Source organism: Burkholderia sp. BE12, from assembly GCF_002959955.1.
Lineage (GTDB): Bacteria > Pseudomonadota > Gammaproteobacteria > Burkholderiales > Burkholderiaceae > Burkholderia.
The window spans coordinates 168,266-225,936 of record NZ_PREY01000006.1 but is presented as its reverse complement, the minus strand read 5'-3'; the positions used below and the strand labels follow the sequence as shown (position 1 = coordinate 225,936).

Below are 57,671 nucleotides of genomic sequence, written 5' to 3'. Positions count from 1 at the left end.
TTCTCGGGCCGGGTCTCGAGACTCACCACGTGCGGCTGCAGCAGTTGCAGCTCGGCCGCGTCCTCGATCGTCACGATCCGCTCGTGCTCCTCGATGTGCTGCGACAGCGCGTTGAGCAGCGTCGTCTTGCCCGAGCCAGTGCCGCCCGAGATCACGATGTTCAGCCGGCACGTGCATGCGATCTTCAGTACCTGCAGCATCCCGTGCGAGATATTGCCCTGATGCGCCATCCGCGCGAGCGTGATGTCTCGCTTCGCGAACTTGCGGATCGAGATCGACGCGCCGCGCATCGCGATCGGCGGCAGGACCACGTTCACGCGGCTGCCGTCGGCGAGGCGCGCATCGACCATCGGGCTGCTCTCGTCGACGCGGCGCCCGACCGCCGCCGCGATCCGCTGCGCGACGCTCGTCACGTGCGCGTTGTCGCGAAACTTCAGCGGCGTGAGTTCGAGCCGGCCCGCGCGCTCGACGTACACCTGGTCCGGGCCGTTGACGAGTATGTCGGATACGGTGTCGTCGGCGAGCAGCGGCTCGATCGGCCCGACGCCGAACATGTCGTTCAGGATCGCGTCGACGATCAGCACCTGCTCGCCCGCGGTGATCTTCAGGCGCTCGCGCTCGACCGTGTGCGCGGCCACCTGTTCGATGCCCGCCCGCACTTCGTCGCGCGTCTTCATCAGCGCGGCCGACATGTTCATCGACGCGAACACCGCGGTGCGGATCGCATCGAACTTGCCGGAGCGGATGAGGGCCTCCTGGGTATCGGCCGTCGCGGCCGCGCGCGCGGACGTGGACGCAGACACCGGCACCGGCGTCGGCACCGGGTTCGCGGCCGGACCCGGCGCGGGCGCGCCGTCGCGCGGCGCGACAGGAGAACCCGCCGGCACGGCGTCCGGCGTCGGCCGTTTGCGGGTACCGAACGTCACGATCCTTTCCTCCATTTGAAGAAGCGCGCATACCACGGCTCGGCGACGGCCATCGATTCGCCCGTGATGCCGTTCGCGAGCAGCCGGATCTCGTCCAGGAAGCCGCGCCGTTTCGAGCCTTCGATCGGCTCGCCCAGGTTCTCCGCGACCGCGAGCGCCTGCGCGTCGTGCGGCAGCTCGCGTAGCCGCACGCCGCCGAACGCGTCCTCGAAATCCGACTGCGGGACGCGCCCCTTGACCGGCTCGAGCGGATTGTTCAGCACCATCGACAGCATCCGCTCGCCCGGCATTTCCTTCACGAAGCGTGCAAGCCGCGCGGCTTCGTACGCGGCATGCACCGACCGGTCGGCGACGATGTAGACGAGATCGGACACCGCCAGCGCATCCTCGAACAGCTTGCCGGCACGATAGCCCACGTCGAACAACACGTAATGGAAGCGGTCCTTCAACATGTCGACGAGCTGCGCGATCGCGTCGTCGCGCAGCAGCGCGTCCTCGCCATACGCGAGTTCGGCCGAGAGCACGTGCAAGCGGTCGCCCTTGGTGACGAACATGCGGTCGAACAGCGCATCGTCGGGGCGCAGTTCCATGTTCAGCAATTCGATCAGCCCGTTGTTGCTCGACAGCCCGAGCATCGAGTTCGCGCCGCCGCCATGCAGGTTCAGATCGACGTAGGCCACGCGCCGCCGCTTCTCGCCCGCCAGGCAGCGCGCGAGGCTGACCGCGATCGTCGTCGTGCCGACGCCGCCGCGCGCGCCGACGAAGCTGACGATCTTGCCGGTGCGCACCTGCACGACCGCCTCCGTCGTGGTCAGCGTGCGCCGCATCAGCTCGACGGTCAGCGGCTTCACGATGTAGTCCTGCACGCCGATACCGAGCAGGTTGCGGAACAGGCCGACGTCGTTCTGCGTGCCGATCGCGACGACCCTCACCGACGGTTCGCACACGTCCGAGAGCCGCATCAGGTCCGACACCGGCAGCACCGAATCGGACACGTCGACGATCAGATGGCGCGGCGAGCGCTCGTGCTGCTGCAGCAACCGGATCGCGTCGTCGCAGTTGCCCGGCTGCACGTGGGCGCGCGTGATCGACAGATCTTGCGCGACGCGGCGGATCACGTCCTCGCTGCCGGCATCGGACACGACGGCGACGAGATCCGCCGCTCCGGCGGAAGCGGCGCGCTTGGCGTTCTGGCGGTCGAGGACGTTCATGGGCGGCATCGCGATCGCATCGGGAAGTGGGTCAATGACCGGGCGAGCCGGTCGTCGTCAATGTCTTGCCCGGCGCGGGCTGCTTCACGCGATCCTCGACGTAGCGGCGCACCGCGTCGGCCGCGACTTGCGCATCGGCGCCGCCGTACGGCACGGGCGCGACGAGGTCCTCCGGCCGTGCGAGCATCGTCGCGAGATTCGTGTACGTCGCGCAGCCGAACGGCACGCCGGGCCGCCCGAACCCTGCATCGACGAGATGCGACGGCTGCATCAGCTTCGCGCAGTCGGGCGGCACCGCACGCACGCCGTCGAAGCCGATCGCGCGTGCGTCGGGCAGGTTGATCGGCGGCGGCGTCGACAGGCAGGCCGCGAGCGCCAGCGGCAACGATGCGGTGAACAGGGTTCGAATTAGCATGCGCGCGCCTCCGGTCAGTACACGAAGCCCGCGGCGCCGACGAGACGCGGCGTGTCGCCCGACAGCATGTCGAGCCCGAGATTGCGCTGAATCGCGAACTCGAGATCGCTGCTCGGCCGCGCGACGGTGTCGAGCGCCTGCTCGAGCTGGCCGGGCCCGGTCGGCTGCACGATGTACGGCGTCACGATCACGACGACCTCGGTCTTGTTGTCCTGGAAGTTCTTCGACGAAAACAGCCGGCCGATGATCGGCAGCCGGCCGAGCCCCGGGATCTGCGACACGGTGTTGGCCGTCTGGCTCTGCAGCAGCCCGCCGATCGCGAAGCTCTGCCCGCTCGACAGCTCGACCGTCGTCTCCACGCGCCGCACGGAGAGCCCCGGCACCGTGACGCCGCCGGTCGTCACGCTGTTGCTCGGATCGACCTCGCTCACTTCGGGGCGCACCTTCAGGCTGATCCGGTTGTCGGCGAGCACGGTCGGCGTGAAGTCGAGCGACACGCCGAACGGCTTGAACTCGACCGTGATCGCGCCGGTCGTGGTGCCGGCCTGCGCGACCGGAATCGGGATCTCGCCGCCCGCGAGGAAGCTCGCGGTCTGGCCGGACATCGCGGTGAGATTCGGCTCCGCGAGCATCGTGATCAGCCCTTCCTGATCGAGCGCGTCGAGCACGACGTCGATCGACCAGCGCCCCGTATGGAAGCCGCCCAGCACCGAATATGCGCCGCTCGGCGCCAGGTTGAACAGCTTGTTCGTCGGATCGAACAGCGTGCGCCCGTTGAACAGCCCGCCGATGAAGTTGCCTGCCGCGCCGAGCGAACTCCAGTTGATGCCGAGCTGCTGCGTGATGTTGCGGCTCACTTCCGTCACGCGCACGCGCAGGTTTACCTGAATCGGGCGCGACAGCGTGAGCCGGTTGACGATCTTTTCCTTGTCGCTCACATAAGGCGCGAGCGATTGCATCACCGCGTCCGCGTCGGCCGCGCTCGGCACCTTGCCCGACACCATCAGCGAGCCCGGCGCGCCGGACACCGACAGCTTCAACTGCGGAAACCGGCTGTCGAGCACCGTCTGCAGCGATGCGGTGTCGACCTGCACGATCACGGTCCTGCGCAGGATCGGCCGATGATTCGCGCCGAGCGCGATCAGCGTGGTCGTGCCGGCCTTCTTGCCGAACACGAATACGGTGCGCGGCGACGGCACCTGAATGTCCGCGATGCTCGGGTCCGCGACGAACATCGCGGTCGCCGGTTCCGGCAGCGACAGCATCTCGCCCTTGCCGGTCGCGATCGACAACGCCGCGCCGGCATCCGCCGCCTGCGCGCGCTGCGCGAGCGCGGCGCCCGGCGCGACGACGCAGGCCAGGCACCAGAAAGCGATCCAACGAACCATGCGCACCATGCGTGTTCCCGTCAAATGCCGGCCGCCGGGCGGCCGGTTCCGAATCGACATCTCGTCATCGCGTCACTGCGCGGCCGCCGCCCTCGGCACTTGCGCCGTCGCGTCGGCGGCGGCATTGCCGGCCGCGGGCGCAGGCGGCATGCCCGGCCAGCCGGACGGCAGCGGCGGGATACCGGGCGTGCCGACACCGCCGCCGCCACTGCCGCGCGAGCCGTCGTCCACCGACGAACCGCGATAGATCACGACCGTGTTGCCCTGCGGGGCCGGCCGCGTGCCGGCGTCGGTCCGCGCGGACGGCGAGCGCGTCGCGTCGCGGAACGCGCGCGATACGTCGCCGGCCCATACCGGCGGCGTATCGGGCTCCTGTTCGTCGCCGCCCGCGGCCTCGCGGCGGTCGCTCGTTGCGAAGCTGCGCAGCGCGAGCGACAGCGAACCGAGGCGCGTCGCGACCAGCACGACCTGTGCAGTGCGCGGCGCGACCTCGAGCGTGACCGTCCGCGCGCGCACCGGCGCGTCGGGCGCGCTCGCAGCCATCTTCGCGCGCTGGAATTCCGAGCCGACCGCGAGCACGCGCGCGCGGCGCACCACCGTCTCCGCTTCGAAGGTGCCGGGTGTCGTCGCGGACCCGCCGATCTGCTGCGTGAGCACGACGTCGACGAAATCGCCCGGCTGGATCAGCCCTGCGTTGCCCGACACGTCGTCGACCGGTACCGAGATCGCGCGCATGCCCGGTTGCAGCGCAGCCGCGAGAAAGTCCGGCGCGCCGGCCGAAATCACGTTGTCCGCGCGAATCGGCGCACCGGCGTCGACCCGGTTGCGCAGCAGCGCGCCCTTGAGGTCCACGCCCGGCTGGGACTCGACGAATGCACCGGCCGGCACCTGCGCACGCGACATGCGCTTCCACGCGAGATCGTTGTCGCGCAGCAGCAGCCCTTCGGGCAGGTCGGCCGCCGCGACGCGCACGTTGACGTCGCTCGACGTGCCGGGCGCCGACGGCGTCGACGTGGAGACATACAGCTGGCGCAGGATGAACGCACCGACGGCGGCAGCGATGATCAGCACGGCCATTCTCAGAGGTTTGGGCATGGCGGCGTGCGTTCCCGCTAGGTGAGAGAAACCGTGTGGGGGAACGGCGTCCAGACGGCCAGTGCGCCGCCGAGCGCGAGCGCGACGCCGTACGGCACGCCGCGCATCTCGATCGCGCGCGCCGGCGCGATGCGACGACGCTGCCACGCAACGGCCGCGAGCACGGCAAGGCCGCATGCGGCGCCGCTCGCACCGACGATCGTCAACACCGGCAACGCGAACGCCGGGCCGGCCCACAGGAACACGGCCGCCGCCAGCTTCACGTCGCCGCCGCCGATCCAGCCGGCGTGACGCAGTCCGCCGAACAGCAGCAGCATCGCCACGGCGGTCGCCACGTGACCGGCGAGCTGCGCGAGCCCTTCGCGCGCGAGCGCGGCCGCGACGAAATACAGCATGGCGAACGCGAGCACCGTGCGGTTCGACAGGCGCCGCGTGCGCATGTCCTGCAGCACGAGCGACATCAGCACGAGCGTCGCCGCCGACTGTACGAGATAGAGCATCGGAGAGCCGTCCATCGGCGCGCCCCGGCTGGATACGTCGTACCGCGGCGGATCCTTATGTTCGTCGGCGGCGCGCGGGTTCAGGGGGATCAGATCAGCGCGGTGACCTTGTTGATCAGCGACGTGAATATGGCCGGCAGGCCGCCAGTATTGCTGCTCAGGATCACCCCGACCGCCGCCAGCGCGACGACGACGATGCCGGCGAGAACCGCGTATTCGAGCGAGCTGACGCCGCGTTCATCGCGCAGCAGGGATTTGACGTAGTGCAGCATGACAACCTCCGTGTGACGGGGTCGGTGATCGACCGTTGAATGTAAAGACGCGGCGTTGCTTCGATGGCGCGCACGGCGTTCGCCCATTCACGACTCATGCGGCAGCCCTGGCATCGGGCATTCGCATCCCCTCGAATCCGTTCGATCGCTGCAACGCGCGGCCGTCTGCAATGGAATCTGCCACCGCCGGCGCTCGCTTGTTGCGTAGCCGCATCGGCACGATGCGGATCAAGCCATTTCGTCTAGGGTATAGACAATTTTTTCGGTGTTTTCAAATAATTTAGCGTCGAAATGTATTTATGAAAATGCCTGTGAAAAAAATCAAATCCGGATCTCGGCACTCCGGAAATTAATGCCGCCCCAACTACGTGATCGTCATCCAAATTAACAACCTTACTGCTTCGCGCGGAATGATGTTCCGGACCGTGCACAATTCATGCATTTATTCAATTTTCGATTGCCGGGCGATCCCCCTGACCGCCCGGTTATCGAATGCCGGGTGGGCCTCCGGCGTCACGTCGAGCAACCCGGGCGCTGCCGCCGCTGCCGCATGCTCCCTATCGTACCGAGCGAGTGCCGCGGTTCGTTTTCCGTGCGCCGTGATGGTGATCGATTGACGATTTAGACCTCGACATTTTCCCGCCAGCCGAAATTCATTCAGCGCTCGCACGGCATCTTTGTGCAATCAATTCGGGCACGACGTGCCGCACGAGTTTTGCGCATCGATTGCGGCATCACGACAAGAAACTATCCGGACAGATGCATCGCTTTATCCAGCTGCCTATTCCGCGACAGAAGAATTGGCTCGTCAAACCACCTGAAAATCGGCTCCCGGCGAAATCGCGCCACGCGTCGAAACTCGCGCGCGGCGCATCCCGGCCGCCGCTCAACCGCGATCGCGCGGTTCCGGCGCGTCGAGAAACCGCAGCGGAGACGCGCGCGTGCCGAGGCGGGCCACGCCAAGGTCTGCCCCACTCAGCGACGTGTGCTCGAACCGCTGGAACGACTCGGCAATGTGCTTGCGCAGTAGCGCGACGTCCCATGGCTTGATCAGCAGCTTCTGAACGGATCCGTTGCCGGACGCATCGACGATCGACGCCCCATCGCCGTAGCTGGACAGCAGGATGCGCACGATGTCCGGGTACAGCGCCTTGACACGCTGCAGCAGGTCGACTCCCGATACGCTCGGCATCCGGAAGTCCGATACGATCACGCCGACGCGATGCTGGGCGAGCAGGTCGACCGCTTCGTCGGGATCGGTGGTGTCGAGAATCTCGTAGCCGTCGCGGCCGAGCGCCTGCCTGAGCATCTGCAGCACCGCACGGTCGTCGTCCACCAGCAGCAGCGTACGGTGCAGCAGTTCGCGCTGCCGGCAGTGCTCGGGGAGTTCCGAGCCGGCGGACAACATGTCGGCGATCGCGTCGCCGGTGACCGGATGGCTGAAGTAATAGCCCTGCATCGCATGACAGCGATGCCGGTTCAGGAACGACAGCTGTGCTTCCGTTTCCACTCCTTCGGCCACCGTCTCCATGTGCAGCGACTCCGCCATCGCGATGATCGAGCGCGTCAACGACGCGCCTTCCGCGCTGGTGGTGACGTCGCTGAGGAACGAACGGTCGATCTTGACGACGTCGATCGGCAGGTCCTTCAGGTAGGAAAGACTCGAATAGCCGGTGCCGAAGTCGTCCAGCGACAGCACGACGCCGAGCGTCTTCAGCTCGCGCAACGTCTGTGCGATCGCGTTGCAGTCCTGCATCAGCACGCTTTCGGTCAGCTCCAGTTCGAGCGAGTGCGGCTCGAGACCGGTTTCCGCGAGCGCCGTGCGCACCATCTCGGCCACGTCCTGCTGCCGGAACTGGCGTGCGGACAGATTGACGGCAATCCGAATCGGCGGATGCCCTTCCCGGCGCCACGCAACGGCCTGTGCGCACGCGGTACGCAACACCCATTCCCCGATCGGCAGAATCAGCCCGCTTTCTTCGGCGATCGGGATGAACCGGTCGGGCGGAATCACGCCGATTCCCGGACGTCGCCAGCGAATCAGCGCTTCGACGCCGCTGATCTGGCCGGTCTTGAGATCGACCTTCGGCTGGTAGTACAGCTCCAGTTCGCTGTTCGCGACCGCCTGATGCAGCGCGTTTTCGAGGATGGTCTGCTCTTCGACGCGGGCGCCCAGTTCGCGCGTATAGAAGCTGTAGCAGTTGCGCCCGTGTTCCTTCGCGCAGTACAGCGCGGCATCGGCCGTCTTCAGCAGCGTCTCCGCGTCGGTCCCGTCCGTCGGGAAGAGGCTGACGCCGACGCTGGTCGTCACGTGCAGGTCGTGCCCGTCGAGCACGAACGGCGCAATGAAGGTATCCAGGATCTTGCGGGCGATGACGTCCGCGTCCGCCGGTGTCGGCAGGTTGACCAGCATCACGACGAATTCGTCGCCGCCGAGCCGCGCGACCGTGTCGCCGTCGCGCACGGAGCTTTTCAGGCGCGCGGCGACGACCCGCAGCAATCCGTCGCCGACCGAGTGGCCGAAGCTGTCATTGACGTGCTTGAAGCGGTCCAGGTCGAGCACCATCACCGCGATCAGCTGCCCGGTGCGCCGCGCCTGCGACATCGCCTGTTCCATCCGGTCGCCGAGCAGGTTGCGATTCGGCAGGCCGGTCAGCGCGTCGTGATTGGCCAGGTATTCGATGCGCCCCTGCTGCATCTTGCGTTCGGTGATGTCCTGCACGATGCCGCGCAGGATGATCGCGTGGTTCGGGTCGCGGCCGGACTCCGCCTGGTGCAGCACGCAGCGCTCGGTGCCGTCCGCATGGATCAGCCGATGCTCGAGCGAGAACGCGACGCCTTCGGTGCGCAGGCTCGTGTAGGACTGCACGAGCATCGGCTGCTCGTCGGGCGGAACCGCCTGCACGAGTCGTTCGAACGTGGGCGGCGTGTGTGCGGCGTCGAGCCCGAGAATCCGGTACAGCTCCGGCGACCAGTAGCCGTCCGTCCGCCCGGCCTGGTATTCCCAGTTGCCGAGGTGCGCAAGCGCCTGCGCATGCGTGAGGCTGACCTCCGTCGTCGCGAGCTTTTCGACCGCCGCGGCCGCGCGCAGCAGATAGCGGATCCGGTAGCCGAGCAGTTTCCATCGCATCGGCTTGGACACGAAGTCGGTTGCGCCCGCATCGAACGCGCTGGCGATCGACGCGTCGTCGTCGTTGCCCGTGAGCATGACGATCGGCACGCGGCGGCCCTCGGGCAACGCACGCAACGCCCGGCAACAGTCGAAGCCGTCGCCGCCGGGCATTTCGACGTCGAGCAGCACGACGACCGGACGATGACGCAGGAACGCGTCGATGCCCTCCTGCGGCCCCGTCGCTTCCTCGACGCGAAAGCCTTCGGGTTCGAGCGTCTCCACGACCAGCATCCGCGTCATTGCGTCGTCATCGATGATCAGAATCGCCGGCACATCGGCATGTTCCTGGTTCACGACCGTCCTCCTGTTTTGCCGACGCGCGATCGCCGTGGCGATCGGCCGGCGTCCATTCAACCTTCGACGCGCTCCGCGATCAGCGCCGCGTGTGCGTGCCCGAATTCCGCGTCCGTACCGGCGACCAGTTCCGCCGCCGCGCGCACGTCGGCGGCGCGCGCCAGCCGCTCGATTTCGCGGCAACGCGCCGACAGCAGGTGCGCACCGACGTTCGCGCTGCTCGATTTCAGCGTATGGGCGGCCAGCTTCAGCGCGTCGGGATCGCCCGCTTCGACCGCCGCATGCATGTCGCGGATCAGCCGCGGCGCATCCGCCGTGAACTGGTCGATGATCCGCGTCAGGATATCCGGACGGCCCGGCCGCTGAAGCGCGCGCAATGCATCGAGCGCCTTGCGGTCGATCACGCTTGCGTCGTCGTCCGGATCGGCGGCGGCTTCGCCGCCCGCTTCCGGATTCGTTTCGACGCCGGCGCCCGTCGGTGCCGCATCGCTTCCGGATGCCGCCGCGCATGCCGCCCCGCCGACATGGCGCGCGAGCACCTGCAGCAGCGCATCGCGGCGGAACGGCTTGCCGAGATAGTCGTCCATGCCCGCGGCCAGGCAGCGCTCGCGATCGCCGCTGAGCGCATTGGCCGTCAACGCGATGACCGGCATACGCGGCGCACCGGCTTCGGCTTCGCGGCGGCGCAACTGCCGCGTCGCCTCGAAGCCGTCGAGCTTCGGCATCTGGCAGTCCATCAGAACGACGTCGAATACGTCGTCCGCCAGCAGTTTCAGTGCCTGCTCGCCGTCGTCGGCCACGGCGACCTGATAGGCGGTGTCCTCCAGCATCGCGAGCGCGATCTGCTGATTCACGACGTTGTCCTCCACCAGCAGCACACGCGCCGAGATCGCGCCGAGCGGTCGGCCCGGGTCCGCGCCGACGTCGTCGGATACCGGCTCGGCCGGCGTCAGCCGCGACGGCATCACGTGCATCGCCGACGCGATGGCCGTATAGAGGTCGGCGCCATGGAGCGGCTTCGTCAGCCGGGCGGCGATGCCGAGTTCGTGCGCGACCTGGATGCTGTCCATCATCTCGAACGCGGTCAGCGTGATGATCCTGAGCGCACGCAGCGACGGATCGTGACGGATATGCTGCACGAGCGAGATACCGTCCATCCCCGGCATCCGCACGTCGACGATCGCGAGATCGAACGGAGCGCCTTCGGCGACCGCCGCGCGCAACTGCGACAGCGCGTCGTCGCCGCCGATCGCCGTGGCGACGCACAGTTGCCATTCGATCGCATGTTCGAGCAGCACGCTGCGATCGGTTTCGCTGTCGTCCACGATCAGCACCTTCAGGCCGGCGAGCGACGGTCTTGCATCCGCTGCGATGCCGACCTCGCCGGAAGCCGGCTCGAACCGGGTCGTCACGGTAAATACCGAGCCCTTGCCGGGCGTCGATTCGAGCGTGAGCGTGCCGCCCATCATCTCAGCCAGCTGGCGGGAAATCACGAGACCGAGCCCGGTTCCGCCGTATTTGCGCGCGATCGAGTTGTCGGCCTGCTGGAACGGCCGGAACAACTGCGCGGCCACCTGCGGGGCGATGCCGATGCCGCTGTCGGCGATCGCGAACACGATGCGGCCGTCGTCCGAATACGAGGCGCTGAGCTCAACATGTCCGTGCTCGGTGAACTTGATGGCATTGCCCAGCAGGTTCGTGAGCACCTGGCGCAACCGCACCGGGTCGCCGCGCATCCATTCCGGAACGGTGTCGCCGCGCTTGTACACGAGCGCAAGCTCCTTGCGTCGCGCGTTGGGCTCCAGCAGCGCGACGACGTCGTCGAGCAACTGATGCAGATTGAAATCGATGCGCTCCAGCCTCAGCTTGCCCGCCTCGATCTTCGAGAAATCCAGAATGTCGTCGATGAGGACGAGCAGCGTCTCGCCGGATCGATACACGGTGTCGACGAACTTGCGCTGCTTCGACGTCAGCCGCGTGCGCTGCAGCAGTTCGGTCATGCCGAGCACGCCGTTCATCGGCGTGCGGATCTCGTGGCTCATCCGCGCGAGGAACTCCGATTTCGCCGAATTCGCGGCTTCGGCCGTGGCGATCGCCGCCTGCAGATCGACGTCGCGGCGCTCGATTTCGTCGAGCATCATGTTGAAGCCGGCGATCAGCGCCGCGACTTCGTCGCTGCCTTTGTGCGCCATGCGCAACGACAGGTCGCTGCCGCTGCGAATGCGGGCCATCGTGCGCGTCAGTTTCGACAGCGGCCCGGAGATCGACGCACCGAGCCGATGGCTGATCACTAGCCCGCCGATCGCGAGCAGGAACGATACCCCCACGATCATCACGATCGCGGTTGCCACGGCCCGATAGACGTCCGAGACGATGCCGCGCTGCTGAAGATCGACACGCACGGCCTCCTGCTCCGTGTAGGCCGCGAGGCGATTGGCCGTCGTGTCGACGTCAGCGACGATGCCCTGCATGGCCATGTCGTTCGCCAGCATGTCGGACTTCACCGCCAGGATGCGGCGCGCGGAACCCGCCAGCGCCGTGGTCAGCCCGATGACATCCTGTGCGCGCTTCGCGTTGCCCGGGCCGTCCGCGACGAGCGCATCGCGCAGCGCGCCGGCGGACGTGGTCAGCGCGCCGATGCTCCTTCGCAGCTCGTCGTCGGCGCGCTTCAGACGGTCGGCGCTGTCGCTTTGCGCGATCATGCGCAGGTCGAACGCCAATGCGTTGATGCCGCCGCTCACGACCGACGACAGCGACTCGACCCGCGCGGCGCGCCGCCGGAATTCGATCGCCTCGTCGAGGCGCTGTCGCGCCTTGACGATCTGCAACGCGAACGGATCCGCGACCTCCGCGAGCTTCGCGTCCAGCGCATCGAGCGACTGCAGCACCCAGTCCTCTTTCGCACGGTAGCGCGGTGCGACGGACGGCTCGGCGAACATGGCGCCGCGCAGCGCGACGAGGCCGTCGTGGCCGTCGAGGATGTCGGCCGACACGCGCCCGAGCGCGCTCGTCACGCCCTGCGCGGTCGCGGCATCGAGGTTCGGCGCCGCGATCGCGAGCGCATTGCGCGCGCCGTCGATCGACGCCTGCATGCGTTCGCGCAGCGGCGCGAGCCGGTAACGGTTCGGCGCGACGTCGACGCGGCCGGCGGCGGTGATGACGTCCTTGACGTTCATGCGTACCTGATCGAGCGCATGAATCGTCCGGTTGTATGCGGTGTTGGCCGCGAGCGCGCCGCTCACCGCCGCATCGGCGTCGTTGTCCAGCCGCCCGGTTTCCTTGCCGATCTCGGTCAGCAACGTGGCGCCCCGTGTCTGCACGCGTTCGATCAGCCGGCGTTCGGCGACGAGTTGCGCATCGCCGCGCAGGCGCTTGTCGACGCCTTCGTTCATCGACCCGAGCATCGTCCGCAGGTCGGTGGACGGTTCGTCGATGCCGTGCCCGTCGATCGCGCGCACGGCGGCCGTGATGCCGGAGATCCGCTGCAATTGCGTTTCGATCTCCGACGACGACTGCTGCCGCTCCGACGCATCCTGGGCGTGCTCGAGCCGGCCGAACTCCACCGCGAGTTCCGCATACGCGCGCTGGAGTTCGTTGCTGCGCACCTGCAGCGGCAGCGATTCCGTCGTCAGCGTGCGCACGCCGGACGCGATGCCGTGCACCGCGATCAGGCTGGTCACGGAAATCGCCACCGCGCCCAGCAGCATCAGGCTGGTGCTGGTGACGAGCTTCGCCTTGATGTCCATGCAGCTCTCCAGGATCGGGATGGCCCGGCGGCCATCCGGCCGCTCATTGCGCCGGCACGGCGAGCGGCGTGACGCGGCCGTGCGCGATTTCGGTGAGGAATACGTCGTTCAGCGCCTGGTGATCGTCGGTGCTCAGGTTGGCCACCAGGCCGCCAAGGTCGAGGTGCCGGATCGATTCGAGCGCCTGCTTCAGCGTCGCCCGGGTCGGTGCCGGCCCCGCACGGTCCAGCCCGATCAACGCGACCTTCGCGTCGAGGCAGCCCTCGATGTGCACCACGCCGATGTGCTCGTCCGGAAAGCGCTGCGCGATCAGCCGTGCGCAGTCCCGGACCACGGGACGCTCGCTTTGCGGCAGCGGCACGACCTGCGAAATCAGCATGCCGTTCCCTTCGTCGCCGATCAGGCGCAACAGGTCGTCGGTGCCGACGAACGACACCGCCGCGAGACGGGCCGCGAGGCCTTCGCGGTGCGCCGCACGAATGAATGCGGCGACCGGCGTATACGGGCCGACCATGATGACGACGTCCGGCCGCGCATCGAGTACGGCCGCGAGCCCCGTATTGACCGCCGTCGTGCCACGCCGGAACGTGCCGGTGGCGACGACGTCGAGGCCATGGCGGTGCAGCGCGAGCTGCGTGCCCGCCAGCACCGCGAGCCCGAAGCCGTCGTCCTGGTAGAACACCGCGAAGCGCTTCGCGCGGTCGTGCGCGATCAAGTAATCGACCAGCGCGCGCGTTTCGTCGTCATAGCTCGCCCGGATGTTGAAGACCTCCGGAATGACCGGCCTGCGCAGCGCCATCGCGCCGCTGAACGTACCGACGAGCGGAATGCCGGCGTCCCGGATCATCGGCAGCACCGCGGTGGTCGTCGGCGTGCCGACATAGCCGAACAGCGCAAGGACGTTGCCCCGCTCGATCATTTCCAGCGTGTTGTCCACCGTCCGGTCGGGTTCGTAGCGATCGTCGGCGACGACGAGGTCGATTTTTCGGCCGCGCACGCCGCCGTGAGCATTGGCGTCGTCGAATACGGCTTGCGCGCCGATCAGCAGCCCGTGTCCGAGGCCCGCGGAATTGCCCGATTGCGCGTTGACCATGCCCAGGCGGATCGTGTCGTCGGTCACGCCGGGTTCCGCCGCGAAGCCGGCGCCCTGGCCGCTCAGTGCGGCGCAGCACGCGATCAGCGCCAGCGCCTGCCTGGCGCGGGGACGCGTGAGTGCGTGCAGTACGTTCGAAAGCCAGGTGCCGGAACACATCCGTGTGGCTGACACACTCTCGTCCATGTTGGGCTCCCGTTCAGCCCCCGATTGTTCTGATTTGATGGCGCGCCCCCGCCGCATGCCGCACCGCTGCCGTGGTACGAGTCAATTAGTCATATATATAGGTGGCATACGTTGCGACTGCAAGCCGGAGGAGCGGAGCGGCGCAGTTTGGCGCGGGTTGTTCCGCTGCGGGGGCGGGATGCGGGCGGACGTGACCGCGCGGGATCGCCTTTCGGTGTTTCGGTATGGTTGTCAGTGTGGTGATTTGTTGCGGAAATCGATGTGCGAGGGCCGGACGCCTGCGGCCTGTTACGAACGCTCTGCGGGTTGCAACGGGGGCCGAGACCGCGCGCGACGACTTCGAACTCGCCTTCGGGGTGTCAGGAGTCTACGTGTCGGAGAAGTACCTTGGCTCATTGTCTTCAGAACTGAGCGGTCACCTGAAAACCGAGCGTCACACGTGCCGTCGGAAAACCTGACGGCTTGTAGACAGGCGTACCCGCGAAGAGATCGTACGCATAGGAGCCGAATCGCGTGCCGATATTCCCCTTCACGCCGATCACAGCACCCGCCAGTTGCGTGCCGACGAGTGCGATCGGCTGCGGCCCCCATACGCGGCCATAATCGAGCCCCGCATAGAGCGCCTGCCCCGTCTGCCCAATCGGCGCCTGTAGCTCGTTGCGCCAGTAGAATCCGCGTGCTGCGGCGAGCATCGTCTCGCCATCGAACCCGCGAACCGTATAGCGACTGCCAATCGTCAAGTCGTCAATGTAGTAAAGCGTGTTTCCGGTGTACTGACCGTGGAATGTGCCGACATAGCGGAATGGCTGCTTGCCGATCGCGAAGGGCACCGACAGGTTCGCGTCGAGCACCGCCATCTTGAAGCGATAGGTCGGCCCGCCTCCCGCCGCGAACGCATCGTCCTGAGCGCCCAACCCATCGACCCCTTGACGATATGCAAGCGAGCCGTCGAACTGCGCGCCGCCGAAATAGTGGCGGTCGGTCAGACCGAGCTCGATCATCGTGTTATTGCGGCGCTGCTGCGAAATCTCGGTATCCTCAATAAAGCTCTTACCAAAACGGCGGGATAGCCGGAAGTACGCGCCGAGCACGTCGCTCTTGCTGCGCGCCAGCACCCGAGCCAGCTTGAAGTCGACCGTCTTCGAGTTGCCGCTCGCGACGAACGTCTGATTCACGCCCGCGATCTGCTGGTAGTAGGTGTTCGTGTACGCCGATAGCGTGGCCGTCCAGTAACCCCACGGAATCGAATAGAAGCCATTCCAGCCGTGCGAGCCGAGCCGCTTGTCGCCGAACTCAAGGTCTTGGCTCACGCCGACGTTGAAGGTATCGTTCAGGCCGAGCGGGTTATCGATGCCGACCGACAGGTTGCCTTGCAGCTTGCCGGTGGCGCGCGTGCCGGAGTTGTCGATCGATGCGACGACGGTCCACGGCTTGCCGCGCTTCACGTCGAGCATGACGTCGCTTTCGCCGGGGAGGTCGCCTGGCACGATCTGCATCGAGACGTCCTGGCTCGACACGCGCTTCATCTGCTCCAGACCTTGCTCCAGGTCGCGCAGATTCAATACTTCACCATCGCCGGTCGGGAATGCAGTTTTCCATGTGCCGCGCAGCTTTTCAGCTGAGAAACGGATGCGCCGGATCGTGCCGGGAATCAGCGACAGTTTCAGCGTACCGGTCGACAGATCTTGTTCGGGGACGAGCACGCGCGTGGTGACGTAGCCGCGCGCCAGAATTGCCTGAGACAGCCCCTTGACCAGCACGTCAACGCCTTGCTTGCCGACGCATTGCCCGGCGTAGTGGTTCAGCCAGTCGCGCGCAAACGCGAAGCGATCCATTGGCAGCGCCGACGCACCTTGTGCCTTCACTGCGTCGGGCAACGACGCGGGCACATCGAGCGTGAAGCGATCAATACGAAAGCACGGCGTTTCCGTGGGAAGCGCCGGAAAGGCTTCGATCTTCGGCACGTCCGAGCGCATCGAAGGCGCGCGCACGGCCGCGTCACGTTGCTGCGCGTCGCGTTGTTGCTGCGCTTGTCGATCCTGCTCCGCGTTCGCCCTCGCCGCCGCCCCTTGGTCAGCAGGCGTGGGGACCTGCTGCGCCTGCACCCCGAGCGATACCAAGGCTATGACCGGCAAGGCTACTAACCGCTTTATCATATCCATCTAAATTTTTTTACAGTAATTATCGCGGCTTTCTATCCCAAACCGATCGAGTTTTCTTGAGGCTCACTTCCGTTAAATTCCGATGCGTGTAGAAATCCAGAAACATTTCCAGCGCCACCGATATATCGCGACACACCGTTCGATCATCCCACTCATGCCCCAAAAAGCTAGTGGTTCCTCGAAATGGTGCATCACCCGGCTCCCACCATTCGCGCCGTGCCGTTTTCTCAGTCGGCGGGGTTACAGGATCATAGACAAGCCGACATTCCCCAGGATGGGAATACATCGCCAGAGAATCTCCTAGCAAGAGTCTATCTACATCCTCGCGAACGGCGATCGTCAGCGTGACCGTTCCACCGAATTCAAATACACGTCGAATCCACTGCTGGACCTCCTCCCACGAGGCCTCCTCACTACTGAAGGAAGATAATTCTCCAGAATGTTTGCTTGCCGCTTTCAAACGAATAACATTTTTCAAAATTTCGCTCCTTGAGTTTCAACCAGCTTATTTCCGCTGCCTCTGACCCATTGCGAAATCGATCCATCGGCCCCGTTAACTACGGTGAGCTTACTTAGGCCAGCAGCGTCGGCCATCTTAACGAGATCAGATTGGCAATAGTCACACGGCGCCAACCCTCTAACTACAATCGTCATAGGTTGATCTTGCGTCAATCCCGCGTTATATGCTTGCTGAATGACACCGATCTCCGCGTGGGCCTCGCCGTAGATTCCGTTCGGGTCTCCAGGCGCTACCAACTTTGAAATAAGCGTAGGTTGACTCGGGTCAGAAAATCCAACTCCGCGTGCCGTCTGATTGACATCATAGAACGATCGCCCACCAATGCTTGCATCGGCCGTCACCTGAACCGGCGCGGATGCTCCGGGTAATGTCTTACCAATCAGAGGATCAATCGACTGAGCCTTCGCAAGATCGACCGCAAGAGGCTCAGCAGTGGCGGCATTCGCCGTTCCGCCCGATGTGACCGGCTTCGGTACATCCGCGATCGACTGCGAAACAACGTCCGACACCGCAGCCGCGACCCGCCCGGCAATCGCCTTAACAGCGCCGGTTGCTAATCCACCGCCCATCGTAGCAATAACGGCGTCCGCAACCGGATGGACTGATGCAATCGCATCGGGTGATGTCCCAGCTTGCTGAATCAAGTCATTCGCAAATCCAGCCACCTGTTGATTGGTCGGGCCGTTCGGATCAACGTAATATTGCGATCCGATCCCGGCCGTCTGTGGCGTTTGTCCCGGGGCGAGTGCATGTGCTGTTCCCCCCGGTGTACCAAACAACGTCGAGTCATTGAATTGAGCGCTGGTCGACTGGAACGTCTTGACAGTGCTGCCATCCGCAACGATTGGACCGGTCGTCCCCGAAATCGTATAGCCGGACATCTGACTGATCGCCTTCTGAGCAATCGCCAGATTCTGCATAAACGTATCGAGAGCTTGCGAGTTACCAGACGCCTTTGCCGCCTGCACCAACTGAATTTCGTACTGCGTGAGCTGTGTCTGTGCCTGCGCGTCTACCTTCGCGCCTGCCGCCAACGTCAGCATGTTGGTCCAGTAGTCCGCCAGCGTCGCTTGATCAGCCGGTGTCTTGCCGTTCGCCGTCGCGATCCCCTTCGCCACAGTGGAAATCATGGTGCGTTCTTGCGGGTGCAGTTGGCGATTGAACAGATCCGCGCTCAACGCACCATTTGCGCCGCTCATCGCACCAGCCGAGCCGCCCAGCAAACCGCCCGCCGCCGCACCAGCCAGCCCCGATGCCGCATTCGCCAACAACGTGCCGCCCAGTGTATCGCCGAGCGCGTTCCCAACGGCGTTGCCTGCCATGTCACCGGCTACCGTGCCAGCGACCGCCCCGGCCACATTTCCACCGCCCATCGCCGCACCGATTGCGGCTATACCGGCGTGTGATGCGATCCGGGCTGCGCCATCGTTACCCCACAAAGCTTCCTGCTGTTGCGCCGCCGTGAAATCGGCCTGCGCCTGTGCCATCCCGGCTGTATCTCCGGCGGCACTAGCATTGGCATATGCCAGTCGGGCCTTGGTTTCGTCTGCAATTGCCTTGTTCTGCAGCGCGTTCGCGACATCCCCCACCACCTGCATCCCAACTTGGCCGACCGATTGCTGGACCGCCATGTCGTTCTGCACGTTCTGCGCATTGAACGTGTTCTGTACCGCACCGTTCGCATTCGCCGTGTCGCGGCTCAGCCCAGCAGTGCTGTCGTGTCCGGTACCCGTGTCACCGCGTACCGTGATCTTCCCAGGACTGACAGCCGCATAGGTCGTCCCCGACGCGTCGCTGCTCGTGCCAGCTGCCGAGAATCCGCTCGGCCCCAGGCCCTGCGAATTCAGCGCTCCCGTTGTGTTGCTAGCACCCTGCTTGACAGGCGTATTGAGATTCACGCCGCCCGGCGTGCTGTTCCCGAATCCACCGCTCGCGCTGACGCCCACCGTATCGCCCGAGTAAGACGCGTGGTTCTCCAGATTCGAATAGCCAAGCGTCTGCGTCGACAAGCTGTTCTTATCCGGCGTCGCCGTGCTGGCGATCACGCCACCGTCGAGCTGCGTATGGTTCCCAACGTTCACGTTATACCCGCCGGTACCCGCATAGATGCCGCTTTGCTGGTTCACCGACTGATAGTTCGCGTTGATGTTCTGCTGGCTCGCGCTCGCGCTACCGCTCACCGTCTGACCGTAGCAGAACGGCGGCACGCAAATGCTTGCCTGGAACCCGGCGCTCGATTGCTTGCTGTCGTAGGTGCTGGTGTCCTGCTGGCTCTGAACGTTCAGGTCGCGCCCGACACTCGCGTTGATCGTATTGCCCGACACCTCGGCTCCACGCAAGTTCGTATCGCGTCCGCTCGTAATCGACAGCGTATCGCTCGCGGTAATCTGTGTATCGCGATTCGTGACGCTATTACCGTTCGCATTGCCGTGCGCCGTGCTTGCACCCAGTTCAAGCGTAAAGCCATTCTGCTGTCCACCGAGAGCAGCACCCACGCCGATACTGCCGCCGCTGCTGCTATTGCTGCTCGACTGCTGGCTCGTATCCTTCGCGCTCGTCAGGTTGATGTCGCGCGCCGCGCTCAGCTCAACGTGCTGCGCGCTAATCTGCGTCCCGCTGGCATTGATGTCACCGTCGGTCGCAAAGCCATTTGCATCCTTGGCTCCGCTCCCCGTTGCAATCAGCGTTGCCTTACCGCCAGCGTGCAGCGTGCTCCCGTCGTTGGCGACCGAGCTCGATTGCGCTTCGCTGTGGCTGGTACCGCCGCCAATGCTGACCGTCGCCTTGACCAGTGCCTGATTCGTTGGCTGCCCGTTACTCAATGCACTACCAACTTGATATGCGTTGTATGCGGCAAGTCCGGCCTGCGCCTTGTCGAGCGCCGCCAATCGCGAGTCGCCGCCACGCGCCGGCTGGCCAAACGCCTGGTTCGCCTGCGCGATTGCATTGCCCACTGCGCCGCCAAGCGCAACACTGACGCCGAACTGGCTCGAATCCTGACTCATGCGGCTCTGTGTCGCGTCCGTTCCCGGATCGAGATTCAAGTTCTTGCCGATCAGCGTCAAATCCTTACCCGCACTCAGGTCGGAGCCTGCCACCGTAATGTCCTGCTTCGCATCGAGCGTCACGTTGCCGTTGCCGCTCACAATCTGGCTGCGCATCGTGCTCTGCGTTTGCGACGACGTGTCCTGCACGCTATGGCTATTCGCCACACCGACCGAAAAACCGGTCGCCGTGCCGTTGCTACCGAGGCTGCCAACCTGGTGGCTACTCGATTCCTGGTGCGTCACGTTGGTTTCGAGCCCCGCCAGTACATTGATCGCGCCCTGCGTAGCGACGAGATCGACGCCCTGCGTTCCGCTGATGCCCGACCCGACGACGTTAATGTCGCCCGTCTTGCTCTTGATGACAACGCTATTGCCAGTGACCGACGACGCCGTTTGCTGGGTCATCGTCTGGCTGCCGTCCGAATTGCTCCGGCTCGCGTTGTACGGTGACGGACTGTTCCCGCCACTGTTGGCCGTGCCGCCGATCCAGCGAGCGACGTCTCCAAGGCTCGGCGTCGACAGTAGCGCGAGGCTCGTGCTGGAACTGCTCGACGACGTACTCTGCCGAAGTTGATCGGTCGACGCCTGCAACGTCACGTCGCGGTTGGCATCCAGCGTCGCCGTACCGCCAGCGCTGATCGCGGAGCCAATCACGGCAATATCGCCGTCCACGGTGTTCCCATTCGCATCTTTGTGCGCACCGCCGGTCGCTTTCACGGTCACGTTGCCGCCGCCACGCACCGTGCTTCCCGCATTCGTCAAACTCGACATGTCGGTCGTACTGCTGCTACGGCTCCGACCGTACGTCACCGAAATCGACGGCACATCGGCCGCACTTGCGCCGATTTCGGTCAGCACCGATTGGCCTCGCTGGAAACCGTTGCCCGAGGACGCATCCGCTTTCAGGTTGCGCATCGTATCAAACGGCGTACCAGTGACCGCCACCGTCAACCCGCTCGAACGCGCTTCTTGCTGATCATGCGATTGCGCACGGTCCTGTCCCGAGTCGATCGTGACGTTCTCGCCAGCAATGCTGATGTTACCCGTCGTGCCCTTGACGTCGTCCACCGCCTTGCCGGCGACCACATCGCTACCGCCGATATGAACGTCCTTGCCAGCCGACACCTTCACGTTGCCTTCGACGCTGCCGACGGAGCTGCGTGATTGGCTTTGCGTCGTCGAAGTTGCGTTATATCGATCGCTCTTTTCGCTCGATCCGATCGTGATACCCAGACCACCCGAGCCGGACAGGCCCGAATGCTTCTCTTGGTGATACTCGTTGTCCTGATACGTGTTGGTTGCTGCAGTGATGTTGACATTGTCCTTGGCCGACAGTGCCACATCGTGCGTCCCGACAATGGAGCTACCGGTGACGTTGATGTCTTTCCCGCTTACGACCGTTACGCCATCAGCCGAGATCGTGCTGCCATTGGCATACGTGGTGGTCTGATCAACCCGGTTTGTCGCGCTCGCATGACTTGCGACGCCACCGTGGTCGTGCGATTCGTCCATGTTCGACACATGGGTTTCGGTCACCGCGCCGACGTTCACGTTGCCGACTGCCATCAGGCCCACATTGCCCTGATCAAGCGAGATCGTGCTTCCGATGACGTTGATGTCCTTGCTCGAAGCAACGTTCACGGTATTGCCGCTATGCACCGTCGTGCCAACCACTGTCTGATCGGACGTGTGCAATGTTTCCGAATAGCTGCCGTGGTGGTCGCTACCCGAACTGTTGCTGTCGATCGTCGAGGTCGTGCTCGCCGCGCCAAGCGTGACATTCCCCTTGGCGGCGATCGTGCCCCCGTTGCCCAGGTTGATTTGCGCGCCGGCTGCGGTCAGATCGCCATTCACCCCGATCATCGACACGCCACCAATATTCACAGCGCTCCCAACCACACCGTTGATGTCGGTATTCGATACGCCATTCGCACGCTGCACGATCTTGTGTTCGCCGACTTGCTGCGTACCGAGGTCGTAGTTCCCGCCAACAAGCAGGCCGAGATTCCCGCCAACTGTCAGCGCACCCGCATGCTGTTCAAGGTTGCCGCCGGCGATGATCGCCGCGTCGCCCTTGACGTCGAGTTGAGCAATCGGCCCAAGCGTCGTCTTGACGCTCGTCGCACCGTCGCGGCTTACCTGGGTGTCGGTATTCACCGCGCTATTGAGAATGAGATCACCGCCTGCGTTCAGGTTCAAGCTACCCGCCTTGACCTTCGCCGATGTGAGATCGACGTTGCCATCCGTCTTCAGCGACATAAGGCCGCCGCTTTGCAGCGCACCGAACGCGTTGTCGATCTGCTTGCCTTGAATCGACAACGAATTGTCCGCCTTCAGCGTGCCGCTGTTCGCGAAGTTCTGCGCGTCCTTCAGATCGATGTCGGTGGCGGTGATCAGCGGACCATTGACGTTCTGCTGGTTCGCCTGTGCCAGATACACGACCGGCACGAGCACCGACTGACCGTCGACCACGCGCGTTTCCATCATGATCACGTTACCGGTCAGCTTTGATACCTGCTCGGGAGACAAGCTCGCGCCCAGCGGCAGATTAAGCGACTTCTCCAACGATGCACCCGCCGCCATAAGCTGCTGATACATCGTCTGAAGATCCGTGTACGGACCCAATACCGCGCGGCCAGTCAGCGCCGTCACCTGATTGCGTACAAGCTGCTGTTCATAGAAGCCGTCACCCAAGCGCTTCGGAATGTGGGTGAGGTCAACCCCGATCTGACCGAAAAAGTAGTCGCTCGAAATGAAGTTCTTCTGGTTCGTGAACGCCGGATTCGTCTCGATCACGTAGCTCGCATTCGGCGACGGATTCGGCCGGTACAAGCCACCCTGTGGAATCGTCAGGTTGTTCAGCACGTTCAACGCAGTCGCGCTTGCAATGATCCGATCGACCGGTGTTGAGGCGCCGCCATGCACCGGCGCCGCCGACTGGGCGCCCGCGCCCGCGATCGTTCCTCGAACGGCGCCACCAGTCGTTGCCGAAGCCGTTGCATTGCCATTGAGCGTGGCAGGCGTCACCGTCGCCCCCGAACCCGCCGCTGCGCCATTGAGCGAGACCGGCGTCAAACCCGTGACCGATTGACCGGGCAGCAGGCCAAGCGACGGAAGCGATGCGTTGCCTGCGGTATTGTTGATGCTCACGCCCGTGCCGGAAATCGTGCCATTCGAACCCAAGGTCGAATCGTAGGCCGGCAGACGGTAGGTCTTGACGTCTGCTGGCACGACTTGGGTATAGCCGCCCGGCCGGCCCGTCACGAACGGGGCGTTGCCAAACGGCAATTGCCAGTTATATTCGCTGCTGTCGTAGTTGTTGTAGTGGTACTGGCCCGAGTACGTCACCGTCACGGTCGGCGCCTGCTGGCCCGTTGCCGCCCAACCGTTGCCGTCATAGTTTTGCGGCAAGTTGAGGTTGCCAACGGCCGTGATGCTGCTCCAGTAGTTTTGCAGGGTACCGGTCGATGTTGCGTTAAGACTGCCGCCCGACACGATTTGCGCAGTCGGGCTCAATGCCGTGACCGTGTTCCCCACAGCCGTTCCAGTATAGGTCGTGTAGAAGTACCCGCTGTTCCACTGGCCGCCGTGCGGCGGGTCAATGTACATACCGCCCGGCTGGGCGATCAAGGCGGCTGTTATGGCCGGTGTGAGGTTGGAGGGCCCGAGACCGGCGATCATCTGTCCCCCTCCCGCGCAATTCACCGCGAAGTACGATGCGCAACCTGACAGGCTAATGCCGTATTGCGCGAGGGCCGCCGGATCAACGTTACTCGTGCTTCCCGAGGTGCTCATCACACGACGCGTGCTCGTCACCTTGTCGGCGTGCAGTTCCATATCACCGCCGGACTGAATCAGAGCGGATACGTTATTGATCAGCGACGCGTTCGTATAATTGCCGCTCGCGTCCTTGCCGCCCGCGAGCACGACCTTACCCATCCCGAAAATCGCCGTCGTTGGCATCGAATCGGTCGCCGTCGCGTCATCACGGTTTTCGATGTCGTGCGCGAGAATCTCAAGCTTGCCGTTGCTATCCGATGCGCCAATCAACGCCGTGGACCCAACGTTCGACACCGTGCCGGTTGCGTTGAGCGAGACGCTCCCTCCCACCAGCGAGCCGGTATTCGACAGATTGCTCGATTGCGTATGCAGCAGTCCACCGGCCGACAACGCGCCCGAATTGACGATATTGGCCGCGTTGATGTTCAGGCCATTGATGGTTTGGAAGCCCGCGTTGTTGGTGAACGTGCCGGGTAGCGCAAAGGTAAGATCGTTGCCGACGTTGAACTGCGTATCCGGCGTTGTCGTGTAATCGCCTTGCAGGTTCACGCGTACATCGTGCGCTGCGCTATACGCGCCGCCGCCTTGCAGTGTCGGAGCCGTGATCGTCAGGTCGTGCGTGGAGCTGATTTGCCCGTTCGTGTTCGTGATTGCGGCGCTCGCCGTCACGTCCACGTTGCCGCTCGAATTCGCAACGCTGCCGATTTGCCCGCCGCTGTTGTCCAAGGTCGCCCCTTGAACATGGAGGCTCGCGCCGCTCAACTGCCCGCCTTGCGTGTTCGAAATCGATGTCGCGCTGATCGTAACGTCGCCGTTACCGGTGATCGCGCCCATGCCCGACACGTTGCCCGCGCGGCTGTTCGTGATCTGGCTGCCGCCTCGCACGGTCATCGCGCCCGTGCCGAGGTCGGTAATGGCCCCGTCAGCGTTGTTGATCGAGCCGGAATGAACCGCGATCGTGCTCGTGTCGCCGGCCGTCGTCTGACCGGCCTGAACGTGCCCGGCCTGGTTCACCAGCGCGCCGCCATTCGTCAACGACAGAGACGCGCCCGCACGCACCAGCCCTTGTGCGTTGTTCACGTCGCCCGCAACCGTCGCCGTCACGCCGCCCTGTGCCGCGAGAATGCCGTTCGAGTTGTCCCAACTGCTCGCGTCGACAACCGCCTGCCCCTTGGTGACAATGGTCCCGCCTGCATTGTTCAGCCCCCTCGCGCCGTTACCCGGCGCGATGGTCAGCGTCCCGGTACCGGCATGCGTGATCGTGCCGCCTGCATTGTTCAATTGGCTAGCGGCCAGCGTCAGGTCCGTACTGTTCGTTTGAATCACGCCCGCTGCGGAGTTGTCGAGCGAGCCGCTGACGTTGACAGCCATGGCCGACAAGCCATATTGCGTGATCGTCCCGCCGTGGTTCGTCAAGTTCGGCGCGGTCAACGCAAGTTGGTTGGCTTCGAGCTTGCCCCTGCTGTTGTCGATCGTCGAATCGGCCGTCACGGACAGGTTGGACGCACTGACCGATCCGCTCTGGTTCGTCATCGAGCCCGTGTGGATCGACGCATTCGTGCTCGCGCCAATCTGACCGCCGTCGTTCGTCAGCGTGCTGCTGGAAATGCCAAGGTCCGCACGGGACTGCAACTTGCCGTTCGTATTGTTCAACGCGCTGCCGACCGTCGCCGTCAACCCGGATTTGCCGTTGATCAACCCCGATGTATTGTTCAGCGTGGCCGAATGCTCCACGACGCCACCGTTGCTTGCAATCGCTCCGCCAACGTTCGATACCGATCCCGTCGCGTTTCCAAGCGTCAGCGTGCCGCTGCCGGCATGCGTAATCGTGCCGCCATCGTTCACGAGTGATGCAGGCGAAAGCGTCAGGTCCGTACTGTTGGTTTGTAGCGTGCCGCCATTCGAATTGTCGAGCGTGCCGCTGACGTTGACAGCCATGGCCGACGACCCAAGTTGCGTGATCGTGCCGCCGTGGTTGGTGAGATTCGACGCGCTCAACGCGAGCTGATTCGCTTCGAGCGAACCGTCATTGTTGTCAAGCGTCGAGTCGGCCGTCACCGACAGGTTAGGCGCAACGATTGAACCGTTCAGGTTCGACATCGAGCCCGTGTGGATCGTCGCGCTCGCGCTTGCGCCGATTTGGCCACCGTCGTTCGTCAGTGTGCCGCTGGAAACAGCAAGGTCCGTACTGGACAATAGCTTGCCACGCGTGTTGTTCAATGCGCCGGCGATCGTCGCTGTCACCCCTGCCTGGCCATTGATCGCCCCCGACGTGTTGTTCAGCGAACCGCTTTGCGCGACGACTCGCCCGTTGCTCGCGATCGAGCCGCCGACGTTCGACATCGAACCAGTGCCGTTGCCAATCGTCAGCGTGCCGGTACCCGCATGCGTAATCGTGCCGCCATCGTTCACGAGCGAAGCCGGAGTCAGCGTAAGGTCGGTGCTGTTCGTCTGAATCACACCGGCTGCCGAGTTATCGAGCGTGCCGCTGACGTTGACAGCCATGGTCGACGAGCCATATTGCGTGATCGTGCCGCCATGGTTCGTCAGATTCGGTGTGGTCAACGCGAGCTGGTTGGCTTCGAGTTTGCCGCCGCTATTGTTAAGCGTCGAATCAGCCGTCACCGACACATTGGACGCGCTGACCGATCCACCCAGGTTCGTCATCGAACCCGTGTGGATCATCGCGTTCGTAGTCGCGCCGATCTTGCCGCCGTCGTTCGCGAGCGTGCCGCTAGCGATGCCAAGGTCCGTATTGGACAGCAGCTTGCCGTTCGTATTGTTCAGCACGCTACCGACCGTGGCCGACAGGCCAGCTTGGCCGCCGATCGAGCCGGACGTGTTGTTCAGCGTGGCCGATTGCGCCACCACGCGCCCGTTGCTCGCGATCGTACCGCCGACGTTCGACACTGATCCCGTGCCGTTGCCGAGCGTAAGCGTGCCGGTGCCCGCATGCGTGATCTTGCCGCCGTCATTGACCAGCGACGCGGGAGCGAGCGTCAGGTCGCTACTGTTGGTTTGCAGCGTGCCGCCGCCGGAGTTGTCGAGCGTGCCGGACACGTTCACGCCCATCGCGCCGGTGCCGATCTGCGTGATCGTGCCGCCGTGATTCACGAGGTCGGTCGCGTTCAACGATACCTTGTCGGCCTTCACAGCGCCCGCGCTATTGTCGAGGGCTGTGCCGCTCAGTGCCGCCGTCTGAGCGACAATCGAGCCGCCGCTATTGATCAGGCGCGCACCCGCATCGACCGCCACATTTTGCGTAGCCTGCAAAGCGCCACTGCTATTGTCGATCGATTGTCCCGAGACATGCAGATTCGTATTGGACGTCATCGTCCCGCGGTTGGCCACGTTGCCGCCGCGCACGGTGACGTCGCCGTTGCCACCGATCACGCCGCCCTGCGCGCCGTTTGCAGTCGTGCCCGCTGCGTTGGTCAACTGGCCGCTGGTCGTCACGGAGAGGCCGTCGCTGTTGAGCGACGTAATCCGACCCGCCGTGTTGTCCAGCGACACACCGGCCACCGTCATGCCAGCCGCGCTTTGAACGGTGCCCCGGTTGTTCGCGATGGCGCCGCCACGCACGTCTGCCGTGCTTTCGGATACCAGTTCGCCGGACTGGTTGGCGATCTGGCCTGCGACGTTGACCGACAGCTGCCCCTGCGACGACACCTTGCCGCCCTGGTTCGACAGGTTGCCGCCGGTCAGCGTCGTACTGTTGCCGCTCGACAGGCTGCCGTGATCGTTGATCATGGTGCCCAATGCATTCGCCTGAATGGCGCCTTGCGCGCTCGTCGTCGCGTTCGACAGATTCACGTCGGCGGCCGTCGCGTTCAGCGACAGACTGCCGTTCGCGGCGGTCTGGCTGCCGGCGAGATTCACACTGCCGCCGGTCAGCGATGCGTTACCGCCCGCCACATTCTGGCCGGTCGCGGACAGTTGGCCCGACGCACTCAGGTTCAAGTCACCGCTGTGCGCGACGGAACCGTCGTTGTTCACACCCGCGCCGAGCGTGCCAGTCGAGTTGACACTGCCGGCGTTGACCGTCGCATTCTGCTGGGCCGCGAGCGTCCCGCTGTTCGTCAGATCGGCCGCAGTGTTCGCCGACAACGATTGCTGCGCATACGTGGTGCCGCTATTCTGGATGCCGCCCGAGGCGGACATCGCGAGGTTGCCGCTTGCCGTGGTCTTGCCCGCGAGCACGAGCCGGCCGTCCGATTGCAACGTCAAATCGCCTGCCTGCGCCGCGATCGTCCCTGCGTTCGCGACACCAACGCCTGCGGAGTTGCCAACCAAAAACACCCTATTGGCATACATGCCGCCTAACTGAGCCACGTCAATCGCGACGGCAGGAGCGGGACCGTCACCGGCGATCTGCGTCGCGGCAAGCGTGTCGTGATTAACCTGGTTCGTACCGGCGATTACATTGAGGTTCTTCGCATAGATCGCGGCATTAGCCTGTACAGCACGGGCGATGATGTCGGTCTGATCCACCGTGGACGCATCGAGCCCCGCGCCTTGCACGGTCACGAGGCCGCGATTGACATTGAAGCCCGTCAACGACCCGTCCGCGCCAAATTGCGGCACGCCAGTTGTCAAGACCGCGCGCGAGGTATTGATGAACCCGCCACCGTCCACGACGATACCGGCAGGGTTGGCCAGCACGACCTCCGCACGGCTGCCCGCGATCTCCACATACCCCTTGATCTGACTAGCCGCGGTGCTGTTGACCTGGTTGACGATGATGCGCGCCGCCTGCCCCGCACTCAGGTTCGGGTTGCCGTTGATATAGCCGGCCTGCTGCGTGTTGACGATCGTCGACGCGTTGTTCAGGATCGCGCCGTTCTTCTGAACGTCGAACTGGTTATAGGTGTTCAGCGACACGCCGGCAGCGCTCGGCGTGTTGATGTTGACTTGCGGCAGGCCGTTGGGCGTCTGCACTACCGCGGGCGCGTGAGCCCCTCCGCCGACGATCTGCGCATTCGCCCAAATCGGATTCATGCCGGCCGCGACCAGTGCGCCGAATGCAGTCACCCGTAACGCGAACTTCGCTGCCGGATGCTCGCCGCCCCGCTTGGCAACGCGGCCAGCCTCGCCCGTATTTGTTTTCCCCGTCCTGCCGGCCGTCTCTTCGACTGCAACCAGCATACCGCGCACGCGGCTGTACACCAGCCGATATTGGTTCTTGTTCATTATTTTGGTCTACTCGCGATTTTTTGTTTCGATCCGCTCTCACGGCATCGAACATCGCTGGAATCTAACTGAAACGTAGAAAGTCAGCGTCAAAGAACGTCAATCGTTGCCCGGTTGAAACAGTTCGTTCGCGCCGAAGCTCCAACACGGGCGCTCGCCCCGCTACCCCGACCGTGGCAAGTTACATATTGCGTCGTCCGCAACTATGGGCGCCATTGTAATGGCAATCCGCGCGAATATTACCTCACCCATCACCTCAAAAATCCCTGACAGAATTGCGAGGGCGAATTGGCGCACAAACGATAATCAACTTTCTTTCAACCACATATCACCTTCCTGAGCCCGGCCAGCTATTGCCGCTCCGTCGATGCATTTCCGCGTCGGCGCACTTCGCTCAGGAGTTTCCGTGATCTCTGATCCCCCTACCTTTGTGCTGATCGGGCTGGACCTCGCGCTCGTCGCCATGTTCGCGGTGGGTTTCTATTGGCTCGCTATCAAGGACCGGCCGGCACGCCGACACGCACCTGTCGCTCCCTCGCCGTCTCACAGCGCAGCCGCCCCGCCTTCCGTCGACGTCGATGAATTTAACGAATGGGAAGCGTACGCGCCTTACCCCGATCACGTTGTCCACGCCGCACATGAAGCCAGCGCCGACTCGGTCGATAGCTATCCGCCGTTCGGCCGGCACGAAGATTCCGCCCTCGCATCCTCTGCGATCGATGCTCGCCATGACCTGCACGATGCGATCGATTCGTTGATGGGCGAGCCCGCCAAGCCCGATCCGGCGCCGGCCAAGGCCGCCGCGCCCATGCGGCATAAAAAACGCCAAGGCTGGGAAAGTCTTGGCATCTGCTGTTACATCGATAGGTATTAGTGATCAGCTGACTACCCCTCCGCGCCTCGATCTTGTCGTGTGACGGGTTCGGCATTGCAGCGTACGACACCATTAAAGTGAGCGTTTGTCAGTGAGGGTAGCCCGTCCACATGGATTGTCGGCAATCCAAGTTGACTACAAAAACCTACATGCCGCCTACATGAGCATGCCAACTGAGGACGAGGAATGTGAAAATATCAGCTCACGTACTGATTTTACTGGCCCGCCCTACACGATTCGAACGTGTGACCTACGGCTTAGAAGGCCGTTGCTCTATCCAACTGAGCTAAGGGCGGTCGGGGAGAAAAGACGCGGCCTGACACGAGCCGCATTCGGCATCGGGCTTTTGAGCAACGAGCGGCAGCCACACCGCCCACAACAACACAACTCAAACCCCCGAAACGAAACGGGCCCGGCATGGAGCCGAGCCCGAAATTATACCCGATCATCGCGCCGGATCACGCGAGACCGGTGCCCGCGGCATCAAACCGGCTGCGGATGCAGCATGAACCAGCCGAGGCAGAACACGCCGGCGATCACGCAATACACGCCGAACGAGGCAAGCCTCCCGCGCCCTTCGAAATAGCGCATCAGGAACCGCACGCTCAGGTATGCGGCGATCGCCGTCAGCACGCCGCCGAGCAGCGCGTCGGCGAGCTGGTCGCGCGCATGGAACAGTTTCGGCAGTTCGAGCACGCCCGCGGCAAAGATGATCGGCGTGCCGAGCAGGAACGAGAATTCCGCCGCCTTCTCCGCCGTCAGCCCGGCCGCGTTGCCGGCGATCATCGTCAACCCGCTGCGCGAGAAGCCGGGAATCAGCGCGCCGATCTGCGCAAGGCCCACGAAGAATGCCTGCTTGAACGTCATCTTCTCGGGCGGTCGATGCGCGCGGCTACGCTGAATGCGATCGCCCAGCCATAGCAACACGCCGTTGACGATCAGCGCGATCGCGACGATCCGCAGATCGTGAAACACGCGTTCGATGCGCTTCTCGAGCAGCAGCCCGACGATGCCGGTCGGGATCGTACCGATGATCAGCGCCCACATCAGGTGCCCGTCGTCGTTCTTGCGGCCGCCGAGCTGCGCGAAGAAACCGCCGATCAGCGCGACCCAGCGCGCGCGGAAGTACCACAGCAGCGCCAGCGCGGTGCCGAGGTGAAGCGCGACGAGGAAGGGCAACAGTTGCGGCGCGTGCTTGTCGATATGCATGCCGAACAGCGCCGGCACGAGTAGCGTATGGCCAAGGCTGCTGACGGGGAAGAGTTCGGTGACGCCCTGCAGGACGCTCAGGAATACCAGAAACCAGAGGCTCACGCGTCGGTCCTTTTAGTGAAGATTAAGCGGGAAGGAAGGCGGACGACGCGATGCGCGTCCTGAAAAACGCGCACCGATTATGCCGAGGCCGGATTACTGCGCCAAGGCATTTGGCAGGATATTGCGGCAATGCACACAAACGCTTGCAATTTGTAAGCATTCAGAAAGCAAAAAGCCCGCCATTTGCATGGCGGGCCTGTCGGCTTCGGCAGAAATTGCCGTCAGCGGCCGAGCTGATAGAAAAATAATACCGTGCTCCCGGTAAACATGCCGAACAGTGCGATTCCCATTGCCATTGCCAGATCCATGGCCCCCTCCGCGAAGTGTCATGACCCGGCAACATCACCGGTTTAGAGGCATTATCCAGACCGTCGACAGTGTTAAAAACTCGCAATTTCCCGAGAAGGGTTTTCCCCGACCGCTCGCGGCCCGATAATGGAACGCACGTTGCTCCCGTCACCCGCCCAACCCGATTCGCCATGCCGATCTTCCAGCAACACGACATTCACGAACTCCACGCCGGCCCGTCGCTCGTCCGGGTCGCCCCGCAATTCGGCGGCCGCCTGCTGTCCTGGCACGTCGATGGCGAACCGGTGATCTTCTGGCCGGAAACCGCCGACTGGAGCAATCTCGCCCGTGTGCGCGGCGGCAATCCGCTGCTGTTCCCGTTCCTCGGCCGTCACCGCGTCGACGGTGAAATCGGCCGTTGGCGCGACGCCGACGGCGTGGTTCGCGATCTGCCGATGCACGGTTTCGCGCGCGATCTGCCGTTCGACGCGCATCCGTCGGCCGACGGCGCCGCGCTGACGATGACGCTCGACGCGAACGACGCGCTGCGCGCGAGTTACCCGTTCGATTTCCGGTTCGAGACGACCTACCGGCTCGCCGACGCGCATACGCTGGAAGTCGCGCTGACGACGACCAATCGCGGCGACACGCCGCTGCCCTATTACGCCGGCCACCATTTCTACTTCGCGCTGCCGCACGGCGAGCGGGCCGATACGCTCCTCGAGTTGCCGCCGACGCATCGTTGCCAGCAGCGCGCGGACGGCTCGATCAGCCCGCTCGAACCGGGCGAAGCCCGTTACCGCCTCGACGATCCGGACATCCTCGACCGCTTCCACTGCCTCGACGGCGAGCCGTCCGCGCCGGTGCGCATCGTGATGCCTGGCCGCCGCCGCACGATCGAGATCGCGCTGGACGTGCCGGGCTCGATCCCGTGGTACGCGGTCACGACGTGGACCGAAAAGCCGGATTCGGACTTCTATTGCGTCGAGCCATGGCTCGGCCTGCCCGATGCGATCCACAACGGCCTCGGGCTGCGCACGCTCGCGCCGGGCGCGACCGAAACGGCCGCGCTGCGGATCCGCGTCGCCCCGCTCGCCGGCTGATTCGGCACGCATCGAACCGGGGTGCTGCGGCCCGCCAGCGCCCGAAACTGCGGTGCGCGGGTCGAACCCGTTAAAATCGGACGTTTTGTGTTGCCTGCCGCGTCACGCGCGGCGGGGTTTTGCGAGGTTCAATGTTCGGAACAACAACGAAGCGACTCTTCGCAGCCGCCTGCGCCGCCCTGCTCGTCGCGTGCGGCTCCGCGCCCGTCGGCCCCGGGTTCTACCGCGTCGAGCGTGGCGACACGCTCTACAAGATCGCGCGCGACAACCGCACGTCGGTACAGAGCATCGTGCGCTGGAACCAGATGACGAATCCCGATGCGATCGAAGTCGGACAGGTGCTGCGCGTCGCGCCGCCCCCCGGCACGGCCACCGCATCGACGCCATCGACCACCGGCACCGGCAGCGCGGGCCGCGCGCGCCCGGCCCCTTCCGCGCCGGTCGAATCGGCCGTGAAACCGGCCACGAGCATTGCGCTGATCTGGCCGGCGGCCGGCAACGTGGTGCGCACGTTCGACGGCTCGAAATCGAAGGGCATCGACATCGCGAATTCGCCAGGCACGCCGGTGGTCGCAGCCGCACCGGGTGTCGTGGTCTATGCCGGTAACGGGCTGCGCGGCTACGGCAACCTGATCATCCTGAAGCACAACGCCGATTACCTGACGGCCTACGCGCACAACCGCGCGCTGCTGGTGAAGGAAGGCCAGTCGGTCACGCAAGGGCAATCGATCGCGGAGATGGGCAACAGCGACAGCGATCGCGTCGCGCTGCATTTCGAGTTGCGCTATGGCGGCCGCTCGATCGATCCGTCACGCTACCTGCCGGCGCGCTGAGCGCACGACAGACGACACGCGACGCCGGCGCGCATCGCGTGCCGTCGCGGCGAAAACGGAAAAAATCGAGTCAGCGCTTGCGCAGACGTCCGGTGAAACGGCCGGACAACGGATCGACATGACGAGCAAACGCCACCAGCACACCGATTCCGATCAGGCTGAACCCCGCAGCTATCAGAAGCAAATCCATGGTCACACCACTGTTTTGTCTTGATCTTATGCGTCATTGTGGAATCGTGCACTGAGCCGAGGCGATTGGACGAGCCCGAACATTCCCTATCAGCAAACACCATTGTGGATTCGTCTGCGTGAAATCCTGATGTAAGCCGTTCACCCGACGCCACGCCGACACCCAGGAGACCATGCGATGCTGCCCGCCGCCGACCGCTACGATCACCTCCTCTCCCGCTTCCACTGGGACATTCCGGCGCGCTACAACATCGCCGTGGACGTATGCGACAAATGGGCAGACGGCAGCGGACGCCTCGCGCTGATCCACGAAACGGCGCAAGGCGACGTTTTCCGCATCACGTTCGACGACCTGAGGAATGCTTCTAACCGGCTCGCGAACAGCTTTGCGCGGGCCGGCTTGCGGCGTGGCGACCGGATCGGCATCTTTCTCGCGCAGGGCCCCGAAACGGCGATCGCCCATCTCGCCGCGTACAAGCTCGGCGCGATCGCAGTGCCGCTCTTCACGCTGTTCGGCGTCGATGCGCTCGAGTACCGGCTCGCGAACAGCGAGGCCGCCGCGCTCGTCACCGACGCGGCCGGCTACGCGAAGATCGCGCCGCTGCGGGCGCAACTGCCGGCGCTGCATACCGTCTACTGCATCGGCGACGATGCGCCCGACGCGCCGGGCGTGCTGCACTATGACGCGGCGCTTGCCGCCGAAACACCGGAGTTCGTGCCGGCCGATACGGCCGCCGACGATCCGGCCGTGATCATCTATACGTCCGGCACGACGGGCAAGCCGAAAGGCGCGCTCCACGCGCATCGCGTACTGCTCGGCCACCTGCCCGGCGTCGAGATGTCTCAGCAATGCTTCCCACGCGACGCACACCTGTTCTGGACGCCCGCCGACTGGGCATGGATCGGCGGGCTGCTCGACGTGCTGCTGCCGTCATGGCATCACGGCGTGCCGGTGCTCGCGCGCCGCTTCGAGAAATTCGACGGCGACGCGGCGTTCGCGCTGATGGCGCGGCACGGCGTCACCCATGCCTTCCTGCCGCCCACCGCACTGAAGCTGATGCGCGCCGTCGCGGCGCCGCGCGAACGCTACGCGCTGTCGCTGAAATCGGTCGCAAGCGGCGGCGAATCGCTCGGTACCGAACTGACGGCGTGGGGCCGCGACGCGCTCGGCGTGACGATCAACGAGTTCTACGGGCAAACCGAGTGCAACATGGTGCTGTCGTCGTGCGCGGCGTTGTTCGATGCGCAGCCCGGCGCGATCGGCAAGGCGGTGCCCGGCCATGCGGTCGCGATCGTCGACGCGGCGGGCGCGCCGCTGCCGCCCGGCGTCGAAGGCCGTATCGCGGTGCGCCGCCCCGATCCGGTGATGTTTCTCGAATACTGGCGCAACCCCGGCGCGACGCGCGACAAGTTCGCCGGCGACTACCTGCTCACCGGCGATACGGGCACGATCGACGCCGACGGTTTCGTGCGCTTCGTCGGCCGCGACGACGACGTGATCACGAGCGCCGGTTACCGGATCGGCCCGGGCCCGATCGAGGACTGCCTGCTCACGCATCCGGCGGTGCGGATGGCGGCCGTCGTCGGCGTGCCCGACACGACGCGCACCGAAATCGTCAAGGCGTTCGTCGTGCTGAATCCCGGCCACGTAGGCGACGCCGCGCTCGTCGGCGCGCTGCAGGAACACGTGCGCACGCGGCTCGCCGCGCACGAGTATCCGCGCGCGATCGCGTTCGTCGACAGTCTGCCGATGACCGCCACCGGCAAGATCGTGCGCCGCGCGCTGCGCGACGCGTGAGCGGCCCGCCCCCGCTCGGCCCGCCCGGCCGGATGGTTTATAGTGGCGCCACGCAGCTATTCCAAAAAACCGATGTCCTCTGATCAACACTCCGCCACGGGCGCGTCGCACAGCCCGCTCTACGCCAAACTCCTCGGCGAGACCGCCAAGATCGACTGGTGCGATCTCGAGCGCTTCTTCGCGCAGGGCAAGCTGCTGTCGGTTGCGCGCGACCTCGATCTCGTCAGCGTCGCGGAAGCGGTCGCCAGCGACGATGCCGAACAGGTCACGCGCTGGCTGTCATCCGGACTCGTCGCGCGCATGCCGGCCGAGACCGCCGCCGACTACGCGGCGCGCAACCCGGAGCTGTGGGCGGTCGTCGTCTCGCCGTGGGTCTGCGTGCAGGAACGCGCCTGACGCGTCCGCCATGTCCGAATCCGTCTTACCGCACGGAGCCGGCGCCGCCGCGGCCGCCGTCACGCATCGGCGCGTCCTCGCGCTCGCGTTCCCGATCGTCATCGCGAACCTGACCCAGCCGATCCTCGGCGCCGTCGACACGGCCGTCGCCGGCCACCTCGACGGAGCGCAATATCTCGGCGGCGTCGCGCTCGGCGGGCTGTTCTTCAATTTCGTGTTCTGGGGCTTCGGCTTCCTGCGGATGGGGACGACCGGCCTCGTCGCGCAAGCGCATGGCGCCGGCGACGCCGCCGGGATCCGCCTGAACCTGCTGCGTGCGCTGATCGTCGCGTTCGCGCTCGGCGCCGCGGTGCTCGCGCTGCAGGTGCCGCTGCTGTCGTTCGCGCTCTCCGTGCTCGGCGGCAGCGATGCCGTCCACGCGACGGCGCTCGCCTACAGCCACACCCGAATCTGGAGCGCGCCGTTCGCGCTCGCGAACTACGTGGTGCTCGGCTACCTGCTCGGCGTGCAGCGCGTTCGGCTCGCACTCGTCGCGCAAGTGTTCATCAATGCGGTGAACATCGGCGCCGTGCTGCTCTACGTGTACGGTTTCGGTTGGGGCATCGCCGGCATCGGCGCCGCGACCGCCACCGCGGACGCGTGCGGCTTCGCGCTCGGCGCGTGGATGCTGTGGCGGCTGCGGCCGCGCGGCCTTGCACCGCTCGCGGTACGCGCGCTTGCCGACCGCGTCGCGCTCAAGCGGCTGATCGTGCTCAATCGCGACATCTTCCTGCGCACGCTGTGCCTGCTCGGCGCGTTCGGGTGGTTCGCGCATCTCGGCGCGAAACAAGGCGACGCGACGCTCGCCGCGAATGCGCTGCTGCTGAATTTTCAGACCTTCATGGCGTATGGCCTCGACGGCTTCGCGCATGCGGCCGAGGCGCTCGTCGGCGCGGCGGCCGGCGCGCGCGATCGTCACGCATTCCGGCAGGCCGTGCGCGTCACGCTGTTCTGGTCCGCGCTCGGGGCGCTGCTGTTCGCGCTCGTTTACTGGGCGGCGGGCGGCTGGATCGTCGCGCGTCTGACCGACCAGGCCGAGATCCGCGCCGTCGCGCTGCGCTACCTACCGTGGGCCGCGATCTCGCCGATCGTGTCGGTCTGGGGCTTCCTGCTCGACGGCGTGTTCATCGGCGCGACGCAGACGCAATCGTTGATGCGCGCGATGGCCGTGTCGTTGTCGATCTTCATCGTGGCCACGCTCGCCGCCGTCGGCGCCTTCGGCAATCACGGCCTCTGGTTCGCGCTGGTGCTGTTCATGGCGGCGCGCGGCGCGACGCTCGCGCGCTACCTGCCGGCGCTGTTGCGGCGCATTGGCGCCGACCCGCAGACCGCGTCCGCGGCCCGTGCGTGACAGTGGGCCGCGCGAGCGTTACTGCACGGGTTTCGGCGACGGCGCATCGAGCATCGACGGCGGCGTCATGTCGGTCGGCACGCCGCGATAGTCGGCCGGATCCTCCGGCGGATGGCCGCGGCGCGTCTGGCGCGGATCGCTGCTGCAGGCGGCAAGAAGGGATGCGACCAGCACGGCCAGCATGAAACGGGTCATCAGGTAGGGCTCCGGAAAACGGCGCGCCCATCGCACGCCGGGACCGCGCCGAGTCTAGCGGAAATCCGGTTTCAGGGTTGCGCCGCGCATGTCCTACTATGTACGCATGGCGCTGTGCCGTTGAAAGGAGGCTGCCATGTCGTCTGAAGAAATTGCGGGCCTGATCGGCTTGTTCATCGGTGTGATGGTGCTGGTCGCGCTGTCGTACTTCGAGTCGCGCGAATACAAGCGCAGCCACGAAGGCGAAGGAATGATCCACCACTGGATGGCGGAACACCACCTGCTCGACTGGCGGCGCAAGCACTGAGTGCACCGGCTGCCGCGCGGCCCTCTTTCGGGCCGCCGCGAACGTGCCGCCCAGCGGCGCGGTGCTAGCTGCGTATCGCTGAAATTATCAGGGCCCGATACGCACACACAGACCGGATACACGAACGCCGTCGCGCGGCACCGGCCACGCGACGGCGTTCGCTTGCGCGCGCCGCGCCTCGGAAGGCGCGCCGCGATTCGGACCGCTCAACCCAGGAAGTGGCGGGCGTAGCGCGCGTTGATGTCCGACAGGCGGAACAGCGTCAGGAAATCCGCGCAGTTGAAGTCGGGATCCCAGGCCGGTGCACCGCAAATCTTCGCGCCGAGACGCAGGTAACCCTTGATCAGCGGCGGCGGCGCGACGACGGTGCCGGTCTGCAGTTCGTCGACCGGCAGCGCCGTGTGCGGGAACGCACGATACTCGGGCGCCGTCAGCGAACCTGCCGACAGCGACTGGTACAGGTTCGCCGCGTAGTGACCGCCATCGGCCATCGACACGCTCGCGCAGCCGAGCATCGTCTCGTAGCCGTTCTGCATCATGTACGCGCCGAGGCCGCCCCACAGCGCCATGATGACGGCGCCGCTGCGGTAGTCGCTGTGCACGCACGAGCGGCCGACCTCGACCATCTTGCCGCGCAGGTGCGTGAGGCGCGACAGGTCGAATTCGCCTTCGGCGTACAGGCGGCCGACACGCGCCGCCTGGTGCGGCGGCAGCACGCGGTACGTGCCGACGACTTTCAGCGTGTCGAGATCGCGGACCAGCAGGTGATCGCAATACGCGTCGAACGGATCGACGTCGAGACCGGAAGGGCCGCTGACCTGCGCGCCCATCTCTTCGGCGAACACGCTGTAGCGCAGGCGCTGGGCTTCGCGCAATTCGTCTTCCGTACGCGCCCATGCGGCGCGCAGGCGATACTCCGATGTGACGGTTTCACTGGCGCGCGGCAGGTGGCGCCGCGACGTGTCGAGGGGCAGCGAGGCAAAAGGGAGCGTAGGCGTCGGCAGTTCTCGCATTAGGCTTTCCTGATCGTAAGGAATAGGACGACATGCCCGCCAATGTAGTAATCGGCCGTGACCGTTATGTGGCACGACCGTGTCCTTTCAATGACGTGTCGCCGATTTGACTTTAGCAGAAAGCTTGCGAAACCGTATGATCAATCCCTTCAAACCAATTCAGACGGGCCTCACACCAGTTCGGGCGTCAGGAAGGCGCGCAGCACGGCCTGCCGGCTGCCGTCGCGCGTGCGGCTCGCCAGCCACACGATTCCGCCCTTCTTGACGCTCCAGCTGTCGTCGCCGCCGGCGATCAATTGCGCGGCGACGCTGCCGAGCGTCGGCTGGTGGCCGACGATCACGACCGTCGGCGCGATGCCTTCCGGCCAGCCGGCCGCCGCCAGCACGTCGTCGACGCTGCCGCCCGGCGCGAGTGCATCGACGGTGCGGTACTGGTCGGTCAGCGCCTCGACGGTCTGTACGGTGCGCGCCGCCGGGCTCGCGAGGATCACGGTATTCGTCTCGAGCCGGCCGCGCAGCCATTTGGCCATCGCTTGCGCGTCCTTGCGGCCGCGCACGGTCAGTTGGCGCGCGAGATCGCTCGTCGCGTAGTCTTCGGCCTCGGCATGGCGCCACAGAATCAGGTTCATCATGATGTTCTCCTTGCTCCGGCGAGCGGCCGCGCGCGCTTGCGTGCGGACCGGCCGATCATCACGAGAATTGTCGCAAATCGTGGCCGGTTCGCGGCCGCGGCATTTACCCGCATATCTTGATTGACCGAATCGGTCGTTCGACGTTATTATCTTTGGCTCGTCGGAGCGTAGCGCAGCCTGGTAGCGCATCTGATTTGGGATCAGAGGGTCGTAGGTTCGAATCCTATCGCTCCGACCAAGGAATCAAGGGGTTACGGTTGAACACCGTAGCCCCTTTTCCGTTTACGGGCACTTTTTACGGTCCTTGAATCGGCCGTCCATTTTCGGGGCTCGCGACGATGCGGCCCGGACACGGTTCAACTGCCAAGCCCGCGCACGGAACTTGCTGGAACACGCGATAATACGTGTGAACAACCCGCAAACCGCGCATGAAAAACAACGTTCTCAAGCCAATCCTCTGCGCGTCGCTACTCGTGCTCGCCACCGCCGGCACCGCGTCGGCGAAAGCGCTCGACGACGCGCTCGACTGCCATTCGACCGGCCACAAGTTCGTCGCGCCGCTGCTCGCCTCCGGCGACATCCAGTCGGAGCCGATGCACGTCGAATCGAACTCGGTCAATGCATTCCGCACGAACCGCCCGCTGACGGCCTACGGCTTCGGCGTCTACGTCGTGCTCGGCTACCAGGCGAACGACCCGATCTTCCGGCCGGGCGACGGCACGCCGATCGGCGACTGGGCCTACGGGGTCGTCGTGCGCGGCACGAAGAGTTCGGTCGAGGAAGCGGTGCGCAAGGCCGGCAGCGACGCAACCGTCAAGCAGGCGTTCCCGTTCCTGACGGCGATCGTCTGCTCGTCGGACTGAGCGGACCGCCAGCACGATCGCGCGGCCGCGCCTGACCGGGCGCCGCCGCGTATCGCCTCACCCGGAGCCCGAGCGCCTTGCGGGCCCGCTATCGGCCTGTCACGCGCCGGTATACACCACGCGATACGGGATACCGACCTTCTCCCACTCCGCCGCCTCCTGGCTGAGGCTGTAGTCGGTCAACGGGTTCTGCTCGACCCATGCGCCCGGCAGACGCACCTCATACCCGCCCTTCTTCATCCGCGAAACGGAAATGTCGGGTAGCCCCGCATCGGTCCGGCGCCGGCACAGCAGCGCCGCGAGCCGCAGGCAGAACAGCAGCGGCCATTCGACCTCGCGCGCCTGCGACAGTTTGCCGAGCTTGCCCGCATGGCCGAGCACGAGCGCGGCGAGCCGCGCCTGGTCGGTACGCGAAAAACCCGGCATGTCCGCGTTGCTCGCGATATAGGCCGAATGCTTGTGATACGCGCTGTGCGAGATCGACAGGCCGATCTCGTGCAACGCGGCCGCCCAGCCGAGGAACATCCGCCCTTCCTCGCGCGCTTCCTCGTCGTCTTCCTCGAGTTCGTCGTAGAAACGCCCCGCGAGCGCACCGATCCGCTCGGCCTGCGCACGATCGACGCCGTAGCGGCGCGTGAAGCCCTCGACGGTCACCGCACGCATGTCCTCGTGCTGCGTCCGGCCGAGCAGGTCGTACAGCACGCCGAGGCGCAGCGCGCCGTCGGTCGTATCGACGTAGTCGACGCCGAGTTCCTCGAACACCGCCAGCATGATCGCCAGGCCGCCCGCGAGCACCGGCACGCGGTCGGGCTTCAGCGCGATCAGCTTCAGCCGGTTGACGTTCTCCGACTTGATCAGCGCACGCTTGAGCCGCTCGAGGCCGCCGCGCGAAATGCCGTGGGTGATGCCCGGATCGTTGAAGCCGTTCGCCTCGACGAGCTCCGCGAGCGCGCGCGCGGTGCCGGACGAACCGATCGCCTGGTCCCAGCCGGCCTTCTTGTATTCGCTCGAAATGATCTGGATCTCGCGCTTGGCCGCGAGTTCGGCCTGCCGCATCGTGTATTCGTCGACGTTGCCGGCCGGAAAGAAGGTGCGGCTATGGCTCACGCAGCCGATATAGAGGCTCTCCATCACGATCGGCGTGTAGTGCGAGCCGATGATGAATTCGGTCGAGCCGCCGCCGATGTCGACGACGAGCCGCTTGCCGGCGCTCGCCGGCACCGAGTGCGCGGCGCCCGCATAGATGAGGCGCGCCTCTTCGCGGCCCGCGATCACTTCGATCGGGAACCCGAGCGCCGCCTCGGCCTCGCCGAGGAACTCGGCGGCGTTCTTCGCGACGCGCAGCGTGTTGGTCGCCACCGCGCGCACATGATCGGGATGGAAATCGCGCAGGCGCTCGCCGAACCGCTTGAGCGCCTCCCAGCCACGCTCCTGCGACGCGCGATCGAGCATCTTGTCGCTCGACAGGCCCGCGGCCAGCCGAACCGGCTCGCGCAGCGCATCGACGGGATAGATCTGGCTGCCCGCCGGCGTTTCCTCGACGCGCCCGACGATCAGCCGGAAGCTGTTCGAGCCGAGATCCACGGCAGCCAGCAAGTGGGGAGTTGTAACCATCAGAAGGGGGCTCCGTGCGCGTTCTTCCGCGGCAGCCGTTCCGGCAACCGCGGGGGATCAATCAAAGGCGACATTTTAAGCGTGGAACGCTTGCCGTTGCCACGCTTCACGGGCATGCACACTGCTCGATTCCATATAGCCGAAACATTTATGCGACGAAAGGGTTACGGCGTAGAATTTCCCGATATAAAACCATTACTGTCATCAGCACGTCATCGTACCGTGAGAGTTTCCGAGCGTCCTTTCGAATCATCGCCTGAATCATCCCCTACTCTGCCGATGTCCGTCCGTTACCCGCTTCTCAATCGTGAACTCGGCATCCTCGGTTTCAACGAGCGCGTGCTGGCCCAGGCGGCCGATCCGCAAGTCCCGTTGCTCGAGCGCCTGCGCTTCATCTGCATCACCAGCAGCAATCTCGACGAATTCTTCGAAGTCCGGATGGCCGGCCTGCAGGAACAAATCCGCGACAACCCCGGCGCGCTGACGCCCGACGGCATGTCGTTACAGCACGCTTACGATCTCGTCGTCGAACGCGCGCAGCGGCTCGTTCATCGACAGTACACGATGCTGCACGAAACCGTGCTGCCGGCGCTCGAACAGGAAGGCATCTACTTCCACGCGAGCGACTCGTGGAACGACGAGCAGCTCGAATGGGCGCGCCACTACTTCCTCGACGAACTGCTGCCCGTGCTGACGCCGATCGGCCTCGATCCCGCCCACCCGTTCCCGCGCGTGCTGAACAAGAGCCTGAACTTCGTCGTCGAGCTCGAAGGCCGCGACGCGTTCGGCCGCCAGGCCGTGATGGGCATCGTGCAGGCGCCGCGCGCGCTGCCGCGCGTGGTGCGCATGCCGCATGCGCTGTCGGGTTTCGAGCACGGCTTCGTGCTGTTGAGCTCGTTCATGCAGCGCTTCGTCGGCGAACTCTTCCCGCAACTCGTCGTGAAGAGCTGCAACCAGTTCCGCATCACGCGCAACAGCGAGCTGTTCGTCGACGAAGACGAAATCACGAACCTGCGTGTCGCGCTGCAGGGCGAACTGCCCGCGCGCCATCTCGGCAACGCGGTACGCCTCGAAGTGTCGGCCGACACGCCGCTGCACATCGTGCGACGCCTGCTCGAGGAAAGCGAACTCGGCGACAAGGACTGCTATCGCGTGGCCGGGTCCGTGAATCTCGTGCGCCTGATGCAGATTCCCGATCTCGTCGACCGCCCCGACCTGAAGTTCGCGCCGTTCACCGCCTCGACCCCTGCCGCCATCACCAACGCGCCGACGATGTTCGACGCGATCGACGCCGGCGACATCCTGCTGCATCACCCGTACGAGAGCTTCCAGCCCGTGCTCGAACTGCTGCAGCAGGCCGCGAAAGACCCGAGCGTCGTCGCGATCAAGCAGACGATCTACCGCACGGGCACCGTCTCGCCGCTGATGGACGCGCTGATGGAAGCCGCGCGCAACGGCAAGGAAGTGACCGTCGTCGTCGAGCTGCTCGCGCGCTTCGACGAGGAAACCAACATCAACTGGGCGTCGCAGCTCGAAGCCGTCGGCGCGCATGTCGTGTACGGCGTGGTCGGCCACAAGTGCCACGCGAAGATGATGCTGATCGTGCGACGCGTCGTGCAGGGCGGCAAGGCGACGCTGCGCCGCTACGTGCACCTCGGTACCGGCAACTACCATCCGCGCACCGCGCGCCTCTACACCGACTTCGGGTTGATGACGGCCGACCAGAAGATCTGCGAGGACGTTCATCACGTCTTCCAGCAACTGACCGGGATCGGCGGCGAACTGACGCTGCACGAGCTGTGGCAGTCGCCGTTCACGCTGCATCCGCGCATCATCGATTCGATCCGCGCGGAGATCGACAATGCGCAGGCCGGCAAGCGCGCGCGCATCGTCGCGAAAATGAACGCGCTGCTGGAGCCGTCGGTGATCGCTGCGCTGTACGAAGCGTCGCAGGCCGGCGTCAAGGTCGACCTGATCGTGCGCGGCGTGTGCGCGCTGAAGCCCGGCGTGCCGGGGCTGTCGGAAAACATCACGGTGCGCTCGATCGTCGGCCGCTTCCTCGAACACCACCGCATCTACTATTTCCACGCGGGCGGCGCCGAGGAAGTCTATCTGTCGAGCGCCGACTGGATGGACCGCAACCTGTTCCGGCGCGTCGAAGTCGCGTTCCCGGTCCGAGAGCGCAAGCTCAAGCGGCGCGTGATCGCCGAAGGGCTGTCGGTGTGCCTCGGCGACAACCAGTCGGCATGGCAGATGCACAGCGACGGCCACTATCGCCGCCGCCGCACCGGCAAGACGATCCGCAACGCGCAGCTCGGGCTGCTCGCGAAGTTCTGCACGTGAGCCGTCGGCGCGATGCGGGGCGAGCGCCGCCGCTTCACCAAAAAAAAGCAGCCCGCGGGCTGCTTTTTTAACGCCGGACCGCTACGCGATCATGCTTCGTAAGCGGCCGGCCGGATCGCGATGATGCGCGAGCCCGGGAACCGCGCGGTGAACGTACTGCCGCGCCCTTCCTCGCTCTGTACGTACAGATGCGCGTCGTGCCGCTGCAGCACGTGCTTGACGATCGCGAGCCCGAGGCCCGTGCCGCCCGTATCGCGCGAACGGCTGCGGTCGACGCGGTAGAAGCGCTCGGTGAGCCGCGGCAGATCCGCGGCCGGAATCCCGAAGCCGCTGTCGGTGACGGAAAACACGCCCTGCGCGCCCTCGCGCCGCCACGACACGACGATCTTGCCGCCGTCCGGCGTATAGCGGATCGCGTTCGTGACGAGATTCGCGAACGCGCTGAACAGCTCCGTCTGCGCCCCCGTGACGCCGAGCGTCTCGTCGATCGAGAACGCGATATCGTGATGCCCGCTCGACAGCGTCTGCGCATCTTCCTTCAGATGATCGAACACCGCGCGCATGTCGATCGCGTGATCGACCGGCGGCCTGCTCTCGCCTTCCAGCTTCGCGAGCACCAGCAGGTCGGTCACGATGTGCCGCATCCGCGACGCCTGCTGCTCCATCATGTCGAGATAGCGCGCGCGATCCTCCTCGTTCAGCGGCAGCTCGCGCATCGTCTCGAGGAAGCCCGACAGCACGGTGAGCGGCGTCTTCAACTCGTGCGACACGTTCGCGACGAAGTCGCGCCGCATCGCGTCGGTGCGCTCGAGCTCGGTGATGTCCTGGGTGAGCAGCAGCTTGCGGTTCTCGCCGTACGGAAACACCTGCACGGCCAGCACGTTCTGCCGCGAGTCGCCCATGCCGCGCATCAACAGCGTCTCCTCGTAATGCTGCGCATTCAGGTAGCGGACGAAATCGGGATGGCGCACCAGGTTCGTGATGTGCTGGCGCAGGTCGCGCTTCGCGTCGAGGCCGAAATGGACTTCGGCGATCGCGTTGCACCACTCGATCTGGTCGTGGTCGTCGAGCATCGCGACGCCGTTCGGCGATGCCTGGATCGCCTGGATGAAGCGCGAGTGCTGCTGTTCGACCTGGCGCACCTGCGCATGCCACTGCTTCGCGAGCTTGTGCAGCCGATAGTAGATCTCGCCCCAGATGCCCGGCGCGCTCGGCACTTCGCCGTAGACCGGCGCATCGAGCAGGCGCCACAGACGTTGCGTATGGAAGGTGCTGAAAAAGCCCTGCGCGACCAGCATCACGACCACGAACACGAGGCCCGCGGTCGGGCCGGCGAAGACGCCGACCAATACGCCGATCAGCACGAGCAGCACGAGCGACACCAGAAAGCGCGCCCAGATGATGTTCATGATTCAGCGTCCGAAAGAATGAACGGCACGCCGCGGCACACGGCATGCCCGAATACGTTACGCGTGCTTGGCGAGGCGGTAGCCGCTGCCGCGCACGGTTTCGATCATCGCATCGCAGCCGGCCGGTTTCAAGGCCGCGCGCAATCGTTTGATGTGCACGTCGACGGTGCGCTCCTCGACGAACACGTGGTCGCCCCACACCTGGTCGAGCAGCTGCGTGCGGCTGTGCACGCGCTCCGGATGCGTCATGAAGAAATGCAGCAGGCGGAACTCCGTCGGGCCGAGATCGAGCTTGATCTCGCTGCCGTCCCCGTGCGCGGCGACGCGATGCGTGGCCGGGTCGAGGCGCAGCCCGTTGATCGACACGACGTCCTCGGTCAGCTGCGGCGCGCGGCGGCGCAGCACGGCCTTGATGCGCGCCATCAATTCCTTCGGCGAGAACGGCTTCGTCACGTAGTCGTCCGCGCCGATCTCGAGGCCGAGCACCTTGTCCTGCTCGTCGCCGCGGGCGGTGAGCATGATGATCGGGATGTGTTTGGTCCGTTCGTTGTTGCGCAGGTCGCGCGCGAACGCGATACCGGACTTGCCCGGCAGCATCCAGTCGAGCAGCACGAGATCGGGCAGCACATCGCTGATCAGGTTCTGCGCCTGTTCGGCGTTGTACGCACGGATCGGGCAGTGACCGGCGTGCTGGAGATTCACCGAGATCAGTTCGGAAATCGCGGGCTCATCTTCAACGACGAGAATGTTGCTGGGCATCGGCACCTCTGTTCTTCCTATACGGAGTCGATTAACTGTTGGCTTCGCGATCGAGCGTGTCGCGCGGCTGGTGCCGCACGTCGGTGCCCTTCACGATGTAGATGATGAATTCGGCGATGTTCTTCGCGTGGTCGCCGATCCGTTCGATCGCCTTCGCGATGAACAGGTAGTCGAGGCCGACCGAGATCGTGCGCGGATCTTCCTGCATGTACGACACGAGCTTGCGCACGAACGCGCGGAATTCCATGTCGATTTCCTTGTCGTCCTTGACGATCTGCGCGGCGGCCACCGTATCGAGACGCGCAAACGCATCGAGCGCGCGGCGCAGGATCGACACGGCCATCTCGCCCGACACCTTGATCTCGGCGATGTTGACCGCACGCGCGGCCGGCTCGTCGACCAGGCGGCGCACGCGCTTCGCGATCTTCTCGGCCTCGTCGCCGGCGCGCTCGAGGTTCGTAATCGTTTTCGAAATCGACATCAAAAGGCGCAGGTCGCGCGCGGCAGGCTGCCTCCGCGCGATGATGTTGCCGCACTCCTGGTCGATGTCCACTTCCATCGCGTTCAGCGTTTCCTCGGCCGTGATCACCTTCTCGGCCGCATCGCGGTCGAATTCGTTCAGCGCGTGCATCGCACCGACGATCTGCGACTCCACGAGTCCGCCCATTTCCAGCACTTTCGACGACACGGCATTCAGGTCCGCATCGAACTGGCTCGACAGATGTTTATCCGACATGATTGTTGTTCTCCGTCATCAACCGAAGCGGCCGGTGATGTAGTCTTCCGTTTCCTTGCGCACCGGCTTGATGAAGATCTTTTCGGTCTCGCCGAACTCGATCAGCTCGCCCAGGTACATGTAGGCCGTGTAATCCGAGCAGCGTGCGGCCTGCTGCATGTTGTGCGTGACGATCACGACCGTGTAGTCGCTCTTCAGCTCCGCGATCAGCTCCTCGATGCGGCCCGTCGAGATCGGGTCGAGCGCCGAGCACGGTTCGTCGAGCAGCAGCACTTCCGGACGGATCGCGATGCCGCGCGCGATGCACAGACGCTGCTGCTGGCCGCCCGACAGCCCGTAACCGCTCTGGCCCAGCTTGTCCTTCACTTCGTTCCACAGCGCGGCCTTCGTGAGCGCCCATTCGACGCGGTCGTCCATTTCCGAACGCGTGAGCTTTTCGAACATCTTCACGCCGAACGCGATGTTGTCGTAGATCGACATCGGGAACGGGGTCGGCTTCTGGAACACCATGCCGATCCGCGCGCGCAGCAGCGAGATGTCGCGCTTCGTCGTCAGCAGGTTCTCGCCGTCCATCAGGATTTCGCCTTCGGCGCGCTGCTCCGGATAGAGCGCGAACATCTTGTTGAACGTGCGCAAGAGCGTCGACTTGCCGCAGCCCGACGGGCCGATGAACGCCGTCACCTTCCCTTCGGGAATGCGCAGGTTGATGTTCTTCAGCGCGTGGAACTTGTTGTAGAAGAAGTTGAGGTTGTTGACCTCGATCTTCGCGTTCAGCGGCGCGAGCGGACGGCCATTCGCCGCATCTTGCGTGCCGGCGGGCGCAGCGGTGCGCTCGACGGGATTCAGGTGGCTTTCTGCCATATTCATCGGATTGCTCCGCCGTTACTTTTTCGAGAAGATCGAGCGCGCCAGGACGTTCAGTCCGAGCACCCCGAGCGTAATCAGGAACACGCCCGCCCATGCGAGCGACTGCCATTCCGCGAACGGGCTCATCGCGAACTTGTAGATCGTGACCGGCAGGTTCGCCATCGGCTGGCTCATGTCCCACGAGAAGAACTGGTTCGACAGCGCGGTGAACAGCAGCGGCGCCGTTTCGCCGGCGATCCGCGCGATCGCGAGCAGCACGCCCGTCACGATCCCGCCGACCGACGCGCGCAGCGTGATCTTCAGCACCATGCGCCACTTCGGCGTGCCGAGCGCGACGGCCGCTTCGCGCAGCGCATTCGGCACGAGCTTCAGCATGTTCTCGGTCGTGCGGATCACGATCGGGATCTGCAGCAGCGCAAGTGCGATCACGCCGGCCCAACCCGAGAAGCGCCCCGACTTCGCGACGACGATCGCGTACACGAACAGGCCGATGACGATCGACGGCGCCGACAGCAGGATGTCGTTGATGAAGCGGATCGTGCTCGCGAGCAGGTTCTTCTGGCCGTATTCGGCGAGATAGACGCCCGCGAGGATGCCGATCGGCGTACCGACCAGCGTGCCGAAGCCGCACAACAACAGGCTGCCGACGATCGCGTTCGCGAGACCGCCGCCTTCCGTGTTCGGCGCCGGCGTCGATTCGGTGAACAGTTGCAGCGACAGGCCGCCGATGCCGAGGTGCACCGTCGTGTAGAGAATCCACACGAGCCACAGCAGGCCGAAGGCCATCGCGCCGAGCGACGCGGTGAGCGCGATCGCGTTGACGGCCTTGCGCTTGCGCTGCAGGCGGTTGCGCATCGCGTCGAGCGCGGCACCGGACGGCCCCGGGAAATTCATGATGGGCTCGCTCATTTCTTGCCCTCTCCCTTCTCGAGACGAAGCAGCAGCAGTTTGGAGATAGACAGCACGATGAACGTGATCACGAACAGGATCAGACCGAGTTCCATCAGCGCGGACGTATGCAGACCCGGCTGCGCTTCCGCGAATTCGTTCGCGAGCGCCGACGTGATGCTGTTGCCCGGCGCGAACAGCGACACGCTGTCGAGCAGGTTGGTGTTGCCGATCACGAAGGTCACGGCCATCGTTTCTCCGAGTGCGCGGCCGAGGCCGAGCATCACGCCGCCGATCACGCCGGTCTTCGTATAGGGCAGCACGACCTTCCACATCACTTCCCAGGTCGTGCAGCCGATTCCGTATGCCGATTCCTTCAGCAGCACCGGCGTGACCTCGAACACGTCGCGCATCACCGACGCGATGTACGGGATGATCATGATCGCGAGGATCACGCCGGCCGCGAGGATGCCGATGCCGATCGGCGCGCCGGACGTCAGCGGGCCGAGCACCCACACGTCCTTGAGCAGGCGGCCGAGCGGTTTCTGGAAGTATTCGGCGAAGATCGGCGCGAACACGAGCAGCCCCCACATGCCGTACACGATCGACGGAATCGCGGCGAGCAGCTCGATCGCGATGCCGAGCGGACGACGCAGCCACACGGGCGCGAGCTCGGTGAGGAACAGCGCGATGCCGAAACTGACCGGCACCGCGATGACGAGCGCGATGAGCGACGTCACGATCGTGCCGTAGATCGGCACGAGCGCGCCGTAGATGTCCGAGTTCGGATCCCACTCGGATTGCCACAGGAAGCCGAGGCCGAACTTCTGGATGGTCGGCAGCGACGCAATGATCAGGGAAACGATGATCCCGCCCAGCAGCAGCAGGGTCACGATCGCGGCGAGCCGTGCAAGGCCGCCGAACAGGACATCCCCGAGACGGCTCGGCGCGCGCTGCTGCGCACTGTCGGGCGATCGGGAGGACGTGTACGAAATATCAGACATGGGTGCCTGCTTTTGATTGCCGGGCGCCGTAACGCCCGGCTTTACCGCACACACTGCCCGACCGGCACGGCCGGGCAGCGAACCGCTGGATGGCTTACTCGGCGGCGACCGGCTTGCCCGAAGCGTCCGTCACCTTCGTCTTCCACTGCTTGCGGATTTCCGTCTCGACCGTCGCCGGCAGCGAGATGTAGTCGAGGCTGTCGGCAGCCTTCTCGCCGTTCTTGAACGCCCAGCTGAAGAACTTCAGCGTTTCCGCGCCCTGCTCCGGCTTGTCCTGCTTCGCGTGCAGCAGCACGAACGTCGCGCCGACGACCGGCCACGCTTCCTTGCCCGGCTGGTTCGTCAGGATCTGGTAGAACGACTTCGACCAGTTCGCGCCTGCTGCTGCTGCCTTGAACGTTTCCGTCTTCGGCTCGACCACCGTGCCCGTCGAATTCTTCAGCGCAGTGTAGGTCATGTTGTTCTTCTTCGCGTACGCCCACTCGACGTAGCCGATCGCGCCCGGCAGGCGCTGCACGAAGGCCGCGACGCCGTCGTTGCCCTTGCCGCCCGTGCCCGTCGGCCAGTTGACCGTCGTGCCTTCGCCGATCTTCGACTTCCACTCGTCGTTGACCTTCGACAGGTAGTTCGTCCAGATGAAGCTCGTGCCCGAACCGTCAGCGCGGCGGACCACGGCGATGTCCGTATCCGGCAGCTTGACCTTCGGGTTCAGCGCGGCGATCGCCGGGTCGTTCCACTTCTTGATCTTGCCGAGGTAGATGTCGCCGAGCACCGGGCCCGACAGCGTCAGTTCGCCGGCCTTCACGCCCGGCACGTTGACGACCGGCACCACGCCGCCGACCACCGTCGGGAACTGGAACAGGCCTTCCTTCGCGAGCTCTTCATCCTTCAGCGGCGCGTCCGAACCGGCAAAATCGACCGTCTTCGCGACGATCTGCTTCAGGCCGCCCGACGAGCCGATGCCCTGGTAGTTGACCTTCGAACCGCCGGACTGCTGATAGTCGGCAGCCCATTTCGTATAGATCGGCATCGCGAACGTGCTACCTGCGCCCGTGATGTCGGCAGCGTGGGCGGCGACGGCGAAAAGCGCGCCAGCCAGGCCGGCAATCGCGGTTTGCATCAATTTCATGAGACCTCCAGTGTGTGAGCGGATGACTACGGCACCGCGAAGGTTAGGGGCTGCTCATGACGGTAATGTGACAATCGATGAAACTGGCGTGACAGTAACATGACTGGTTGAAAGGGAATATCGGGCGGTGCGTCGGGGCGCGGGAACGGCGCCGGCGGCAAGAATTGCCGGGCTCGGAGGGGAAGGGATGAACGCCCTTTTCCAAGGGCGTGCTGGGTGCATCGTAGCGCAGCGTCAGCCGGCCGGGAAGCCCGGTGCGGCGGCGAGCATGATTTCGGGGTCGGATGCTCGATTCGAGCGGAACAGTGCGTTTGTCGAACGTCGCTTATATTAGGTAGGCAAACCTTTGCGTCTGACAAAACGACGGCGCCCGAGGGCGCCGCACGCACATTCGCCAGGGAGCCGGCGCGCGGCCGCTCGGACCGCCGCGCGCCACCTTGCCTAGATCAGGCTGTCGCCGCGCGCACCGCGTCGGCGATCGTCTCCGCATGGCGCACCGCATCGGCTGCCTGCTGCGCTTCGACCATCACGCGCAGCACGGGCTCCGTGCCCGATGCGCGGATCAGCACGCGGCCGCTGCCGGCGAGCTCGGCTTCGGCTGCATCGATCGCGGCGCGAATCGACGTGCTGCCCTTCCAGTCGGCGCCCGGCTTCATCCGCACGTTGATCAGTTTCTGCGGGAACAGCGTGACGCCGTCGAGCATTTGCGCGAGGGTGCGGCCGCTGCGCTTGAGCGCGGCCAGCACGAGCAGCGCCGACACGATGCCGTCGCCGGTCGAGTGACGGTCGAGCGACAGGATATGCCCCGACCCTTCCGCGCCGAGCTGCCAGCCATGCTCGCGCAACTGCTCGAGCACGTAGCGATCGCCGACCGCCGCACGCACGAATTTCACGCCCTCGCGCTGCAGCGCGACTTCGACGGCGAGGTTCGTCATCAGCGTGCCGACCGCGCCGTCAACCTTGCCGTCGGTCGCGATCCGGTCCTTCACGAGCACGTACAGCAACTCGTCGCCGTTGTACAGGCGGCCGGTCGCGTCCACGACCTGCAGGCGATCGGCGTCGCCGTCGAGCGCGATGCCGAGATCGGCGTGGTTCGCCCGCACCGCACGCACCAGCGCGTCCGGCGCGGTCGCGCCGACACCGTCGTTGATGTTGAAGCCGTTCGGCGCGACGCCGATGGGAATGACGTCCGCGCCGAGTTCGTGGAACACGTGCGGCGCAACCTGGTACGCGGCGCCGTGCGCGCAATCGATCACGAGCTTCAGCCCGCGCAGGTCGAACGCGGCCGGGAACGTGCTCTTGCAGAACTCGATGTAGCGGCCGCCTGCGTCGTCGAGGCGGCGCGCCTTGCCGAGCCCGTCCGACGGCGCGCATTCGAGCGGCTTGTCGAGCCACGCTTCGATCGCGGCCTCGGTATCGTCGGGCAGCTTGTTGCCGTCAGCCGAGAAAAACTTGATCCCGTTGTCGTGATACGGATTGTGCGACGCGCTGATCACGACACCGGCCGACAGACGCAGCGCACGCGTCAGATACGCGACGCCGGGCGTCGGCATCGGGCCGGCCAGCATCACGTCGACGCCGGCCGCCGAGAATCCGGCCTCGAGCGCGGCTTCGAGCATGTAGCCCGATACGCGTGTGTCCTTGCCGATCAGCACGGTCGGACGCGAGCCTGCCGTGACGTCGGCCGAGCCGGCCAGTACCTTGCCGGCCGCATAGCCGAGACGCAATACGAAATCCGGTGTGATGGGCGCGTCGCCCACCGTGCCGCGAATGCCGTCCGTGCCGAAATATCGACGTCCCATGGAATTCTTCCTCCTTCGTCTTTCTGACTTGCTTATCGTTGCCGCGCGGCTGCGCGCACGGCATTCCATACTTTCAGCGCATCGACCGTCGCCGCGACGTCGTGCACGCGCACGATCGCGGCGCCGCGCGTAACCGCGCACACCGCGGCCGCCACGCTCGCCGCGACACGCTCCATCGGCGGCTTGCCGCCGATCACCGCGCCGAGCATCGACTTGCGCGACATGCCCGCGAGAATCGGATAAGCGTGCCCGTCGGGTCGCGCGGGCGCCGTGTCCGGCAACGCGGCCAGCAGCGCATAGTTGTCGTCGACGACCGCCTTGCCGAACCCGAAGCCGGGATCGACGCAGATGCGCTCCGCCGCCACCCCCGCGTCGCGCAGCGCCTGGGCGCGGGCCGCGAGAAAATCGCGCACGTCGGTCACGACGTCGCCGTAGTCGGGCTCGCCGACCTGCATCGTCTGCGGCTCGCCGAGCATGTGCATCGCGCACAAGCCGCTATTGCCGTCGCGCACCGCATCGATCGCGCCCGGCTGGCGGAACCCCCAGATGTCGTTGATCAGGTCCGCGCCGGCGGCCAGCGCCGCGCGCATCACGGCCGGCTTGTAGGTATCGATCGACAGCGGCACGTTCAGCGGCCGCAGCGCCTCGACAAGCGGGATCACGCGCGCGAGCTCCTCGTCGAGCGGCACGGGCGGCGCGCCGGGGCGCGTCGATTCGCCGCCGATGTCGAGCAGGTCCGCACCGTCGGCAATCATCCGCTCGGCCTGGCGCAGCGCATCGTCGCGCGCGAGGAAGCGGCCGCCGTCGGAAAACGAATCGGGCGTAGCGTTGAGGATGCCCATCACGAGCGGGCGTTCGAACGTCAGTTCGAAGCGGCCGCACCGGAGCGGCGCGGGAATGAACGGGGACACTGCGGAATCGGACACGAGCAACGGACGTGGATGAATGCAAAACGGGCCGGTGTGAAGCCACACCAGCCCGTGAACGGCGCTAAAGCGGAGGTTATGCCGCCGGCGTAGCCGGCGCCGGCGCGCTGCCGGGCTTGACCTCGGCGCTGCCGCCGCCCGACGAATCGCCGCCGACAGCCGGCGAGCTCTTCGGCGAGCGCGGCGGACGGCCTTCCATGATGTCGTTGATCTGATCGGCGTCGATCGTCTCCCACTCCATCAGCGCGGCCGTCATCGCCTCGACCTTGTCGCGGTTATCTTCGAGCAGGCGGCGCGCGAGGTTGTACTGATCGTCCAGCACCCGGCGGATTTCCGAGTCGACCTTCTGCTGCGTCGCTTCCGAGATCGTGCGCGTGAAGCCGCGGCCGAACGGCGACGCATCGTTCTCGTCGTCGACGTAGACCATCGGCCCGAGTGCGTCGGTCATGCCGAAACGGGCAACCATCGCACGCGCCGTCTGCGTGGCCTTGTTGAAGTCGTCCGATGCGCCGGTGCTGACCAGATTCATGAACAGCTCTTCGGCCACCCGGCCACCGAACAGGATCGCGAGGCGGTCCAGCAGGTAATCCTTCGAATACGTCTCGTTGTCATGCTCCGGCAACTGCCAGGTGACGCCCAGTGCGCGACCGCGCGGGATGATCGTGACCTTGTGCACCGGGTCGGCCTTCGGCAGCAGCTTCGCGACCACCGCGTGGCCCGACTCGTGGTAGGCGGTCGCACGCTTCGCTTCCTCGCGGATCACGGCCGACTTGCGCTCCGGACCCATGAAGATCTTGTCCTTCGCATCCTCGAAATCCTGCATCTCGACGATGCGCTTGCCGCGACGTGCGGCGAACAGCGCCGCCTCGTTCACGAGGTTCGCAAGATCGGCGCCCGAGAAGCCCGGCGTGCCGCGTGCGATGACTGCCGCGTCGACGTCGTTCGCGATCGGCACCTTGCGCAGGTGCACGCGCATGATCTGCTCGCGACCGCGGATGTCCGGCAGGCCGACATAAACCTGGCGGTCGAAACGGCCCGGACGCAGCAGCGCCTTGTCGAGCACGTCGGAACGGTTGGTCGCGGCGATCACGATCACGCCCGAGTTCGCCTCGAAGCCATCCATCTCGACGAGCATCTGGTTCAGCGTCTGTTCGCGCTCGTCGTTGCCGCCGCCCATGCCGGCGCCGCGATGACGGCCGACCGCGTCGATTTCGTCGATGAACACGATGCACGGCGCGTGCTTCTTCGCCTGCTCGAACATGTCGCGCACACGGGCCGCGCCGACGCCGACGAACATTTCGACGAAGTCCGAACCCGAGATGCTGAAGAACGGCACCTTCGCTTCACCCGCGATCGCGCGGGCGAGCAGCGTCTTGCCGGTACCCGGAGGGCCGACCAACAGCACGCCGCGCGGAATGCGGCCGCCCAGTTTCTGGAATTTCTGCGGATCGCGCAGGAAGTCGACGAGCTCGGACACTTCTTCCTTCGCTTCGTCGCAGCCCGCGACGTCGGAGAAGTTCACCGCGTTGTTGTTCTCGTCGATCAGCCGCGCACGCGATTTCCCGAACGAGAATGCGCCGCCTTTGCCGCCCCCCTGCATCTGCCTCATCATGTAGAACCAGAACACGATGATCAGGATCGTCGGCCCGAGATAGTACAGCGCGGACATCAGCGCGTTCGGCTCGTCGTCGGCCTTGCCGCTGACCTGCACGCCGTACTTCATCAGATCGCCGACCATCCAGATGTCGCCGGGCGACACGATCTGGTATTTCTGGCCATCAGCCGGAGTGACGGTGAGGTTGCGCCCCTGAACGATGACGTTCTTGACCTTGCCGCTCTTGGCGTCGTCCATGAACTGCGAATAGGACACGCCTTCCTGAACGCGGGGCTTGTCGAACTGCTTGAACACCGTAAACAGCACCAGTGCGATCACCAGCCACACCGCTGCCTTCGAAAACATATTGTTGTTCAAAGCACCACTCCTTCACTCGTAGACGAGCGCCTACATTTTCCTTGCGGCGCCCCTCGGTCATTCTAATCCAGTCCGACCACCCTCGCCATAAGCATTGACAACCGCCGCGATAGCGCGTCGCTTGTCTGGCAAGGGCCGGAGCCCGTTTGCGGCTCCGCGCTGCGCATCAGCGCGGATGCTTCAGCTGCCGACCCAAAATGAACGTTTCGGACGATTTGTCGCGGGATGCCTTGGGCTTGCGCGGCGCGACAACCTTAAACTGCTGTTTGAATTTCTCGACGATCTGGCTGTAGCCGCTGCCGTGAAAGCACTTCACGAGCAGCGCACCATCCGGCTTCAGATGATTCTGCGCGAATTCGAGCGCCAGATCGCAGAGATGCTCGATGCGCGCCGCGTCCGCCGAGGCCACGCCAGAGAGGTTGGGGGCCATGTCCGAAATAACAAGGTCCACCGCGCGGCCTTCGAGCACTTCTTCGAGCTGGCGGAGGATGTCGTCCTCGCGGAAATCGCCCTGCAGGAAGTGGACGTCGGCGATCGGCTCCATCGGCAGGAGGTCGAGCGCAACGATCGTGCCGTCGATGCCGCCCTCGCGCTCCGCGTCGCGCTTCTTGCCCTGCGCGAGCTTGTTGCGGGCATACTGGCTCCAGCTGCCCGGCGTGGCGCCGAGATCGACGATCACCTGGCCCGGACGGATCAGCTTGTCCTGCTCGTCGATTTCCTTCAGCTTGTACGCGGCGCGCGCGCGATAGCCCTCCCGCTGCGCCATTTTGACGTACGGATCGTTGATGTGGTCGTGCAGCCAGTTCTGGTTAAAGCGGTTTTTTGCCATTCGAGAGAGAGATTGCTGCTATTTGCTTCGTGAAGCCGCGCTTTTAGCGGATAATACGCGTCTTCTTCGCGCGGCTGCGGCCCCTTTCAGGCCCAAGCCGCGATTTTACGTGGTTTCGGTGCACGGCTGACGCGGTAACGTTCCGCGATCGCTAACCAGCCAGCGCGCCCTTATTAAGATTTCGACATTTCCATGCCCGCCCTTTCGCTTTCTCCCGCCGAGCGCTCCGCGCTGCGCTCCCAGGCCCATGCGCTCAAGCCCGTCGTGCTGATCGGCGCCGAAGGGCTGACCGACGCCGTGCTGAAGGAAATCAAGGTGCACCTCGACGCGCACCAGTTGATCAAGATCCGCGTGTTCGGCGACGAACGCGACGCACGCGTCGCCATCTACGACGAGATCTGCGACCGCCTGAGCGCGGCGCCGATCCAGCACATCGGCAAGCTGCTGGTGATCTGGAAACCCGAGGCCGCGGTTGCCCCGACCCGCGGCCGTCGTGCCGGTGCGCTGCCGAGCGCGGCCGAAGTCGTCGACGACCGCAAGGGCCGTGCACCGCGCACCGTCAAGGTCGTCAAGGTGTCGCCGAACGCGAGCCCCGTGCGTCGCCCGAAGCCGACGAAGGTCGTCGTGCGCGGCAACGAGCGCGTGACCGCGGGCGGTACCGTGAAGCGTGCGAAAAAGCGCCAGGCCAGCACCAAGCGGCCGTTCCAGGACAAGTAAAACGCCCGTGCGGCACGGATTCCCGTGCCGTCTGCCCGGCGCGTCGCTCAGGCGTCGCGCGCCGGCAGACGCCAGATCAGCATCAGCCCCAGCACGCTCTCGACGAGATAGAACACGCTCGAGACGCCATGCAGCATCCCGAAGCGGCTCGCATACGGCGAATTCGCGATATCGGTGCCCGCATCCATCGCGGCCACCCGCAGCGCATTCATGAACGGCTGCAGCGCGAAATACCCGACCAGCACGCACACGACCATCGCGGCGACGATCCAGCGCACGCGGCGATATTCGTCGCTGCCGCGCCGCACCTGCTGGTTCGACAACGCGAGCAGCAGCACGCCGCACACGACGCCGAGGATCGCCTCGATACGGAACAGCTGGGCGGCGACCGAACCGGCCGTCATCCGCTCCAGCGTCTTGAACAATACGGGGGCGACCGCATACCCGATCGTCAGCAGGCTGCCGACCCATACGGCCGACAGCA

Annotated in this window: 40 protein-coding genes and 2 tRNA genes (2 of these 42 running past the window's edge); 11 read left to right on the top strand and 31 right to left on the bottom strand. The window is 65.1% G+C overall.

The window, feature by feature from the left end:
* The 13 genes from C4B30_RS09030 to C4B30_RS08975 all read right to left on the bottom strand — a co-directional run.
* Positions 1-941, bottom strand: the 5' portion of a protein-coding gene (locus C4B30_RS09030; RefSeq protein WP_442778454.1) for a CpaF family protein. Its footprint begins 511 nt before the window's first position; 941 of the gene's 1,452 nt are visible here — the first part of the coding sequence; its start codon is at positions 939-941; its stop codon lies off the left edge, out of view.
* The gene (locus C4B30_RS09025; RefSeq protein ID WP_105132391.1) at positions 923-2,146 is read right to left on the bottom strand and encodes an AAA family ATPase; all 1,224 of its coding nucleotides are present in this window, start codon (positions 2,144-2,146) and stop codon (positions 923-925) included. The genes C4B30_RS09030 and C4B30_RS09025 overlap by 19 nt, the downstream gene beginning before the upstream one ends.
* Positions 2,147-2,168: 22 nt before the next feature.
* Entirely contained in the window at positions 2,169-2,552 is a 384-nt protein-coding gene (locus C4B30_RS09020) for a CpaD family pilus assembly lipoprotein (RefSeq protein WP_089499949.1), read from the bottom strand.
* Between the two features lie 14 nt (positions 2,553-2,566).
* Positions 2,567-3,949, bottom strand: a complete 1,383-nt coding sequence (locus tag C4B30_RS09015) for a type II and III secretion system protein family protein (protein WP_027784113.1) — start codon at positions 3,947-3,949, stop codon at positions 2,567-2,569.
* A 63-nt stretch (positions 3,950-4,012) separates the two neighbouring features.
* On the bottom strand, positions 4,013-5,035 hold the full coding sequence (gene cpaB, locus C4B30_RS09010; RefSeq protein WP_105132390.1) for a Flp pilus assembly protein CpaB: 1,023 nt from the start codon (positions 5,033-5,035) through the stop codon (positions 4,013-4,015).
* A gap of 17 nt (positions 5,036-5,052) precedes the next feature.
* Positions 5,053-5,535, bottom strand: coding sequence for an A24 family peptidase (locus C4B30_RS09005; RefSeq protein ID WP_105132431.1), 483 nt, complete (start codon positions 5,533-5,535; stop codon positions 5,053-5,055).
* Positions 5,536-5,624: 89 nt separating this feature from the next.
* On the bottom strand, positions 5,625-5,807 hold the full coding sequence (locus C4B30_RS09000) for a Flp family type IVb pilin (protein ID WP_027784110.1): 183 nt from the start codon (positions 5,805-5,807) through the stop codon (positions 5,625-5,627).
* An 886-nt stretch (positions 5,808-6,693) separates the two neighbouring features.
* Positions 6,694-9,273: an EAL domain-containing protein gene (locus tag C4B30_RS08995; protein WP_027784109.1), complete on the bottom strand. Its 2,580-nt coding sequence runs from the start codon at positions 9,271-9,273 to the stop codon at positions 6,694-6,696.
* Between the two features lie 56 nt (positions 9,274-9,329).
* Positions 9,330-13,019, bottom strand: a complete 3,690-nt coding sequence (locus C4B30_RS08990; protein WP_105132389.1) for a response regulator — start codon at positions 13,017-13,019, stop codon at positions 9,330-9,332.
* 43 nt (positions 13,020-13,062) lie between these two features.
* The gene (locus tag C4B30_RS08985; RefSeq protein WP_105132388.1) at positions 13,063-14,298 is read right to left on the bottom strand and encodes an ABC transporter substrate-binding protein; all 1,236 of its coding nucleotides are present in this window, start codon (positions 14,296-14,298) and stop codon (positions 13,063-13,065) included.
* A 401-nt stretch (positions 14,299-14,699) separates the two neighbouring features.
* On the bottom strand, positions 14,700-16,454 hold the full coding sequence (locus C4B30_RS08980; RefSeq protein WP_442778456.1) for a ShlB/FhaC/HecB family hemolysin secretion/activation protein: 1,755 nt from the start codon (positions 16,452-16,454) through the stop codon (positions 14,700-14,702).
* A 25-nt stretch (positions 16,455-16,479) separates the two neighbouring features.
* Complete coding sequence (locus tag C4B30_RS35255) at positions 16,480-16,938, bottom strand: DUF6911 family protein (RefSeq protein ID WP_158683444.1); 459 nt, start codon at positions 16,936-16,938, stop codon at positions 16,480-16,482.
* Positions 16,935-28,997 carry a hemagglutinin repeat-containing protein gene (locus C4B30_RS08975; protein WP_105132386.1) on the bottom strand — a complete coding sequence of 4,021 codons (12,063 nt, stop codon included), beginning with the start codon at positions 28,995-28,997 and terminating at the stop codon, positions 16,935-16,937. The genes C4B30_RS35255 and C4B30_RS08975 overlap by 4 nt, the downstream gene beginning before the upstream one ends.
* A 406-nt stretch (positions 28,998-29,403) precedes the next feature.
* On the opposite strand from C4B30_RS08975, the gene C4B30_RS08970 reads away from it, so the two are divergent.
* A complete protein-coding gene (locus tag C4B30_RS08970; protein ID WP_105132385.1) occupies positions 29,404-29,871 on the top strand; it encodes a hypothetical protein in 468 nt (155 codons plus the stop codon).
* A gap of 219 nt (positions 29,872-30,090) precedes the next feature.
* On the opposite strand, the gene C4B30_RS08965 is transcribed toward C4B30_RS08970, so the two are convergent.
* Both C4B30_RS08965 and C4B30_RS08960 read right to left on the bottom strand, forming a co-directional pair.
* Positions 30,091-30,167 (bottom strand) — tRNA-Arg (locus C4B30_RS08965).
* 187 nt (positions 30,168-30,354) lie between these two features.
* On the bottom strand, positions 30,355-31,185 hold the full coding sequence (locus tag C4B30_RS08960; RefSeq protein ID WP_105132384.1) for an undecaprenyl-diphosphate phosphatase: 831 nt from the start codon (positions 31,183-31,185) through the stop codon (positions 30,355-30,357).
* Positions 31,186-31,664: 479 nt separating this feature from the next.
* On the opposite strand from C4B30_RS08960, the gene C4B30_RS08955 reads away from it, so the two are divergent.
* The 5 genes from C4B30_RS08955 (at position 31,665) to C4B30_RS08935 (ending at position 37,182) form a co-directional block, all read left to right on the top strand.
* Entirely contained in the window at positions 31,665-32,576 is a 912-nt protein-coding gene (locus tag C4B30_RS08955; RefSeq protein WP_105132383.1) for an aldose epimerase family protein, read from the top strand.
* A 131-nt stretch (positions 32,577-32,707) separates the two neighbouring features.
* Positions 32,708-33,409, top strand: coding sequence for a peptidoglycan DD-metalloendopeptidase family protein (locus tag C4B30_RS08950; protein ID WP_089499940.1), 702 nt, complete (start codon positions 32,708-32,710; stop codon positions 33,407-33,409).
* A gap of 367 nt (positions 33,410-33,776) precedes the next feature.
* Positions 33,777-35,396 carry an acyl-CoA synthetase gene (locus tag C4B30_RS08945; RefSeq protein ID WP_105132382.1) on the top strand — a complete coding sequence of 540 codons (1,620 nt, stop codon included), beginning with the start codon at positions 33,777-33,779 and terminating at the stop codon, positions 35,394-35,396.
* Between the two features lie 72 nt (positions 35,397-35,468).
* Entirely contained in the window at positions 35,469-35,792 is a 324-nt protein-coding gene (locus C4B30_RS08940) for a DUF2288 domain-containing protein (RefSeq protein ID WP_027784097.1), read from the top strand.
* 10 nt (positions 35,793-35,802) lie between these two features.
* A complete protein-coding gene (locus C4B30_RS08935) occupies positions 35,803-37,182 on the top strand; it encodes an MATE family efflux transporter (RefSeq protein WP_105132381.1) in 1,380 nt (459 codons plus the stop codon).
* 18 nt (positions 37,183-37,200) lie between these two features.
* Here C4B30_RS08935 and C4B30_RS35625 read toward each other — a convergent pair whose 3' ends face one another.
* Positions 37,201-37,377, bottom strand: a complete 177-nt coding sequence (locus C4B30_RS35625) for a hypothetical protein (protein ID WP_199779066.1) — start codon at positions 37,375-37,377, stop codon at positions 37,201-37,203.
* A gap of 136 nt (positions 37,378-37,513) precedes the next feature.
* Between C4B30_RS35625 and C4B30_RS35620 the strand changes: the two genes are divergently transcribed.
* Complete coding sequence (locus C4B30_RS35620) at positions 37,514-37,684, top strand: hypothetical protein (RefSeq protein ID WP_175888554.1); 171 nt, start codon at positions 37,514-37,516, stop codon at positions 37,682-37,684.
* Between the two features lie 206 nt (positions 37,685-37,890).
* On the opposite strand, the gene C4B30_RS08930 is transcribed toward C4B30_RS35620, so the two are convergent.
* Both C4B30_RS08930 and sixA read right to left on the bottom strand, forming a co-directional pair.
* Complete coding sequence (locus C4B30_RS08930) at positions 37,891-38,697, bottom strand: GNAT family N-acetyltransferase (RefSeq protein ID WP_034206968.1); 807 nt, start codon at positions 38,695-38,697, stop codon at positions 37,891-37,893.
* Between the two features lie 170 nt (positions 38,698-38,867).
* Positions 38,868-39,329 (bottom strand): phosphohistidine phosphatase SixA, encoded by a 462-nt coding sequence (gene sixA / locus C4B30_RS08925; RefSeq protein ID WP_158683442.1) that lies wholly within the window; start codon positions 39,327-39,329, stop codon positions 38,868-38,870.
* A gap of 161 nt (positions 39,330-39,490) precedes the next feature.
* On the opposite strand from sixA, the gene C4B30_RS08920 reads away from it, so the two are divergent.
* Together C4B30_RS08920 and C4B30_RS08915 are read left to right on the top strand one after the other, a co-directional pair.
* A tRNA-Pro gene (locus C4B30_RS08920) sits at positions 39,491-39,567 on the top strand.
* A gap of 190 nt (positions 39,568-39,757) precedes the next feature.
* Positions 39,758-40,192, top strand: coding sequence for a hypothetical protein (locus C4B30_RS08915; RefSeq protein ID WP_027784093.1), 435 nt, complete (start codon positions 39,758-39,760; stop codon positions 40,190-40,192).
* A 99-nt stretch (positions 40,193-40,291) separates the two neighbouring features.
* On the opposite strand, the gene ppx is transcribed toward C4B30_RS08915, so the two are convergent.
* The gene (ppx, locus tag C4B30_RS08910) at positions 40,292-41,806 is read right to left on the bottom strand and encodes an exopolyphosphatase (protein ID WP_105132379.1); all 1,515 of its coding nucleotides are present in this window, start codon (positions 41,804-41,806) and stop codon (positions 40,292-40,294) included.
* 279 nt (positions 41,807-42,085) lie between these two features.
* Between ppx and ppk1 the strand changes: the two genes are divergently transcribed.
* Complete coding sequence (gene ppk1 / locus C4B30_RS08905) at positions 42,086-44,149, top strand: polyphosphate kinase 1 (protein WP_027784091.1); 2,064 nt, start codon at positions 42,086-42,088, stop codon at positions 44,147-44,149.
* 89 nt (positions 44,150-44,238) lie between these two features.
* On the opposite strand, the gene phoR is transcribed toward ppk1, so the two are convergent.
* The 11 genes from phoR to C4B30_RS08845 form a co-directional block, all read right to left on the bottom strand.
* The gene (gene phoR, locus C4B30_RS08900) at positions 44,239-45,558 is read right to left on the bottom strand and encodes a phosphate regulon sensor histidine kinase PhoR (protein ID WP_089499932.1); all 1,320 of its coding nucleotides are present in this window, start codon (positions 45,556-45,558) and stop codon (positions 44,239-44,241) included.
* A 57-nt stretch (positions 45,559-45,615) separates the two neighbouring features.
* A complete protein-coding gene (gene phoB, locus C4B30_RS08895; RefSeq protein ID WP_006750313.1) occupies positions 45,616-46,317 on the bottom strand; it encodes a phosphate regulon transcriptional regulator PhoB in 702 nt (233 codons plus the stop codon).
* Positions 46,318-46,348: 31 nt separating this feature from the next.
* Positions 46,349-47,053: a phosphate signaling complex protein PhoU gene (phoU, locus tag C4B30_RS08890; RefSeq protein ID WP_027784089.1), complete on the bottom strand. Its 705-nt coding sequence runs from the start codon at positions 47,051-47,053 to the stop codon at positions 46,349-46,351.
* 18 nt (positions 47,054-47,071) lie between these two features.
* Positions 47,072-47,920: a phosphate ABC transporter ATP-binding protein PstB gene (gene pstB, locus C4B30_RS08885; protein WP_089499931.1), complete on the bottom strand. Its 849-nt coding sequence runs from the start codon at positions 47,918-47,920 to the stop codon at positions 47,072-47,074.
* A gap of 15 nt (positions 47,921-47,935) precedes the next feature.
* Positions 47,936-48,829, bottom strand: a complete 894-nt coding sequence (pstA, locus tag C4B30_RS08880) for a phosphate ABC transporter permease PstA (RefSeq protein WP_089499930.1) — start codon at positions 48,827-48,829, stop codon at positions 47,936-47,938.
* Positions 48,826-49,812, bottom strand: coding sequence for a phosphate ABC transporter permease PstC (gene pstC, locus C4B30_RS08875; protein ID WP_011545090.1), 987 nt, complete (start codon positions 49,810-49,812; stop codon positions 48,826-48,828). The genes pstA and pstC overlap by 4 nt, the downstream gene beginning before the upstream one ends.
* 94 nt (positions 49,813-49,906) lie before the next feature.
* On the bottom strand, positions 49,907-50,941 hold the full coding sequence (gene pstS / locus C4B30_RS08870; protein WP_006490565.1) for a phosphate ABC transporter substrate-binding protein PstS: 1,035 nt from the start codon (positions 50,939-50,941) through the stop codon (positions 49,907-49,909).
* Positions 50,942-51,387: 446 nt separating this feature from the next.
* On the bottom strand, positions 51,388-52,743 hold the full coding sequence (gene glmM / locus C4B30_RS08860; RefSeq protein ID WP_027784085.1) for a phosphoglucosamine mutase: 1,356 nt from the start codon (positions 52,741-52,743) through the stop codon (positions 51,388-51,390).
* 32 nt (positions 52,744-52,775) lie between these two features.
* Positions 52,776-53,669: a dihydropteroate synthase gene (gene folP / locus C4B30_RS08855; protein ID WP_034185468.1), complete on the bottom strand. Its 894-nt coding sequence runs from the start codon at positions 53,667-53,669 to the stop codon at positions 52,776-52,778.
* Positions 53,670-53,745: 76 nt separating this feature from the next.
* Complete coding sequence (ftsH, locus tag C4B30_RS08850; protein WP_027784083.1) at positions 53,746-55,641, bottom strand: ATP-dependent zinc metalloprotease FtsH; 1,896 nt, start codon at positions 55,639-55,641, stop codon at positions 53,746-53,748.
* Between the two features lie 166 nt (positions 55,642-55,807).
* Positions 55,808-56,470 (bottom strand): RlmE family RNA methyltransferase, encoded by a 663-nt coding sequence (locus tag C4B30_RS08845; protein ID WP_027784082.1) that lies wholly within the window; start codon positions 56,468-56,470, stop codon positions 55,808-55,810.
* A 192-nt stretch (positions 56,471-56,662) separates the two neighbouring features.
* Here C4B30_RS08845 and C4B30_RS08840 point away from each other — a divergent pair, with 192 nt between their 5' ends.
* Positions 56,663-57,187 (top strand): YhbY family RNA-binding protein, encoded by a 525-nt coding sequence (locus C4B30_RS08840; RefSeq protein ID WP_027784081.1) that lies wholly within the window; start codon positions 56,663-56,665, stop codon positions 57,185-57,187.
* 47 nt (positions 57,188-57,234) lie between these two features.
* On the opposite strand, the gene C4B30_RS08835 is transcribed toward C4B30_RS08840, so the two are convergent.
* Positions 57,235-57,671: the 3' portion of a DUF4149 domain-containing protein gene (locus C4B30_RS08835; RefSeq protein WP_027784080.1), read on the bottom strand. It continues 22 nt past the right edge of the window; the window shows 437 of its 459 coding nt (coding positions 23-459); its start codon lies beyond the right edge, outside the window — the gene reads right to left on this strand; its stop codon occupies positions 57,235-57,237.

Coding starts and splice junctions, on each gene's coding strand:
- C4B30_RS08945 (WP_105132382.1), top strand. CDS start 33,777: ATGCTGCCCGCCGCCGACCGCTACGATCACCTCCTCTCCCGCTTCCAC.
- C4B30_RS09015 (WP_027784113.1), bottom strand. CDS start 3,949: ATGGTGCGCATGGTTCGTTGGATCGCTTTCTGGTGCCTGGCCTGCGTC.
- C4B30_RS08935 (WP_105132381.1), top strand. CDS start 35,803: ATGTCCGAATCCGTCTTACCGCACGGAGCCGGCGCCGCCGCGGCCGCC.
- ppx (WP_105132379.1), bottom strand. CDS start 41,806: ATGGTTACAACTCCCCACTTGCTGGCTGCCGTGGATCTCGGCTCGAAC.
- phoB (WP_006750313.1), bottom strand. CDS start 46,317: ATGCCCAGCAACATTCTCGTCGTTGAAGATGAGCCCGCGATTTCCGAA.
- C4B30_RS09020 (WP_089499949.1), bottom strand. CDS start 2,552: ATGCTAATTCGAACCCTGTTCACCGCATCGTTGCCGCTGGCGCTCGCG.
- C4B30_RS08940 (WP_027784097.1), top strand. CDS start 35,469: ATGTCCTCTGATCAACACTCCGCCACGGGCGCGTCGCACAGCCCGCTC.
- C4B30_RS09005 (WP_105132431.1), bottom strand. CDS start 5,535: ATGCTCTATCTCGTACAGTCGGCGGCGACGCTCGTGCTGATGTCGCTC.
- pstB (WP_089499931.1), bottom strand. CDS start 47,920: ATGAATATGGCAGAAAGCCACCTGAATCCCGTCGAGCGCACCGCTGCG.
- C4B30_RS08840 (WP_027784081.1), top strand. CDS start 56,663: ATGCCCGCCCTTTCGCTTTCTCCCGCCGAGCGCTCCGCGCTGCGCTCC.
- cpaB (WP_105132390.1), bottom strand. CDS start 5,035: ATGCCCAAACCTCTGAGAATGGCCGTGCTGATCATCGCTGCCGCCGTC.
- sixA (WP_158683442.1), bottom strand. CDS start 39,329: ATGATGAACCTGATTCTGTGGCGCCATGCCGAGGCCGAAGACTACGCG.
- C4B30_RS35620 (WP_175888554.1), top strand. CDS start 37,514: ATGTCGTCTGAAGAAATTGCGGGCCTGATCGGCTTGTTCATCGGTGTG.
- ppk1 (WP_027784091.1), top strand. CDS start 42,086: ATGTCCGTCCGTTACCCGCTTCTCAATCGTGAACTCGGCATCCTCGGT.
- C4B30_RS08975 (WP_105132386.1), bottom strand. CDS start 28,997: ATGAACAAGAACCAATATCGGCTGGTGTACAGCCGCGTGCGCGGTATG.
- pstS (WP_006490565.1), bottom strand. CDS start 50,941: ATGAAATTGATGCAAACCGCGATTGCCGGCCTGGCTGGCGCGCTTTTC.
- pstA (WP_089499930.1), bottom strand. CDS start 48,829: ATGAGCGAGCCCATCATGAATTTCCCGGGGCCGTCCGGTGCCGCGCTC.
- C4B30_RS08985 (WP_105132388.1), bottom strand. CDS start 14,298: ATGGACGAGAGTGTGTCAGCCACACGGATGTGTTCCGGCACCTGGCTT.
- C4B30_RS08980 (WP_442778456.1), bottom strand. CDS start 16,454: ATGATAAAGCGGTTAGTAGCCTTGCCGGTCATAGCCTTGGTATCGCTC.
- C4B30_RS08990 (WP_105132389.1), bottom strand. CDS start 13,019: ATGGACATCAAGGCGAAGCTCGTCACCAGCACCAGCCTGATGCTGCTG.
- C4B30_RS09000 (WP_027784110.1), bottom strand. CDS start 5,807: ATGCTGCACTACGTCAAATCCCTGCTGCGCGATGAACGCGGCGTCAGC.
- C4B30_RS35625 (WP_199779066.1), bottom strand. CDS start 37,377: ATGACCCGTTTCATGCTGGCCGTGCTGGTCGCATCCCTTCTTGCCGCC.
- C4B30_RS08930 (WP_034206968.1), bottom strand. CDS start 38,697: ATGCGAGAACTGCCGACGCCTACGCTCCCTTTTGCCTCGCTGCCCCTC.
- phoU (WP_027784089.1), bottom strand. CDS start 47,053: ATGTCGGATAAACATCTGTCGAGCCAGTTCGATGCGGACCTGAATGCC.
- C4B30_RS08845 (WP_027784082.1), bottom strand. CDS start 56,470: ATGGCAAAAAACCGCTTTAACCAGAACTGGCTGCACGACCACATCAAC.
- glmM (WP_027784085.1), bottom strand. CDS start 52,743: ATGGGACGTCGATATTTCGGCACGGACGGCATTCGCGGCACGGTGGGC.
- C4B30_RS08955 (WP_105132383.1), top strand. CDS start 31,665: ATGCCGATCTTCCAGCAACACGACATTCACGAACTCCACGCCGGCCCG.
- C4B30_RS08950 (WP_089499940.1), top strand. CDS start 32,708: ATGTTCGGAACAACAACGAAGCGACTCTTCGCAGCCGCCTGCGCCGCC.
- C4B30_RS08915 (WP_027784093.1), top strand. CDS start 39,758: ATGAAAAACAACGTTCTCAAGCCAATCCTCTGCGCGTCGCTACTCGTG.
- phoR (WP_089499932.1), bottom strand. CDS start 45,558: ATGAACATCATCTGGGCGCGCTTTCTGGTGTCGCTCGTGCTGCTCGTG.
- C4B30_RS09025 (WP_105132391.1), bottom strand. CDS start 2,146: ATGCCGCCCATGAACGTCCTCGACCGCCAGAACGCCAAGCGCGCCGCT.
- pstC (WP_011545090.1), bottom strand. CDS start 49,812: ATGTCTGATATTTCGTACACGTCCTCCCGATCGCCCGACAGTGCGCAG.